At 73.4% G+C, this 55,193-nt stretch carries 52 protein-coding genes (2 of these 52 running past the window's edge); 25 read left to right on the top strand and 27 right to left on the bottom strand.

Going from position 1 to position 55,193, the window contains the following annotated elements:
• Positions 1 to 1,230 carry the 5' portion of a dipeptidase gene (locus ACLZOT_RS17120; RefSeq protein ID WP_416969773.1) on the bottom strand. 126 nt of this gene lie to the left of the window's left edge, so only the first 1,230 of its 1,356 coding nucleotides appear in the window; the start codon lies at positions 1,228 to 1,230; the stop codon falls past the left edge of the window.
• A gap of 193 nt (positions 1,231 to 1,423) precedes the next feature.
• Between ACLZOT_RS17120 and ACLZOT_RS17115 the strand changes: the two genes are divergently transcribed.
• A complete protein-coding gene (locus tag ACLZOT_RS17115) occupies positions 1,424 to 2,698 on the top strand; it encodes a geranylgeranyl reductase family protein (RefSeq protein WP_416969772.1) in 1,275 nt (424 codons plus the stop codon).
• Here ACLZOT_RS17115 and ACLZOT_RS17110 read toward each other — a convergent pair.
• Positions 2,688 to 3,137 (bottom strand): nitroreductase family deazaflavin-dependent oxidoreductase, encoded by a 450-nt coding sequence (locus tag ACLZOT_RS17110; protein WP_416969771.1) that lies wholly within the window; start codon positions 3,135 to 3,137, stop codon positions 2,688 to 2,690. The genes ACLZOT_RS17115 and ACLZOT_RS17110 overlap by 11 nt on opposite strands.
• Before the next feature lie 149 nt (positions 3,138 to 3,286).
• Between ACLZOT_RS17110 and ACLZOT_RS17105 the strand changes: the two genes are divergently transcribed.
• On the top strand, positions 3,287 to 3,994 hold the full coding sequence (locus ACLZOT_RS17105) for a TetR/AcrR family transcriptional regulator (protein WP_416969770.1): 708 nt from the start codon (positions 3,287 to 3,289) through the stop codon (positions 3,992 to 3,994).
• Here the strand turns inward: ACLZOT_RS17105 and ACLZOT_RS17100 are convergent.
• Positions 3,991 to 4,545, bottom strand: a complete 555-nt coding sequence (locus ACLZOT_RS17100) for a MarR family winged helix-turn-helix transcriptional regulator (RefSeq protein WP_416969769.1) — start codon at positions 4,543 to 4,545, stop codon at positions 3,991 to 3,993. The genes ACLZOT_RS17105 and ACLZOT_RS17100 overlap by 4 nt on opposite strands.
• Positions 4,546 to 4,613: 68 nt before the next feature.
• Here ACLZOT_RS17100 and ACLZOT_RS17095 point away from each other — a divergent pair, with 68 nt between their 5' ends.
• The 3 genes from ACLZOT_RS17095 (at position 4,614) to ACLZOT_RS17085 (ending at position 7,061) form a co-directional block, all read left to right on the top strand.
• Positions 4,614 to 5,039: a MarR family transcriptional regulator gene (locus ACLZOT_RS17095; protein WP_416969768.1), complete on the top strand. Its 426-nt coding sequence runs from the start codon at positions 4,614 to 4,616 to the stop codon at positions 5,037 to 5,039.
• 88 nt (positions 5,040 to 5,127) lie between these two features.
• Positions 5,128 to 6,399, top strand: a complete 1,272-nt coding sequence (locus ACLZOT_RS17090; RefSeq protein WP_416969767.1) for a sensor histidine kinase — start codon at positions 5,128 to 5,130, stop codon at positions 6,397 to 6,399.
• The gene (locus ACLZOT_RS17085; protein WP_416969766.1) at positions 6,396 to 7,061 is read left to right on the top strand and encodes a response regulator; all 666 of its coding nucleotides are present in this window, start codon (positions 6,396 to 6,398) and stop codon (positions 7,059 to 7,061) included. Before ACLZOT_RS17090 ends, ACLZOT_RS17085 begins: the two co-directional genes overlap by 4 nt.
• Before the next feature lie 188 nt (positions 7,062 to 7,249).
• On the opposite strand, the gene ACLZOT_RS17080 is transcribed toward ACLZOT_RS17085, so the two are convergent.
• The 3 genes from ACLZOT_RS17080 to ACLZOT_RS17070 all read right to left on the bottom strand — a co-directional run bounded on the left by ACLZOT_RS17080 (position 7,250) and on the right by ACLZOT_RS17070 (position 9,919).
• Entirely contained in the window at positions 7,250 to 7,531 is a 282-nt protein-coding gene (locus tag ACLZOT_RS17080) for a DUF6332 family protein (RefSeq protein WP_416969765.1), read from the bottom strand.
• Positions 7,532 to 7,564: 33 nt separating this feature from the next.
• The gene (locus ACLZOT_RS17075; RefSeq protein ID WP_416969764.1) at positions 7,565 to 8,299 is read right to left on the bottom strand and encodes a maleylpyruvate isomerase family mycothiol-dependent enzyme; all 735 of its coding nucleotides are present in this window, start codon (positions 8,297 to 8,299) and stop codon (positions 7,565 to 7,567) included.
• 357 nt (positions 8,300 to 8,656) lie between these two features.
• A complete protein-coding gene (locus ACLZOT_RS17070; RefSeq protein WP_416969763.1) occupies positions 8,657 to 9,919 on the bottom strand; it encodes an MFS transporter in 1,263 nt (420 codons plus the stop codon).
• Between the two features lie 183 nt (positions 9,920 to 10,102).
• On the opposite strand from ACLZOT_RS17070, the gene htpG reads away from it, so the two are divergent.
• The 6 genes from htpG (at position 10,103) to ACLZOT_RS17040 (ending at position 17,946) form a co-directional block, all read left to right on the top strand.
• Positions 10,103 to 11,986, top strand: coding sequence for a molecular chaperone HtpG (gene htpG / locus ACLZOT_RS17065; protein WP_416969762.1), 1,884 nt, complete (start codon positions 10,103 to 10,105; stop codon positions 11,984 to 11,986).
• A gap of 162 nt (positions 11,987 to 12,148) precedes the next feature.
• The gene (locus tag ACLZOT_RS17060) at positions 12,149 to 14,557 is read left to right on the top strand and encodes an MFS transporter (protein ID WP_416969761.1); all 2,409 of its coding nucleotides are present in this window, start codon (positions 12,149 to 12,151) and stop codon (positions 14,555 to 14,557) included.
• Positions 14,558 to 14,676: 119 nt separating this feature from the next.
• A complete protein-coding gene (locus ACLZOT_RS17055; protein ID WP_416969760.1) occupies positions 14,677 to 15,237 on the top strand; it encodes a hypothetical protein in 561 nt (186 codons plus the stop codon).
• A gap of 100 nt (positions 15,238 to 15,337) precedes the next feature.
• Positions 15,338 to 16,150 (top strand): alpha/beta fold hydrolase, encoded by an 813-nt coding sequence (locus tag ACLZOT_RS17050; protein WP_416969759.1) that lies wholly within the window; start codon positions 15,338 to 15,340, stop codon positions 16,148 to 16,150.
• A gap of 69 nt (positions 16,151 to 16,219) precedes the next feature.
• The gene (locus tag ACLZOT_RS17045; RefSeq protein ID WP_416969758.1) at positions 16,220 to 17,089 is read left to right on the top strand and encodes an SIS domain-containing protein; all 870 of its coding nucleotides are present in this window, start codon (positions 16,220 to 16,222) and stop codon (positions 17,087 to 17,089) included.
• Positions 17,090 to 17,106: 17 nt separating this feature from the next.
• Positions 17,107 to 17,946 (top strand): class II fructose-bisphosphate aldolase, encoded by an 840-nt coding sequence (locus ACLZOT_RS17040; protein WP_416969757.1) that lies wholly within the window; start codon positions 17,107 to 17,109, stop codon positions 17,944 to 17,946.
• Positions 17,947 to 18,049: 103 nt separating this feature from the next.
• Here the strand turns inward: ACLZOT_RS17040 and ACLZOT_RS17035 are convergent, their stop codons facing one another.
• Positions 18,050 to 19,186 (bottom strand): methyltransferase, encoded by a 1,137-nt coding sequence (locus ACLZOT_RS17035; RefSeq protein ID WP_416969818.1) that lies wholly within the window; start codon positions 19,184 to 19,186, stop codon positions 18,050 to 18,052.
• 66 nt (positions 19,187 to 19,252) lie between these two features.
• On the opposite strand from ACLZOT_RS17035, the gene ACLZOT_RS17030 reads away from it, so the two are divergent.
• The gene (locus ACLZOT_RS17030; RefSeq protein WP_416969756.1) at positions 19,253 to 19,948 is read left to right on the top strand and encodes an alpha-ketoglutarate-dependent dioxygenase AlkB family protein; all 696 of its coding nucleotides are present in this window, start codon (positions 19,253 to 19,255) and stop codon (positions 19,946 to 19,948) included.
• Positions 19,945 to 21,186, top strand: coding sequence for an ROK family protein (locus ACLZOT_RS17025; RefSeq protein ID WP_416969755.1), 1,242 nt, complete (start codon positions 19,945 to 19,947; stop codon positions 21,184 to 21,186). The genes ACLZOT_RS17030 and ACLZOT_RS17025 overlap by 4 nt, the downstream gene beginning before the upstream one ends.
• A 47-nt stretch (positions 21,187 to 21,233) precedes the next feature.
• Here ACLZOT_RS17025 and ACLZOT_RS17020 read toward each other — a convergent pair whose 3' ends face one another.
• From ACLZOT_RS17020 to ACLZOT_RS17010, 3 genes are all read right to left on the bottom strand, one after another.
• Complete coding sequence (locus ACLZOT_RS17020; protein ID WP_416969754.1) at positions 21,234 to 22,001, bottom strand: SDR family NAD(P)-dependent oxidoreductase; 768 nt, start codon at positions 21,999 to 22,001, stop codon at positions 21,234 to 21,236.
• A 100-nt stretch (positions 22,002 to 22,101) separates the two neighbouring features.
• Positions 22,102 to 22,689 carry a TetR/AcrR family transcriptional regulator gene (locus ACLZOT_RS17015; RefSeq protein ID WP_416969753.1) on the bottom strand — a complete coding sequence of 196 codons (588 nt, stop codon included), beginning with the start codon at positions 22,687 to 22,689 and terminating at the stop codon, positions 22,102 to 22,104.
• 32 nt (positions 22,690 to 22,721) lie between these two features.
• Positions 22,722 to 23,729: a LysR substrate-binding domain-containing protein gene (locus ACLZOT_RS17010; RefSeq protein WP_416969752.1), complete on the bottom strand. Its 1,008-nt coding sequence runs from the start codon at positions 23,727 to 23,729 to the stop codon at positions 22,722 to 22,724.
• Between the two features lie 88 nt (positions 23,730 to 23,817).
• Here ACLZOT_RS17010 and ACLZOT_RS17005 point away from each other — a divergent pair, with 88 nt between their 5' ends.
• The gene (locus tag ACLZOT_RS17005) at positions 23,818 to 25,278 is read left to right on the top strand and encodes a ketol-acid reductoisomerase (RefSeq protein ID WP_416969751.1); all 1,461 of its coding nucleotides are present in this window, start codon (positions 23,818 to 23,820) and stop codon (positions 25,276 to 25,278) included.
• 65 nt (positions 25,279 to 25,343) lie between these two features.
• Positions 25,344 to 26,246 carry an NAD(P)-dependent oxidoreductase gene (locus ACLZOT_RS17000; protein ID WP_416969750.1) on the top strand — a complete coding sequence of 301 codons (903 nt, stop codon included), beginning with the start codon at positions 25,344 to 25,346 and terminating at the stop codon, positions 26,244 to 26,246.
• Positions 26,247 to 26,359: 113 nt separating this feature from the next.
• On the opposite strand, the gene ACLZOT_RS16995 is transcribed toward ACLZOT_RS17000, so the two are convergent.
• From ACLZOT_RS16995 to ACLZOT_RS16985, 3 genes are read right to left on the bottom strand one after another with little or no spacing between them, the layout of a single operon-like run.
• Complete coding sequence (locus ACLZOT_RS16995) at positions 26,360 to 27,271, bottom strand: phosphotriesterase family protein (RefSeq protein ID WP_416969817.1); 912 nt, start codon at positions 27,269 to 27,271, stop codon at positions 26,360 to 26,362.
• Positions 27,268 to 27,840: a DUF4865 family protein gene (locus ACLZOT_RS16990; protein WP_416969749.1), complete on the bottom strand. Its 573-nt coding sequence runs from the start codon at positions 27,838 to 27,840 to the stop codon at positions 27,268 to 27,270. Before ACLZOT_RS16990 ends, ACLZOT_RS16995 begins: the two co-directional genes overlap by 4 nt.
• A gap of 10 nt (positions 27,841 to 27,850) precedes the next feature.
• Positions 27,851 to 28,426 carry a TetR/AcrR family transcriptional regulator gene (locus ACLZOT_RS16985; protein ID WP_416969748.1) on the bottom strand — a complete coding sequence of 192 codons (576 nt, stop codon included), beginning with the start codon at positions 28,424 to 28,426 and terminating at the stop codon, positions 27,851 to 27,853.
• Positions 28,427 to 28,594: 168 nt separating this feature from the next.
• Here ACLZOT_RS16985 and ACLZOT_RS16980 point away from each other — a divergent pair, with 168 nt between their 5' ends.
• The 3 genes from ACLZOT_RS16980 to ACLZOT_RS16970 are packed head-to-tail and all read left to right on the top strand — an operon-like array spanning position 28,595 to position 32,210.
• Positions 28,595 to 28,861 (top strand): SHOCT domain-containing protein, encoded by a 267-nt coding sequence (locus ACLZOT_RS16980; RefSeq protein WP_416969747.1) that lies wholly within the window; start codon positions 28,595 to 28,597, stop codon positions 28,859 to 28,861.
• A complete protein-coding gene (locus ACLZOT_RS16975) occupies positions 28,858 to 29,610 on the top strand; it encodes an ABC transporter ATP-binding protein (protein ID WP_416969746.1) in 753 nt (250 codons plus the stop codon). Before ACLZOT_RS16980 ends, ACLZOT_RS16975 begins: the two co-directional genes overlap by 4 nt.
• Complete coding sequence (locus ACLZOT_RS16970; RefSeq protein ID WP_416969745.1) at positions 29,607 to 32,210, top strand: ABC transporter permease; 2,604 nt, start codon at positions 29,607 to 29,609, stop codon at positions 32,208 to 32,210. The genes ACLZOT_RS16975 and ACLZOT_RS16970 overlap by 4 nt, the downstream gene beginning before the upstream one ends.
• Positions 32,211 to 32,252: 42 nt before the next feature.
• Here the strand turns inward: ACLZOT_RS16970 and ACLZOT_RS16965 are convergent, their stop codons facing one another.
• Both ACLZOT_RS16965 and ACLZOT_RS16960 read right to left on the bottom strand, forming a co-directional pair.
• Positions 32,253 to 33,041 carry an aminotransferase class IV family protein gene (locus tag ACLZOT_RS16965; protein WP_416969744.1) on the bottom strand — a complete coding sequence of 263 codons (789 nt, stop codon included), beginning with the start codon at positions 33,039 to 33,041 and terminating at the stop codon, positions 32,253 to 32,255.
• A 59-nt stretch (positions 33,042 to 33,100) separates the two neighbouring features.
• Positions 33,101 to 33,577, bottom strand: a complete 477-nt coding sequence (locus ACLZOT_RS16960; protein ID WP_416969743.1) for an ATP-binding protein — start codon at positions 33,575 to 33,577, stop codon at positions 33,101 to 33,103.
• A 457-nt stretch (positions 33,578 to 34,034) separates the two neighbouring features.
• On the opposite strand from ACLZOT_RS16960, the gene ACLZOT_RS16955 reads away from it, so the two are divergent.
• A complete protein-coding gene (locus ACLZOT_RS16955) occupies positions 34,035 to 35,150 on the top strand; it encodes a PLP-dependent cysteine synthase family protein (protein WP_416969742.1) in 1,116 nt (371 codons plus the stop codon).
• A 22-nt stretch (positions 35,151 to 35,172) separates the two neighbouring features.
• On the opposite strand, the gene ACLZOT_RS16950 is transcribed toward ACLZOT_RS16955, so the two are convergent.
• The 3 genes from ACLZOT_RS16950 to ACLZOT_RS16940 all read right to left on the bottom strand — a co-directional run bounded on the left by ACLZOT_RS16950 (position 35,173) and on the right by ACLZOT_RS16940 (position 37,209).
• Positions 35,173 to 35,628 carry a GNAT family N-acetyltransferase gene (locus ACLZOT_RS16950; protein ID WP_416969741.1) on the bottom strand — a complete coding sequence of 152 codons (456 nt, stop codon included), beginning with the start codon at positions 35,626 to 35,628 and terminating at the stop codon, positions 35,173 to 35,175.
• Between the two features lie 207 nt (positions 35,629 to 35,835).
• The gene (locus ACLZOT_RS16945; protein WP_416969816.1) at positions 35,836 to 36,249 is read right to left on the bottom strand and encodes an SRPBCC family protein; all 414 of its coding nucleotides are present in this window, start codon (positions 36,247 to 36,249) and stop codon (positions 35,836 to 35,838) included.
• A gap of 132 nt (positions 36,250 to 36,381) precedes the next feature.
• Positions 36,382 to 37,209, bottom strand: coding sequence for a DeoR/GlpR family DNA-binding transcription regulator (locus tag ACLZOT_RS16940; RefSeq protein ID WP_416969740.1), 828 nt, complete (start codon positions 37,207 to 37,209; stop codon positions 36,382 to 36,384).
• 257 nt (positions 37,210 to 37,466) lie between these two features.
• Between ACLZOT_RS16940 and ACLZOT_RS16935 the strand changes: the two genes are divergently transcribed.
• Complete coding sequence (locus ACLZOT_RS16935) at positions 37,467 to 39,767, top strand: hypothetical protein (RefSeq protein WP_416969739.1); 2,301 nt, start codon at positions 37,467 to 37,469, stop codon at positions 39,765 to 39,767.
• Positions 39,768 to 39,796: 29 nt separating this feature from the next.
• Here ACLZOT_RS16935 and ACLZOT_RS16930 read toward each other — a convergent pair whose 3' ends face one another.
• The 5 genes from ACLZOT_RS16930 to ACLZOT_RS16910 form a co-directional block, all read right to left on the bottom strand.
• Positions 39,797 to 41,266 (bottom strand): alpha/beta hydrolase, encoded by a 1,470-nt coding sequence (locus ACLZOT_RS16930; protein ID WP_416969815.1) that lies wholly within the window; start codon positions 41,264 to 41,266, stop codon positions 39,797 to 39,799.
• 83 nt (positions 41,267 to 41,349) lie between these two features.
• Positions 41,350 to 43,809: a right-handed parallel beta-helix repeat-containing protein gene (locus tag ACLZOT_RS16925; RefSeq protein WP_416969814.1), complete on the bottom strand. Its 2,460-nt coding sequence runs from the start codon at positions 43,807 to 43,809 to the stop codon at positions 41,350 to 41,352.
• Between the two features lie 120 nt (positions 43,810 to 43,929).
• The gene (locus ACLZOT_RS16920; RefSeq protein ID WP_416969738.1) at positions 43,930 to 44,535 is read right to left on the bottom strand and encodes a hypothetical protein; all 606 of its coding nucleotides are present in this window, start codon (positions 44,533 to 44,535) and stop codon (positions 43,930 to 43,932) included.
• A 201-nt stretch (positions 44,536 to 44,736) separates the two neighbouring features.
• Entirely contained in the window at positions 44,737 to 45,561 is an 825-nt protein-coding gene (locus ACLZOT_RS16915) for an MOSC domain-containing protein (protein ID WP_416969737.1), read from the bottom strand.
• Between the two features lie 39 nt (positions 45,562 to 45,600).
• On the bottom strand, positions 45,601 to 46,134 hold the full coding sequence (locus ACLZOT_RS16910) for a DUF6643 family protein (RefSeq protein ID WP_416969736.1): 534 nt from the start codon (positions 46,132 to 46,134) through the stop codon (positions 45,601 to 45,603).
• A gap of 221 nt (positions 46,135 to 46,355) precedes the next feature.
• On the opposite strand from ACLZOT_RS16910, the gene ACLZOT_RS16905 reads away from it, so the two are divergent.
• Positions 46,356 to 47,504, top strand: coding sequence for a TerD family protein (locus ACLZOT_RS16905; RefSeq protein ID WP_416969735.1), 1,149 nt, complete (start codon positions 46,356 to 46,358; stop codon positions 47,502 to 47,504).
• Between the two features lie 78 nt (positions 47,505 to 47,582).
• Here ACLZOT_RS16905 and ACLZOT_RS16900 read toward each other — a convergent pair whose 3' ends face one another.
• Complete coding sequence (locus tag ACLZOT_RS16900) at positions 47,583 to 48,785, bottom strand: glycosyltransferase (protein WP_416969734.1); 1,203 nt, start codon at positions 48,783 to 48,785, stop codon at positions 47,583 to 47,585.
• A 57-nt stretch (positions 48,786 to 48,842) separates the two neighbouring features.
• Here ACLZOT_RS16900 and ACLZOT_RS16895 point away from each other — a divergent pair, with 57 nt between their 5' ends.
• Together ACLZOT_RS16895 and ACLZOT_RS16890 are read left to right on the top strand one after the other, a co-directional pair.
• Positions 48,843 to 49,628 carry a glutamate racemase gene (locus ACLZOT_RS16895; protein WP_416969733.1) on the top strand — a complete coding sequence of 262 codons (786 nt, stop codon included), beginning with the start codon at positions 48,843 to 48,845 and terminating at the stop codon, positions 49,626 to 49,628.
• 74 nt (positions 49,629 to 49,702) lie between these two features.
• Positions 49,703 to 50,257: a hypothetical protein gene (locus ACLZOT_RS16890; protein WP_416969732.1), complete on the top strand. Its 555-nt coding sequence runs from the start codon at positions 49,703 to 49,705 to the stop codon at positions 50,255 to 50,257.
• 27 nt (positions 50,258 to 50,284) lie between these two features.
• Here the strand turns inward: ACLZOT_RS16890 and ACLZOT_RS16885 are convergent, their stop codons facing one another.
• Positions 50,285 to 51,286: an O-antigen ligase family protein gene (locus ACLZOT_RS16885; protein WP_416969731.1), complete on the bottom strand. Its 1,002-nt coding sequence runs from the start codon at positions 51,284 to 51,286 to the stop codon at positions 50,285 to 50,287.
• Between the two features lie 251 nt (positions 51,287 to 51,537).
• Between ACLZOT_RS16885 and lnt the strand changes: the two genes are divergently transcribed.
• Together lnt and ACLZOT_RS16875 are read left to right on the top strand one after the other, a co-directional pair.
• Positions 51,538 to 53,145 carry an apolipoprotein N-acyltransferase gene (lnt, locus tag ACLZOT_RS16880; protein ID WP_416969730.1) on the top strand — a complete coding sequence of 536 codons (1,608 nt, stop codon included), beginning with the start codon at positions 51,538 to 51,540 and terminating at the stop codon, positions 53,143 to 53,145.
• Positions 53,146 to 53,312: 167 nt separating this feature from the next.
• Positions 53,313 to 53,801, top strand: a complete 489-nt coding sequence (locus ACLZOT_RS16875; RefSeq protein ID WP_416969729.1) for an NUDIX hydrolase — start codon at positions 53,313 to 53,315, stop codon at positions 53,799 to 53,801.
• Between the two features lie 21 nt (positions 53,802 to 53,822).
• Here the strand turns inward: ACLZOT_RS16875 and ACLZOT_RS16870 are convergent, their stop codons facing one another.
• Both ACLZOT_RS16870 and ACLZOT_RS16865 read right to left on the bottom strand, forming a co-directional pair.
• Positions 53,823 to 54,569, bottom strand: coding sequence for an SDR family NAD(P)-dependent oxidoreductase (locus ACLZOT_RS16870; RefSeq protein WP_416969813.1), 747 nt, complete (start codon positions 54,567 to 54,569; stop codon positions 53,823 to 53,825).
• Between the two features lie 8 nt (positions 54,570 to 54,577).
• On the bottom strand, positions 54,578 to 55,193 hold the 3' portion of the coding sequence (locus ACLZOT_RS16865; protein WP_416969728.1) for an acyl-CoA dehydrogenase family protein. 533 nt of this gene lie beyond the right edge of the window; the window shows 616 of its 1,149 coding nt (coding positions 534-1,149); the start codon falls outside the window, past its right edge; the stop codon is at positions 54,578 to 54,580.

Below are 55,193 nucleotides of genomic sequence, written 5' to 3'. Positions count from 1 at the left end.
GATCTCCGCGCGCGGGTAGAGCGCGGCGAGGGTGTTGCACAGGGGGATGGAGCCGCCCTGGCCGGCGTACTGCATCTCCTCGCCGGGGTAGGCGACCGCCATGGCCTCGGCCATCGCCGCGTACGCGGGACTGGTCGTGTCCGCGCTGAACGGCTGGCCCTGGCCGACCTGTTCGATCTGCACGCGCGCGTGCCACGGCGTGTGCGCCTCCAGGTGCGCGCGCAGCAGCTTCGTCGCCTCGGCGGCGTCCGTGCCCGGCGGGACGCGCAGGCTCACCAGCGCGCGGGCGTGCGCCTGCACGGACGGGGTGGCGCCGACGACGGGCGGGCTGTCGATGCCGAGGACGGTGACCGCGGGACGCGCCCAGATACGGTCGGCGACCGTCCCGGAGCCGATCAGACCGACGCCGTCGAGGACCTTGGCGTCCTGCCGGAACTGCTCCTCGTCGTACTGGAGGCCCTCCCAGCGCGCGTCGGATGTCAGCCCGTCGACGGTCGTCGAACCGTCGTCCGCGCGCAGGGAGTCGAGGATCCGGATCAGCGCGGCGAGGGCGTCCGGGGCGGCGCCGCCGAACTGGCCGGAGTGCAGGTTGCCGCCGAGGGTGTCGACGCTCACCCGGAGCATCGTCATCCCGCGCAGGGTGGCCGTGACGGTGGGCAGGCCGACCCGGAAGTTGCCGGCGTCGCCGATGACGATCGTGTCGGCGCCGAGCAGTTCGGGGTGGGCCTCGGCGTACCGCTCCAGGCCGCCCGTGCCCTGCTCCTCGGAGCCCTCGACGATGATCTTGACGTGCACCGGGACACCGCCGTTCGCCTTCAGGGCGCGCAGCGCGAGCAGGTGCATGATCAGGCCGCCCTTGCAGTCGGCCGCCCCGCGCGCGTACCAGCGCCCGTCGCGTTCGGTCAGCTCGAAGGGCGGGCTCGCCCAGGCGGCCTCGTCCAGCGGCGGCTGCACGTCGTAGTGCGCGTACAGCAGGACCGTGCGCGCGCCCTCGGGGCCCGGCAGGCAGCCGTACACGGACTGGGTGCCGTCCGGGGTGTCGAGGATCGCGATGTCCTGGAAGCCCTCCGCGCCGAGCGCGTCGGTGATCCAGCGCGCGGCGGCCTCGCTCTCGCTGCGCGGGAACTGGTCGAAGTCGGCCACCGACCGGAAGGCCACCAGTTCGGCCAGTTCCGCCTGAGCCCTGGGCATCAGGGATGCGACGGTCTCGGCGACCGATTTCGACGACATGGGCACGCTCCTCGTGGGTGCGACGTTGTACGGGGTGAGCACGCGTCCGTACGGGTCCGTACGGCGGGGGATCTCGCAGCCGAGCGTACGCGCTCGGGCCTGCGGGCCCTCACCGGAGGACCTCGGCGATCTCCGCCGTAGGATGCGGGTGGACAGGTGCGACAGGCGGCTGGATCGGGAGCAGTAGACCATCGTGAGCAGCGAGAACTCTTCGGCGGACGACGTGCGCGAGACCGAGGACGCGCGTCAGGTGTGGGACGTCGTCGTGGTGGGCGCGGGCCCCGCCGGGGCCTCGGCCGCCTATGCGGCGGCGGTCACGGGGCGGCGGGTGCTGCTGTTGGAGAAGGCCGAGCTGCCCCGCTACAAGACGTGCGGCGGCGGCATCATCGGTCCTTCCCGTGACTGTCTGCCGCCCGGTTTCGACCTGCCCTTCAAGGACCGGGTGCACGCGGTCACGTTCTCCAACAACGGCCGCTTCACGCGCACCCGCAAGTCCCGGCAGATGCTGTTCGGGCTGATCAACCGCCCTGAGTTCGACCAGCAGTTGGTGGAGCACGCGCAGAAGGCGGGCGCCGAGCTGCGGACCGGTGTGACGGTGACCCGCGTCGAGCAGCACGGCTCGGCCGTCCCGGACCGGCGCAGCGTCGCCGTCGTCCTCCAGGGCGGCGAGACGCTCCTCGCGCGCGCGGTGGTCGGCGCCGACGGCAGCGCCAGCCGCATAGGGGCGCACGTGGGCGTGAAGCTCGACCAGGTCGACCTGGGACTGGAGGCTGAGATCCCGGTGCCGGAGACGGTCGCCGAGGACTGGAAGGGTCGCGTCCTCATCGACTGGGGCCCGATGCCGGGCAGTTACGGCTGGGTGTTCCCCAAGGGGGACACACTGACGGTCGGCGTGATCTCCGCGCGCGGGGAGGGCGCGGCGACCAAGCGGTACCTGGAGGACTTCATCGGGCGGCTCGGGCTCGCCGGGTTCGAACCGAGCATCTCCTCCGGCCATCTGACGCGCTGCCGCGCGGACGACTCGCCCCTCTCGCGCGGGCGCGTGCTGGTCTGCGGCGACGCGGCCGGCCTGCTGGAGCCGTGGACCCGGGAGGGCATCTCCTTCGCGCTGCGCTCCGGGCGGCTCGCGGGGGAGTGGGCGGTGCGCATCTCGGAGGCGCACGACGCGGTGGACACGCGCCGTCAGGCCCTGAACTACGCGTTCGCGATCAAGGCGGGCCTCGGGGTCGAGATGAGCGTCGGCAAGCGCATGCTGGCCGCCTTCGAGCGCCGTCCGGGCCTGTTCCACGCCGCGCTCACGGGCTTCCGTCCCGCCTGGCGGGCGTTCACCGAGATCACCCGCGGCAAGACGACCCTGGGCGAGCTGGTCCGTACGCACCCGATCGCGCAGCGCGTGCTGACCGGGGTCGAGCCGCGGCCGAAGGCGCCGGTCGAGACCGAGGAGGCCGGCACCGAGGTCAGCTCCTGACGGTGATCCGGAAGACGGGGTGGTCGCCCGCCGCGGCGGCGATCTCCTCGTCCGAGGACTTCGCCGAGACCCCGTGGAAGAACTGGTCGACCTCCCAGCCCCACTTCTTCAGGTAGGTCCGCAGGATGTCGACCTTCTCGGCGTCGGGCACCTCGACGGCCGTGAACTCCCGCACCCTGCGGCCGACGCGCAGTTCGCCGCCGCCCGCCGCGCGCATGTTGCGCACCCACTGGGAGTGGCCCCGCGCGGAGACCAGGTACTGCGCGCCCGCGTGGGTGAGCGGGTTGACCGGGAGGCGCTGCATCCGCCCGCTGCTGCGGCCCTTCACGGACAGTTCGGCGGAGCCCGCGAGGCTGACGCCGTGCCGGGCGAGCCAGCCGACGGCGTTGTTGAAGCGGACGTTGAGCGGGCCGGCCTTGAGGTAGTACGGCTGTGACATGGTGACTCCCGAGTTTCGGAGAGCAGTGCTCTCGTTTCCTGTCCCCGAGTCTGCACGAGCCTTGCGTGCATTGCAAGAGCGGTGCTCTCTCTTTTGTTCGGCGTTCTCCAATGTGTGCACCGCTCCGTTTTGGTGGAAGACTTGTCCGCATGAGCCGTAACGTCTCTCCAGGGGCCCGCGCCCGTGCCCGGATCGAAGTGACCGCCGCCATCAAGGAGGAGGCCCGCAGACAGCTCGCCGCGGCGGGCGCCGCCCAGCTCTCGCTGCGGGCCGTCGCCCGTGAGCTGGGCATGGTCTCCTCGGCCCTCTACCGCTACTTCCCGAGCCGCGACGACCTCCTCACGGCCCTCATCATCGACGCGTACGACAGCCTCGGAGAAGCCGCCGAGAAGGCCCACGCCCAGGTCGCCCAGGACGACGCCGTACGGCGCTGGGTCGCCGTCTGCGAGGCCGTACGCGGGTGGGCGCTCGCGCGACCCCACGAGTACGCGCTGATCTACGGCTCGCCCGTCCCCGGCTACCAGGCCCCCGACACGACCGTCCCCGCCGCCGCCCGCGTCGGCCTCCTCTTCATCGCGATCGCCCGTGACGCCCAGCACGCGGGCGCCCTCGTGGAACCGCCCCTCCCGCCCGCCCTGCGTCCCGAGGCCGAGCGCATCGCCGCCGACCTCGCTCCCGACCTCCCGCCGGGTGTCGCCGCCGCCCTCGTCGCCGCCTGGGCCCAGCTCTACGGTCTCGTCGGCTTCGAGCTCTTCGGCCAGTTCCACCGTGTCGTCGAGGACCGCGGGCCGTTCTTCCACGAGGCGGCGTCACGGCTTGCGCGTGGGGTGGGGTTCAGGGAGGAGGGGGCGGCCTAGAAGGTGCTTGCGGGGCCCGGGTCGGAGTGCGCCTGAGGTGAAGGCGGGCTCCCGGCCTGGCTCCTGTCCCGCTCGGTCAGTGCGGCGAAGTCCTGGACGAAGCGCGGCAGGAGGCGGGCGAAGGCGTCCTGGTCCTCCGTGGGCCAGTGGGCGATGGCCTCGGCGATTGCGCGGTGCCGGGTGTCGTGGACGCGGGCCAGGGCCGCGCGGCCGTCGTCGGTGAGGGCCAGCAGGGAACGGCGGCCGTCGCTCTGGTCGGCCTCGCGGCGCAGCAGGCCGGCGTCCAGGGCCTGGGCGGCGAGACGGCTGGAGCGCGGCTGGTCGACGCCGAGCGCGCCGGCCGCGTCCGTGACCGTCAGGGACTCGCCCCGGTCGGCGGCCGACTCGACCGCGTCGAGCAGTTCGAGCACCGCGTCCGGCAGCCGCTCGCCCCCCTCGTGCTCGCCGCGCCGCTCGGCGTGCCGGGCGAGGTTGCGCCGCTGCTGGGACCGGCGGAGCGCGACGAGGGCGCGCTCGATGGCCGTCATGTCCGAAATGGGGTTGTCAGGCACGGGGTCTCCGGTGCATAGTGGTACGCAACTGCATGTCACTGTACATGGAACGGACCACGGGGGTTCCCATGACCACGGACCGGCCGGTCGGCTACTGGCTCAAGCACCTCGACCACCTCCTGGAGCGCCAGTTCGAGGAGGCCCTCGCGGACGTCTCGCTCACCCGCAGAGAGTGGCAGGTTCTCCACGCGATCGCAGCGGGCGCCGCCACACGCGCCAGGCTCCGCGAGGCGCCGGCCCCTTTCTGGGCCGCGGGGAACGGCCCCGGGCCCGACGAGGTGCTGATGGTGCTCGCCGCCCGCGGACTGACCGGCCAGGGCGCGGACATCGGGCTGACGGACGAGGGCCGCGCGATCCACACACGGGCGCTGGAGCGGGTCGAGTGCACCCGCCGAACGGCCCTGACCGGCCTGACGCCCGAGGAGTACGCGCGCACGGTCCGGGTCCTGTCGGTCATGGCGGCCAACGTGGAGGCGGACCTTGCCGCCCGCTGACGCCCCGCCGCGTACTCCCGGGGAAGTACGGGCGAGCGCTCCGCCCGGCGGACGTCCCCCGGCCCCCTGCCCGTCTAGCGTGGCCGGTATGGAGGAACGGACAGCGGGACGGTGGCCGGACGGACCGCCGTGGTGGCGCGCGGCGCAGGACACCCGGCGGTGGCCCTGGCGGTCGACCGCGCTCGTCACCGCGTTCGTACTGATCGGCTCGGCCTACGCCGCCCGCGCCCAGGCCGACGACCGCCTGCCGCTCGACGTCCTCGCCCGCCTGCTGCTGATCACCGCCGCCGGACTCCTCCTGTGGCGCCACCGCCGGCCGGTGACCGTCCTGTGGGGTACGACGCTGGCGGCGGCCCTGTACCTCGGCGCCGGATACCCGTACGGGCCGGTGTTCGTGACCGTCGCCCTCGCCTGCTTCGCCGCCGTCGTCGCCGGGCACCGCAGGGCCGCGTGGAGTGCCGTCGGCCTGCTGTGGGCCACCGACCTGCTGGTCACCCAGTGGCTCTACCGCTGGCTGCCCCCGGCCGGTGACGGATCCGCGCCCCTCGGGCAGGAGTTCGCCGTCGCCGCCTGGGCCGTGGTGATCGTGGTCGTCTCGGAACTGGCCTCCACACGCCGCGAACAGTGGGCCCGGGAGCGCGCCGAACGCGCCCACGCCGCCCGGCGCCGCGCAGACGAGGAGCGCCTGCGCATCGCCCGGGAACTGCACGACGTCCTCGCGCACAGCCTCTCCGTCATCAACGTCCAGGCGGGCGTCGGCCTCGCCCTCCTCGACACCGACCCGGGCCAGGCCCGCACCGCCCTCACCACCATCAAGGCGGCCAGCAAGGAGGCCCTCGGCGAGGTCCGCCAGGTCCTCGACACCCTCCGTGCCCCCGGAGACGCCCCGCGCACCCCGGCCCCCGGTCTCGACCGGCTCCCGGAACTCGTCGAACAGGCCGCCCACGCGGGCCTGACCGTCCGGATCGACGGCACCCCGCCCCGGCTCTCCCCGGGCACCGGCCTCGCCGCCTTCCGCATCGTGCAGGAAGCCCTCACCAACGTCGTCCGCCACTCCGGCTCCCGCCACGCGCGCGTGCGCCTCGACACGGAGGGCGGGGCGCTGCGGCTCGTCGTGGACGACGACGGCCCGGCGACCGGAGCGGACGCCGGCGGCAGCGGCAACGGCCTCGCCGGGATGCGGGAGCGGGCGGCGGCACTCGGCGGGACCATCGAGGCGGGCGCGCGGGAGGACGGCGGGTTCCGGGTGGTGGCGGTGCTGCCGACGCGGGGGACTCCGTCCGGGAAGCTCCGTACGCCGGCCTCCGGGACCCCTGCCAGGCCCCCGACCCCGGGTTCCACCAAGGAGGACGACCAGTGATCCGTGTACTCCTCGCCGACGACCAGTCCCTCGTCCGCGCCGGCTTCCGCGCTCTGCTCGACGCGCAGGCCGACATCGAGGTGGTCGGTGAGGCGGCGGACGGGGAGGAAGCCGTACGGGCCGTTCGGGAGGCCGCGCCGGACGTCGTGCTGATGGACATCCGGATGCCCGTGCTGGACGGCCTCGCCGCGACCCGCGTGATCACCGGGGAACCGGCGCTCCAGGATGTGCGGGTGGTCGTCCTGACCACCTTCGAACTGGACGAGTACGTCTTCGAGGCGATCCGCTCCGGCGCCTCGGGCTTCCTCGTCAAGGACACCGAGCCGGACGAACTCCTGCGCGCCGTACGGGCGGTGGTCGCCGGGGACGCGCTGCTCTCGCCCAGCGTGACCCGGCGCCTCATCGCCGAGTTCGCGGCCCGCTCCAAGGAACCGTCGAGCGCCGACGCCCTCGCGCCGCTCACGGAACGCGAGCGGGAGGTCATGGCGCTGGTCGGGATCGGGCTGTCGAACGAGGAGATCGCGCGCAGGTTGGTCGTCAGCCCGCTCACCGCGAAGACTCACGTCAGCCGGACGATGGTGAAGCTGGGGGCGCGGGATCGGGCGCAACTGGTTGTGCTGGCTTATGAGTCGGGGTTGGTGCGGCCTGGGTGGCTGGGGTGAGGGGCGTTGTGGGGGTGGGCCGTGTGGTGGGGTTGGTGTGCGGGGTTGTTGACCGGGCCGGGCTCAGGCGAGGGGGTGCCTCGATCCGGGGCTTCGGTCCGGGCCGGGCGGTCGCCCTGCTCCTGGGGGCTGAGCCAGGCCGAGCGGCCGGACCGGTTCGCGTGGTCGCCCCGATGCCGGCGCCCGAGCTAAGCCGAGCGTCCGGGCTGGTCCGAGCCTTTGCCCTGGGACGCGGTGAACTTCACCAGGACGCTGATCACCCGTGCGAGGAACACCACCGGTACGAGTCCGGCGCCCGCCTTGAACAGCAGCCCCTCCGCCGGTTCCGGCAGGTCGAAGAGGAGCGACGGACCGGCCACCGCTCCGAACACGACCGCCGCTGCGAAGGCTGCGCTGAACAGCGCGTATCCGATCTCCACCGTGATCGCGTCCCGATCGGCCTGCGTACGGCGTCCCCCATGCCCCGTCATACCGCCGAGTCTCGCACAGGAGCCGGCGTCCCGTCAGATGATCGCCGAGCGCTCCGTCCACAGGGCGGCCAGCGCCTGGTCCCCGTGCACCTCGGGGAACGGCTCCCGGTTCCACAGCGCGAGGTACAACGTGCGAGCGGGGCCGGAGAGTTCGCAGTCGGCCTCGCCGGTGTCGGCGCGCACCGTCACCGGCGGTCCGGCGGAGAGCCGTACGGTCCACACCGCGTCGTCCGCGTCCGTCGCGCGCACGCGCACCAGGCGGGGTTCCTCGGTGCGGACGCGGCTGCGCTCGCGCGCGTGGAAGCCGCGCAGGATCTCGTCGACGCCGTCCACGGCGAAGTCGGTGCCGACCGGGGCGGGTTCGACGCCGGCCGCGGACTCGGCGTCGTAGCGGTGCACGGCCGTCTCGTGGGCCTGGCGGCGGGTCCAGAAGGCGAGCGGCGAGGGTGCGGGCAGGAAGGCGAAGCAGTCGGTGCCGGGCGGGGCCGAGGCGAGCGTCTCGACGAGCAGGCGGTGCCCCTCGCGGAACCAGTCCAGCAGGCCGGGGTCGTCGAGTTGGGGCACCGGGGCGAGCGGCCGTCGTTCGGTGATCCCTTCGGCCACGAACGCGCGCGCCCACCGGTGCACGGCCCCCGTGTGCTCCACCAACTCCCGCACCCGCCATCCCGGGCAGGTCGGGACACCGCTGTCGACCCCGGCAGCCTCGGCGGCATCGGCCAGGGCCCGGCCCTCATGGTCGAGGACACGGATGAACTCAATCGTCTCCATGGCCACGAGTGTGACGCGCCGGAGGGCGGTACGGAGGGGTGCATGGAGATCCGGGGGCTCCGCGCGGGGCGACGACCTGGGCCGTTCGGCCCGGGTGGGTGGGTGGTGTTTCGCGCGGGCGGTTCGGAGGGGTGGTTGCTGTCCCCTGCGGAGGCTCCTGGCTCGGGCGGGCGAGGGGAGTCATGCGTGGGTGGTCATCGTGTGTGCGGCTCGGAGGTCACCGAGGAACCGCCCAGGCCACAGCACTACGTGCGCGCGGGCTCGGAAGCGCGGCCGCTGCCCCACGCGGACGCGCCTCGACTGCCCCGCCCAGGCGGGCGCGTGGTGTCCCGCCCGAGCGGTGGGGAGCCGCCCGGCTCAGGCTGGCGTACGGCTCTCCGCGCGTCCGGCCACCGCTCCGATCAGTGCGGCCAGCCCCGCGAGGGCGGCGACGCTGGTGAGCGCGGTGGGCAGGGAGAACCAGTCGGCCATGAAGCCGATCGCCGGTGGGCCCAGCAGCATGCCGCCGTAGCCGAGGGTGGAGGCGACGGCGACGCCGTGCGGGCCGGCCAGCGCGCCCGCGCGTTCGACGGCGACCGGGAAGAGGTTCGCGAGGCCGAGACCCGCCACGGCGAAGCCGATCAACGCCACCCAGAACGCCGGGGCGAGCGCGCCCAGCAGCATCCCGGCCGCCGCGAGGGCGCCGCCCGCGACGACCGTACGGCTGCGTCCGAGCCGCTCCAGCAGCGTCGTCCCGGAGAGCCGGCCGACCGTCATGGCCAGCGCGAAACAGGAGTAGCCGACGGCCGCGGCTCCCGCGGAGGCGTTGAGGTCCTCGCGCAGGTGCAGCGCGCCCCAGTCGGCGAGGGCGCCCTCGCCGTATGCCGTGCAGCAGGCGATCAGCCCGAAGACGATCACGAGACGCCGGGCGCGGGGGCCTGCGGGGCGTGTTGGGGCGGGGTGGGACTGCTGCACGACGGCGTGATTCAGGGCGTCGACTCCGGCGGCCCCATCGACCCTGATGCCCCCGTCGACCGCCCGCGCAGGCGGCAGCCGCAGAAGCGCGCGTCCCGCGACGGCCGTGACCAGAAGCCCGACCACACCCAGCAGAAGCAAGTGCCACGAGGGCGACAAGCTGCCCGCGAGCAGCGCGCCGAGCCCCGCCCCCAGCATGCCGCCGAGGCTGAACGCCGCGTGGAAGCTGGGCATGATCGGCCGGCGCAGGACGGTGACGAGATCGACGGCGGCGCTGTTGAAGGCGACGTTGATCCCGCCGTACGCCGCGCCGAAGAGCAGCAGGACGGCGCCCAGGGCCGGGACGGAGTGGGCGTGCGGGGGCAGGGTGATCGACAGGGAGAGGAGGACCGCGCAGATCACGGTGACGAGGTGGCTGCCGTGGCGCTGGCAGAGGCGGCCCGTGAACAGCATCGTCACGACCGCCCCGGCGGAGACGCAGAGGAGGGCGAGGCCGAGGGAGGAGGCCGAGGCGCCGGTCTGCTCCTTGATGTCGGGGATGCGGACGACCCAGCCCGCGAACATGAAGCCGTCCACGGCGAAGAACGCGGTCAGGACGGTCCGCAGGAGGGCGAGGTCACTGCTCGGCGCGACGTTGCGCGAGCGGAGTTTGTTTATCAGCGGCACAAAGTGAGGTTAAGGAGGGGAAAGGGCGAGGGCAAGGGGGTTTGCGGTCACTCTGCCCGGCGGCCCGGCCCAGGGATGTGAAACAGGTCCTAAAGCCTGTGCTGCGGGCCCCACTTGGTGTTTTAGAGTGGCTCTCGCTCTGTGTGAACAAGTGGATTCGGCACGTGGGAGGACGCGCGCACCATGGCGACGGAAACGTTTGAGTTCCAGGTAGAGGCACGTCAGCTTCTCCAGTTGATGATCCACTCGGTCTACTCGAACAAGGACGTGTTCCTGAGGGAGCTCGTCTCGAACGCCTCCGACGCGCTCGACAAGCTGCGCCTCGACAAGCTGAGGGACGACAGCCTCGACGCGGACACCTCCGACCTGCACATCAGGATCGAGCTGGACAAGGACGCGCGGACGCTCACCGTCCGCGACAACGGCATCGGCATGTCGTACGACGAGGTCGGCAAGCTGATCGGGACCATCGCGAACTCCGGGACCGCCGCGTTCCTCAAGGAGTTGAAGGAGCAGGACGGCGAGGGGGACGAAGTCGAGGGCCTGATCGGCCAGTTCGGCATCGGCTTCTACTCCGGCTTCATGGTCGCCGACGAGATGACGCTGCTGACCCGCCGGGCCGGCGAGAGCGCCGGGACCCGCTGGTCGTCGCGCGGCGAGGGGACGTACACCCTGGAGAGCGTGGAGGACGCCCCGCAGGGCACGGCCGTCACGCTGCACCTCAAAGAGGCCGACCCCGACAACCAGTTGCACGACTACACGGCCGACTGGACGGTCAAGCAGATCGTCAAGAAGTACTCGGACTTCATCACCTGGCCGATCCGCCTCGACGCCGAGGAGGAGCCGCTCAACTCGATGAAGGCCCTGTGGGCGCGCTCGCGCGACGAGGTCACCGACGCCGAGTACCACGAGCTGTACAAGCACGTCAGCCACGACTGGCGCGACCCGCTGGAGACCATCCGCCTCCAGGCCGAGGGCACCTTCGAGTACCAGGCACTGCTCTTCCTGCCCGAGCACGCCCCGCACGACCTGTTCACCCGCGACTACCGGCGCGGCCTCCAGCTCTACGTCAAGCGCGTCCTGATCATGGACGACTGCGAGGCGCTGCTCCCGCCGTACCTGCGCTTCGTCAAGGGTGTCGTGGACGCGGCCGACCTCTCGCTGAACGTGTCCCGCGAGATCCTCCAGCAGGACCGCCACATCCTGATGATCCAGCGCCGGCTGGCGAAGAAGCTCCTCTCCTCGGTCAAGGAGATGCGGGCGAACGCGGCCGACAAGTACGCGACGTTCTGGCGGGAGTTCGGGGCGGTCCTCAAGGAGGGGCTGCTCAGCGACACCGACAACAAGGACGCGCTCCTCGGGGTCTGCTCCTTCGAGAGCACCAACTCCTCGGCGGAATCCGGCGAGTTGACGACGCTCCAGGAGTACGTGGAGCGGATGAAGGACGGCCAGGAGGCCATCTACTACCTGACCGGCGAGTCCCGCGAGAGCATCGAGAACTCCCCGCAGATGGAGGCGTTCTCGGCGCGCGGCATCGAAGTCCTGCTGCTCACCGACGCGGTTGACGAGGTCTGGGTCGACGCCGTCCCCGAGTTCGAGGGCAAGAGCCTGCGCTCCGTCGCCAAGGGCGAGATCGACCTCGACGCGAAGGACGGCGAACAGGCCGCCGAGGAACGGGAGAAGCAGGCCGAGGAGTACGCCGGGCTGCTCGACTGGATGAAGGAGCGGCTCGCCGAGGAGGTCAAGGACGTACGGCTCTCCTCGCGCCTCACCGTCTCCCCGGCCTGCGTCGTCTCCGACACGGGCGACATCACCCCGGCCCTGCAGAACATGTTCCGGGCCATGGGCCAGGAGGTCCCCACCGCCAAGCGCATCCTCGAACTCAACGCCGGGCACGCGCTGGTGCAGGGCCTGAACCGGGCCTACCAGGAGGAGGCGCGGCGCGAAGGGCTCGTGGAGACCGCCGAGTTGCTGTACGGCCTCGCGGTGCTCGCCGAGGGCGGGCGGCCGAAGGAGCCGGGCAAGTTCGTGCGGGTGGTGGCGGAGCGGCTGGAGAAGTCGCTCTGACCCGCTGAGGTACCCGGCAGGGCGTGCGCTCCGGACGTGGAGCGCACGCCCTGCTCATTTCCCCACATAATCCCCCCATCCTGTGGTTGCTTAAGTCAATCAATCGGGCGTACATTCAGTCGACGGCGTACCGGCCCGACATCCCCCCACGGAGGCCCGACCATGTCCCACGCGCAACCCCGGTCCGTGGAGACGGGGGTGGAGTCCGCGCCCCGGGCGAACCTCGTCGTCGCGGTGCTCGCCTTCGGCGGGATCGTCGTCTCGCTGATGCAGACGCTGGTCATCCCGATCGTGCCCGAACTGCCGAAACTCCTGAACGCCTCGGCCTCGGACGCCACTTGGGCGGTCACCGCGACCCTCCTCGCGGCGGCGGTCGCCACCCCCGTGATGGGCCGCCTCGGCGACATGTACGGCAAGCGGCGGATGCTGCTCGTCAGCCTGCTGACGCTGGTCGCCGGGTCGGTCGTCGCCGCGCTCAGCGACGCGCTCACCCCCATGATCGTCGGCCGCGCCCTCCAGGGCCTCGCCTCCGGGGTGATCCCGCTCGGCATCAGCATCATGCGCGACGAACTCCCCGCCGAACGCCTTGGCTCCGCGACCGCCCTCATGAGCGCCTCCCTCGGCATCGGCGGCGCCCTCGGCCTGCCCGCCGCCGCGCTCATCGCCGACCACTTCGACTGGCACATGCTGTTCTGGACGTCCGCCGCGCTCGGCGCCGTCGTGCTGGTCCTGGTCCCGGCGTTCGTCCCCGAGTCCCGCGTGCGCACCGGCGGACGCTTCGACTTCCCCGGCGCCGCCGGGATGGCCGCCGGGCTGATCTGCCTGCTGCTCGGCATCTCCAAGGGCGCCGACTGGGGCTGGACCAGCGGTACGACGCTCGGGCTGTTCGCCGCCGCCGCCGTCATCCTCGTCGGCTGGGGCTTCTTCGAACTCCGCGTCCCCGCACCGCTGGTGGACCTGCGCACCAGCGCCCGCCGCCAGGTCCTCGTCACCAACCTCGCGTCCATGGCCTTCGGGTTCTCCATGTTCGCGATGTCCCTCGTCCTGCCGCAGCTCCTCCAGCTCCCCGAGGCCACCGGGTACGGCCTCGGTAGGTCGCTCCTCGACGCGGGCCTCGTCATGGCGCCGACCGGGCTCGTGATGATGGCCGTCGCCCCCGTGTCCGCGCTCATGTCCAAGAAGTGGGGCGCCAAGGTCACACTGATGGCCGGAGCGGTGATCGTCGCCGTCGGGTACGGGCTCGGCGTCGTCCTGATGTCCGAGGTCTGGCAGCTCGTCCTGGTGTCCTGCGTCGTCGGCGCCGGTATCGGCTTCGCCTACGGCGCGATGCCCGCGCTGATCATGGGCGCGGTGGACCCGGCCGAGACCGCCGCCGCGAACAGCCTCAACACCCTGATGCGCTCCATCGGCACCTCGACGGCCAGCGCCGTGGCCGGGGTGATCCTGGCGCAGATGACGACCGGTTTCCACGGGGTGGCGCTGCCCTCGGAGAACGGGTTCAAGGTCGTCATGGGCGTCGGCTCGGGGGCGGCGGTGCTCGCGTTCGCCGTCGCGGCGTTCATCCCGCGCAGGCGGACGGCCGGCACGGGGATCGAGGCGCGCTCCGAGGCAGAGGCAGAGGCAGAGGCAGCCGCAGCTGCACGTGCAGCCGCACCTGAGTCGTACGACGCCACCGCACCGGCACCAGCCGTCGCCGCCGCCCAGGCCCCCGATACCCAGGCCATCGGCGCCGCCGTGGCCGTCCCCCTCTCCCGCGCCGTCGCCGAACTCGTCGCGACCGTCCCGAACCTCGGCGACGGTGTCCCCGGCGGCATCGGCCACCCCGTGCGCGGCCAGGTGCGCGGCGCCGAGAACGTCCCCGTCCCCGGCGCCGCCGTGACGCTGATCTCCCTGGACGGACGCCAGTTGGCCCGCGCGGTCGCCGACACCGACGGCACGTACGCCGTCCAGGCGCCCGGCGAGGGCACGTACGTCCTGCTCGCCGCCGCCGACGGACTCCAGCCGCAGGCGACCACCGTCGTCGTGGGCACCGCGCCCGTGTCGTACGACATCCTCCTGAGCGGCAGCAGCGGCCTCGCCGGCGTCGTGCGCGGCGCGGACGGCGGGGCGCCGGTCGCGGGAGCGGTGGTGATCGTGACCGACGTCCGGGGCGACGTCCTCGCGACCACGCGCACCGACGGGCTCGGCGAGTTCGCGCTCACCGACCTCGTCCCCGGCCCGGTCACGGTCGCCGTCAGCTCGCCCAAGCACCGCCCGCTCGCGCTCCCCGTCGAGATCGCCGGCACCGGCGTCACCCGCGTCGAGGCCGAGCTCCAGCCCGGCGCGCACGTGCGGGGGACCGTGCGCGGCGCCGGGTTCCCGCTCGGCGACGCCCGGGTGACGCTCGTGGACGCCGCCGGGAACGTCGTCGCCACGACCACGACCGGCGCCGACGGCGCGTACGCCTTCTCCGACCTCGACAGCGGCCAGTACACCGTCATCGCGACCGGCTACCCGCCCCGCGCGACCGGCGTCAGCCTGGCCGGGGACCTAGACGGCCACGACATCGAACTCGCCCACGCCGACCAGTAGTTCACCGGGGCTGTACGCCAAGTCGCCTGCATGCGGCCCCGATTCGGAAGGCAACCTTCCGTCGGGCTGCGTCGTCTTAAGCCGCGTCACTGTCACACCCATCCGCACAAGGGGAACCAATGCGACGCACAGCAGCGGCAGTTGCGGCACTAGCCCTCGCCGTGACAGCGCTCGGCACCGCGGCCACCACCGCGACGGCGGCCACGGGGCAGAGCGTCACCGCCTGTCCCACCGGCTGGGGGAGTCTTGAGAAGTCCGCCGCCTCGGTGAACTACGCGCCGCTCACGAACGCCCGGACCGGTCAGCACGACTGCTACGACCGGATCGTCTTCGACATACCGGGCGGCGGCACCGGCGTCGGCTACCGCGTCGGCTACGTCGACGCCCTGTACCAGGACGGCTCCGGCGACCTCGTCCCGGTCTCCGGCGGCGCGATCCTCTCGATCCGCCTCGTGGCGCCGTCCTACGACTACGAGACGGGCAAGCCCACCTACCCCGGCCGCGCCCGCCAGCCGCTCCCCGGGGTCGACGTCAGCGGCTACACCACCTTCCGCGACACCCGCTTCGCCAGCAGCTTCGAGGGCGACACCCTGATGGGCGTCGGCACGAGGGCCCGACTGCCGTTCAAGGTCCAGCAGTTGGCGGACAAGATCGTCATCGACGTCGCGCACACCTGGTGAGACCACGCCGGGGACCGGCCGTCGTACGCCGGTCCCCGGCCCGGTCGCCGCGGGCGAGCTGGTTGACTGTGCACGACCACGTGCACGGCGAAGGAGGACCATGCCCGACCTGCGGATCGGCGGAACCCGGCTCCAGTACGACGACGAGGGCGCCGGCGACCCCGTCGTCCTCGTGATGGGGCGCGGCGCCGGAGGACGCGTCTGGCACCTCCACCAGGTCCCCGCCCTCAAGGCGGCCGGGCACCGTGTCGTCACCTTCACCAACCGGGGCATCCCGCCGAGCGACCCGTGTCCCGAGGGGTTCACGATCGACGACATGGTTGCCGACACGGCCGGCCTCATCGAGCACCTCGGCCTCGGCCCGTGCCGGGTCGTCGGCACCTCCCTGGGCGCCTACGTCGTCCAGGAACTCATGGTCGCCCGGCCCGAGTTGGTCAGCCAGGGCGTCCTGATGGCCACCCACGGCCGCACCGACGCCTACCGCCGCGCCGCCATTGCCGCCGAACGCGCCCTGCACGCCGAGGGGTTGACGCTCCCCGCCGCCTACACGGCCTGGAACCGCGCCCTGCGCAACCTCTCCCCGGCCACCCTCGACGACGAACAGCGCCTCCAGGACTGGCTGGACCTCTTCGAGTTCGCCCGCGAGGACGCCGGGCCCGGCAGCCGCGTACAGCTCGAACTCACCGCCCCCGACGGCAGGTTGGCCGCGTACCGGGAGATCAGGACGCCCACGCTGGTGATCGGTTTCGCCGACGACGCAGCCCTCCCGGCCCGGCTCAGCCGCGAGGTCGCCGACGCGATCCCGGGTGCGGTGTACCGGGAGGTCAAGGACTGCGGCCACTACGGCTATCTCGAACGCCCGGACGCCGTCAACCGGTTGCTGCTCGACTTCTTCCGGGGCGCCGGCCGCTGAGGCGTTCTTGAAGCCCTGAGGCGGGCCGCCGTACCGTGCGGGGACGACCGTCGCAGGGAAAGGCGGGACATGACCCACGTCGAGGACGAACTGCTGACCCAGCCCGCGTGCTGGACCCGTGCCGTCTCCCGAGCCGCCGACCACAAGGCAGAGTTGCCCGCCCCCGGCGAACGCGTCGCGATCGTCGGCTGCGGCACCTCCTACTACATGGCCCAGGCGGCGGCAGCCCTGCGGGGCGGCGAGACGGACGCCTGGGCCGCCTCGGAGTTCCCGTACGACCGCCCCTACGACCGCGTCGTCGCCCTCACCCGCTCCGGCACGACGACGGAAGTCCTGGACCTCCTGCGCCGGTTGCGCGGCCGGACCCGCACGACCGCGATCACCGCCGACCCGGACGCGCCCGTCGGGACGGCCGCCGACGCCATCGTCTCCCTCACCTACGCCGACGAACGCTCCGTCGTCCAGACCCGGTTCGCCACCACGGCCCTCACCCTCCTGCGCGCCCACCTCGGCCTGCACCCGGACACGGCAATACCCGACGCCCGTACGGCACTTGCCGAACCGCTGCCCCAAGGGCTCGTGGAATGCCGCCAGTTCACGTTCCTCGGACGCGGCTGGAGCGTCGGGCTCGCCCACGAGGCCGCGCTGAAGATGCGCGAGGCGTCCCTCGCGTGGACCGAGGCGTACCCGGCGATGGAGTACCGGCACGGACCCATCAGCGTCAGCACGGCCGGGACGGCGACCTGGATGTTCGGCGAGGCGCCCGACGGACTCGACCGACAGGTACGCGACACCGGGGCGTTGTGGATCCAGGGCGAACTGGACCCGCTGGCCGAACTGGTCCGGGCCCAGCGGCTCGCGGTGGCCGTCGCGGCGGCCCGGGGACTCGACCCCGACCGGCCCCGCCACCTCACACGCTCGGTGATCCTCACGCCCTGAACGTCCGGAGGCGCACGATGCCCCTCACCACCACAGCCGACCTCGTCACCAGCGCCGCTCGACTCCGGTCCGCCGTCGCCGCGTTCAACGTCATCACCCTGGAGCACATCGAGGCGGTCGTCGAAGGCGCCGAGTCCCTCGGGGTGCCGGTCGTGCTCCAAGTCAGCGAGAACGCGGTCCGGTTCCGGCGCGGTCAGGTCCACGCCCTCGCCCGCGCCGCTCTCACGGTCGCCCGACAGGCCGCCGTACCCGTCGCGTTGCACCTCGACCACGTCCGGGACGACCGGCTCCTGAGGCAGGCCGCCGACGCCGGGTTCAGCTCGGTGATGTACGACGCCTCGCATCTGCCGTACGACGAGAACCTCGCCGCGACGCGGGGTGCGGTCGGGTGGGCGCACTCTCAAGGGGTGTGGATCGAGGCCGAGTTGGGGGAGATCGGCGGGAAGCGGGGGGCGCACGCGCCCGGGGTGCGGACCGATCCCGGCCAGGCGCGGGCGTTCGTCGCGGACTCCGGTGTGGACGCGCTGGCCGTCGCGATCGGCAGCACGCACGCCATGACCAGCCGTACCGCCGCCCTCGATCACGACCTGCTGAAACGGCTCGCGGACGCCGTCGACGTACCGCTCGTCCTGCACGGCTCCTCCGGGGTGCCGGACAGCGAACTCACCGCCGCCGTCGCGGGCGGCATCGCCAAGGTCAACGTCGGGACGGCCCTCAACGTCGCGATGACCGGGGCGATTCGCGTGCATCTGCGGGAGCATCCGCAGGAGGTGGACTCCCGTGCGTATCTCGGCGCCGGGCGGGAGGCGATGGCGCAGGAGGCCGCGCGGATCCTGCGGGTGGTCGGCCAGGTGTGAGCGGGGGCCGCACGCGGCGACCGGCAGGGGCGGGCCCGCGGGATTTCGACCTCGACCTCTGCCGCACCCCCTCGGCCGCCCACGTTCCCGTTCCCGCGTCGGCTCAGCCCTGCTTGACCGCCCTCAGCACCACGAACTTCGGGTTCCCGGCCACGACTTCGCTGTTCCCGAACAGCTTGCGCAGCGTGATGTGGTAGCCGAGGTGCCGGTTGCCCACGACCCACAGCTCGCCGCCCGGCCGCAGCACCCGCCGCGCCCCGCCGAACATCCGCCGCGCCGTCGCGTCGGTCGTGGCCTGGTGGGAGTGGAACGGCGGGTTGTTGAGGACGACGTCCACGCTGGCGTCCGGCACCCCCGCGAGCCCGTCCCCGACCCGGAACTCGGCGTGCCCCGGCACCCCGTTGGCCTTGTACGTCGCCTCCGCCGAGGCCACCGCCTGGAACGACTCGTCGGTGAACAGCACCTCGGCGCGCGGGTTGGCCAGCGCCACCGCCGTCCCCACGACGCCGTTGCCGCAGCCGAGGTCCACCACCCGGCGCACGCCCGTCGTACCGGGCAGATGCGCGAGGAAGAAGCGCGTGCCGATGTCGAGGCGGTCGGCGCAGAAGACGCCCGCGTGCCCGACGACCGGACGGCCGGAGAGGACCCCGACGTCGTCCGGGAGGGCGTAGCCGTACGGCCACGGGTTCGCCGGGCGCTCCAGCGCCGGGTCCGGGACGGTGAGGATCAGGCGGGCCTTCTGGCGGGCCAGGGAGGTGCGGGTGGGGCCCAGGATCCGTTCGAACAGGCGCAGCGTCGAGGTGTGGATCTCCTTGACCATGCCGGTGCCGACGACGACCGTGTCCGCGTGCAGCGCCGGCGCGAGCCGCAGGAGCTGGTCCTCCAGGAGCGCGAGGCTCTTCGGGACGCGCACCAGCAGGACGTCGATCCGCGCGGGCGGCGGATCCTGCGTGGTCAGCAGCCGTACGGCGCCGGTCGCGACGCCGGCCCGCGCCAGGTTCGCCCGGGTCGCCTCCTGGCCCAGCCACGAGTCGGTGATCTGCGTCGGCTCCGCCCCGGCGAGCGCCGTGACCAGCGCGCCCCACCGGTCGCCGAGCACGACGACCGTGCCGGTCAGCGGCACCGCCTGCTCGTGCAGATGCGTGAGCAGATACGCGTCGGCGGCGTCCCAGGCACGCAGCCTGTCACGCGGGTCCTCGGGGAAGCGGCTCAGCTCCAGCTCGCCCCACGGCGTCGTCATACGGTCGTTCATCGTCAGCCAGGCTAGCCGAACCCCAGCTCAGACCGGGTGCGGCAAGATGGTCCGATGGACGCCGAGCTGTTTCCCCGGGAGCGTACGCGGGTCGCCCCGGGCGCCGTGCACGTACCCGACTGGCTGGACGAGGCCGCCCAGCGCGACCTCCTCACGGCCTGCCGGGAGTGGGCCCGCCCCCCGGCAGGCCTGCGCACGGTCCGCACCCCGGGCGGCGGCACCATGACCGCCCGCCAGGTCTGCCTGGGCTGGCACTGGTACCCGTACGCCTACTCATGCACGGCCGCCGACGGGGACGGCAGCCCGGTGAAACCCTTCCCCGCGTGGCTCGGGGAGCTGGCGCGGCGGGCGGTCGCGGCGGCGTACGGCACCCCGCCGGACCCGGGGCCGGCGTACGACATCGCGTTGGTGAACTTCTACGACGGGGACGCCCGGATGGGCATGCACCGGGACGCCGAGGAGCGGTCGGATGCGCCGGTCGTGTCGCTGAGCCTGGGGGACCGCTGCGTGTTCCGGTTCGGGAACGCCGGGACGCGGGGGCGGCCGTACACGGACGTCGAGCTGCGCAGCGGGGACCTGTTCGTGTTCGGCGGGGACTCGCGGCTGGCGTACCACGGGGTGCCGAAGGTGCTTGCGGGGACGGCGCCGGAGGGGCTCGGGCTCACCGGGCGGCTGAACGTGACGCTGCGCGTCAGCGGATTCGCGCACGGCCACGACACCGAGCGGATCATGGGAGACTCGCCCTCATGAGCGGCAAGGCGGACCCCCGGCCGGCGGGGGAAGGGACCACCTCAAGGGCGCGGTTGGACCGGGGACGCGGTGCGCTCGGGCCCGCGCTGGAGCTCGTGCACACCGGGCGGGCGCCGACGCGCGCGGTCCTCACCGCCGAACTCGGTGTGACACGCGCCACCGCGGGCGCGGTCGCCGCCGAACTGGAGGCGCTCGGCGTGATCCGGGTGGACGCGCATCCGACGGCCGCCGCCGGTTCCCAGGGCCGCCCCTCCCACCGGCTCGAACTCGCCGAGGACGGGCCGGTGGTGCTGGCCGCGCAGGTCCACGCCGACGGTTTCCGGGCCGCGTTGGTCGCGCTGGGCGGCAGGATCGTGGCGACGACGCCGAGTTGTGAGGCGGTCGACGCGGATCCGGCGAAGATCCTCAGCGCGGTCGTCGAGGCGGGCGCCGAGCTGCTGCTCAGCAGCGGACGCCGCTGCGTCGGCGCCGGGCTCGCCGTCCCCTCGGCCGTCGCCGAGCCCGAGGGCCTGGCCCTCAACCCCCTGCACCTGGCCTGGCCGGTGGGGGCGCCGGTGCGGGAGATCTTCGCCGAGCGGATCGCCGCGGCCGGTGTCGAGGGGCCCGCGTTCGCCGCGAACGACGTGAACCTCGCGGCGCTCGCCGAGCACCGGCACGGCGCCGGGCGGGGCGCCCGCGACCTGCTGTGCGTGGCCACCGGGCACCGGGGCGTCGGCGGCGCCCTCGTCCTCGACGGCCGTCTGCACACGGGGAGTTCGGGGCTCGCGCTGGAGGTCGGCCACCTCACGGTGAACCCCGAGGGCCGCCCCTGCCACTGCGGCAGCCGCGGCTGCCTCGACGTCGAGGCCGACCCGCTGGCCCTGTTGACCACCGCCGGGCGCGAACCCGGGCCCGAGGGCTCGCTGTTGCACCAGGCGAACCGGCTGATCCGCGAGGAGTACGGCGACCCCGTGGTCCGCGCCGCGGCCGAATGCCTCATCGACCGGCTGGGGTTGGGGCTCGCCGGGCTGGTGAACATCCTCAACCCCGACCGCATCATCCTCGGCGGACTGCACGGCACGCTCTTCGACGCCGACCCGGAGCGGCTACGGGCCGTCGTCGCCGAGCGGAGCCTGTGGGGGAGGAGCGGGAGTGTGCCGATCATCGCCTGTTCGCTGGGCCACAACAGCCTGGTGGGGGCTGCCGAGTTGGCGTGGCAGCCGGTGCTGGACGATCCGTTGGGGACGCTGGGCGGATAGGCGGGGGCGGCTTTCTCCGGGGGCGTTCTTCTTTGGGGCGCGTCGCGTCAGAGCGTCGTTCCGCCGTCGATCAGCAGGTCCGTGCCGACCAGCGGGGCCGAAGTGTCCGACGCCAAGTACAGGACGGCTTCGGCGACTTCGGCGGTCGTGACGGACCGGCCGAGCGGTGACTGCTCCTTCATCCGCGCCGCCCGGCCCTCCTCCGTCTCGCCCGGCAGCAGGGACATGGACGTCCGAGTGACGCCGGGGCTCACGGAGTTGATGCGGACGCCGTCACGGATGTGTTCCAGGGCGGCGCCCCGGGTGAGGGAGACGGCGGCGGCCTTGCTCGCGGAGTAGGCGGTCACGCCCGGCTTCTGCGCGTACGCACCGAGGTTCGAGGCGACGTTGACGATCGCGCCGCCGCGCGGCTGGGCGCGCATCTGCCGTATCTCGGCCCGCAGCGCGAGGAAGAGGCCGGTCAGGTTGGTGTCCAGGACCGCGTGCCAGTCCGCCGGGTCGGTGTCGGCGAGCGGCTGCCCGGCCCGGATGATCCCGGCGTTGTTCACCGCGACGTCGAGGGAGCCGAACCGCTCTACGGTGGCCCCGACCAGCGCGTCGACGCTGTCGGGGTCCGTGACGTCGGCGGGCAGGGCGAGCGCCGTGCCGCCCGCCTGCTCGACGAGCGCGACCGTCTCCTCCAGCGCGGCACGGGTGCGTCCGGCGGCGACGACGTTCGCACCCTCGGCCGCGAAGGCGAGCGCGAGGGCGCGGCCGATGCCGGAACCGGCGCCGGTGACGAGGGCTGTGCGGCCGGAGAAACGCTGCTGGGACATGGGTAGCCTTTCCAGAACGAACGGTCTTGAATAAGGGCAGGGGTTGGGTGAGGGTGGGGGTGTCTGTGGTTGAGGGCGGTCTCGCGAAAGGGTGAGGGTGTCAGTCCAGCAAGGTCAGCGCCTGCTCCGCCGCGTCCCGCACCCGCGCCGCCGGATCCGCCGACGCCTTGCCGACGACCCGCAGACCCTGGAGGAGGACCAGCAGCATCCGGGCGAGCGCGTGCGGATCGCGGTCCGGCGTCAACTCGCCCTGGGCCTGGGCCCGTACGAGCGCCGAGTGCAGCAGCGTCTCCAGGTGCTCCCAGCCCGCCTCGACGCGGAGCGCGGCCGCGGGGTCGTGCGGGGCGAGTTCGACGGCCGTGTTCGCGACGAAACAGCCGCGTGCGCGGGCGGGTTCGGCCGTGGACTCGGCGGCGAAGCGCCGGACGACCTCCCGGACGCCGGGCAGCGCGGGGCCCGGCGCGGACAACTCCTGTACCAGCGCCGGGTTCATGAGCTCGCCGTAGCGGTCGAGCGCCTTGAGGTACAGGTCGTGCTTGCTGCCGAAGGTGGCGTAGATGCTGGCGCGGGCGATGCCGAGATGCTCGACGAGGTCGGCCATCGAGGTGGCCTCGTAGCCGCGCCGCCAGAACAGCTCCAGGGCTGCCTGGAGGGCGGCGTCCGGGTCGAATTCCTTGGTCCTCGCCATGCGGGGAGCCTAGGTCATTCGAGAACGAGTGGTCAATTAAGCGCGGTGAGGCTCCACAGGGCCGCCACCGCCGGTCGCCGCAGATCCGCCCGGCGTACGCAGAGGCCGACCGTGAGGGGCTCCGGCTCCGGTGCCACGGGGACGACGGTCAGGCGGTCGCGCACGGCGCTGTGCTCCAGGACCAGCCGGGGGACGATGCCGGTTCCGCAGCCGAGGGCGACGAGCGCCAACAGGGCTTCGTGGCCGTCGGGTTCGCAGGCGACCTCGGGGGTCAGACCCCGGGCGCGGAACCAGCGGTCGGCGGCCTCGCGGACCAGGCCGCGCTGGGGGAGGACGAAGGGGCCGGTGGGGGAGTGAGGCGGGGTGGTGCGCGCCGGCGCGGGGTTCGCGGCGGGCGCCTCGCTGATGTGCGCCGGCTCGCTACCCGCAAGGCCGGCACGCGCAGGGTCGCTACCCGGAAGGCCGGCACGCCCAGGCCCGGAGTCCTGGCTGCGTTCCAGCCCGGAGTCCCCCGCACCGCCGCGCGTCGTCACGAACACCAGCTCCGTCGTCGCGACCGTCCTGCTCGCCAGCCCCTCCGGGAGCCGCTCCGGAATACCCGCCACGGCGACGTCCGCGTCGCCCTCGTCGAGCCGGGCCAGCGCCGCCGCCGCGTCCCCGGTGCGCAGGTCCAGCCGTACGTGGGGGTGGGCCGCGCGGAACGGCGCCAACAGGGCGGGCAGCAGCGCCTGGCAGGCCGTGACCGTCGCGAACACCGAGAGGTTGCCGGTGAGTTGAGCCGGGTCGGGATGCTCCTCGCGGTACGCGCGCCACAACTCCAGCGCCTGGGCGGCGTATTCGCGGAAGCGGTGGCCCTCGGCAGTGAGCGCGACCCCGCGCGGTCCCCGGTCGAAGAGCCGGTGACCGAGGTCCGTCTCCAGCCGCTGCACCGTCCGCGTGAGCGTCGCCGGACTGACGTGGCAGTCCAGACTGGTCCGCCCGAAGTTCAGCGACTGCGCCAGATGGAGGAAGAGCCTCAGCTCCCGATGGTCGTCCCGCATACTCTGACCTGCCCGTTTCGTTTGATGCAACGCGGCGATGCGAGAGTTGCGCTTGTCGCAACACCTGGCCGGAGCCTACAACTCGGACATGACCTTCACCTCCCGCGTCTTCCCCCTCGACACCCTCGACGTCCCCGGCGGCACGGAGACCGTCCTCCCCGGCGGACGCCACCTCTTCCCCCTGCTGCCCGAGGCGTTCGCGGGCGTCGAGCGCATCGGCGTCCTCGGCTGGGGTCCGCAGGGCCGCGCCCAGGCCCTCAACCTCCGTGACTCCCTCGCCGGTTCACCGATCCGGGTCACCGTCGGACTGCGCCCCGGCTCCCGCTCCGCCGCCGACGCCCGAGCCCTCGGCTTCACCGAGGAGGACGGCACCCTCGGCGACTGGCTCACCGTCGCCGCCGCGAGCGACCTCGTGATCCTGCTCATCGCGGACGCGGCCCTCGCCGCCCACCACGAGGAGATCTTCGGCGTGCTGAAACCGGGCGCCGTCATCGGCCTCTCGCACGGCTTCCTCCTCGGCCATCTCCGGGAGACCGGCGGGGAGTTCCCGCCCGGACACGGTGTCATCGCCGTCTGCCCCAAGGGCATGGGCGACTCCGTCCGCCGCCTCTACGAACAGGGCGCGGAGGTCAACGGCGCCGGGATCAACGCCAGTTTCGCCGTCCACGCCGACCCCGACGGCCGCGCCACCGACCTCGCCCTCGGCTGGTCCGTCGCCCTCGGGGCGCCGTACACCTTCCGGACCACCCTGGAGAGCGAGTACCTCTCGGACATCGTCGGCGAGCGCGCCATCCTGCTCGGCGCCGTGCACGGCATGGTCGAGAGCCTGTACGGACGGTTCCGGCTGGCCGGGGACGACGAGGTCACGGCGTACGAGAGGTCCTGCGAGGCCGTGACCGGGCCCATCGCCCGCACTGTCTCGCGCGCCGGACTGCGCGCCGTGCGCGAGGAGTTGGGGGACGCGGAGCGGGACGTCTTCGACCGCGCCTACACCGCGGCGTACGGGCCCGCGCGGGAGATCGTCGCCGAGATCTACGACGAGGTCGCCGACGGCACCGAGCTGCGCAGCGTGATCCTGGCCGAACGGCGGCTCGTGGCACGGGAGATGAGCCGGATCGGCGGGTCGCCGATGTGGGCGGCTGCGCCTCGCGTCCAGGCCCGGCGCGGTCAAGTCGCGGTCGCCGTCGAGCCGTTCACCGCCGGGGTGTTCGTCGCGACGATGGTCGCGCAGATCGACGAGTTCGCCGAACGCGGGCACCCGTGGTCCGAGATCGTCAACGAGTCGGTGATCGAGGCCGTGGACTCGCTGCTGCCGTACATGCACGCCCGCGACGTCGCCCACATGGTCGACAACTGCTCGCGCACCGCCCGGCTCGGGGCCCGGCGCTGGGGGCCGCGCTTCCAGGCGGCGTACGAGCAGGTCGCGTTCCCGGCCGCCGAACTCCCCGCCGACGCCAAGTTGTTGAAGGCGTTCGACGAGCATCCCGCGCATCAGGCGCTGGCCGCGGCGGCCCGGCTGAGGCCGTCCGTGGACATCGCGGTGGCGTGAAACAGGGGCGAGGCGTGAGCCGCGTCGGTTCGCGTACCGCGCGCGTACGCAGGGAGGATGAGCCCATGAACGAGAAACTCACCGTCGCCGTCCTCGGCACCGGCATCATGGGCGCCGCGATGGCCCGCAACCTCGCCCGCGCCGGACACACCGTCCACGCCTGGAACCGCACCCGCGCCAAGGCCGAACCGCTGACCGCCGACGGCGCGCGCGTCGTGGACACCCCCGCCGAGGCGGTGCGCGGCGCGGACGCCGTGGTGACCATGCTGTACGACGGCGGCGCGGTCCTGGACGTCATGCGCGACGCGCTGCCGGGCCTGGGCGAGGGCACCCTGTGGGTCCAGTCGACGACCGCCGCGCTCGACTCGGTCGGCCGGCTCGCGGACTTCGCCGAGGCTCACGGTCTGGTCTTCTTCGACGCCCCCGTCCTCGGCACCCGGCAGCCGGCCGAGGCGGGACAGCTCACGGTGCTGGCGGCGGGCGCCGTCTCCCAACGCGCCGCTGTCGCCCCGGTGTTCGACGCGGTCGGCGCCCGGACCGTGTGGACCGGCGAGGAGCCCGGCGGCGCGACGCGGCTCAAACTCGTCGCCAACAGCTGGGTGTTGGCCGCGACCGCCGCCACCGGCGAGGTCCTCGCCCTCTCCCAGGCCCTCGACGTCGACCCGCAGGACTTCTTCGCCCTGATCGCCGGCGGCCCCCTCGACATGGGCTACCTCCACGCCAAGGCGGCCCTCATCCTCGAAGACCGCCTGTCCCCGGCCCAGTTCGGCGTGACGACGGCCGAGAAGGACGCCCGCCTGATCGCCGAGGCGGGGCGTTCCCACGGAGTCCGCCTCGACGTCGCCGAGGCCGCCGCCGAACGCCTGGCACGGGCGGCAGCGGCGGGACACGGCGAGGAGGACATGGCGGCGGCGTACTTCGCGAGCTTCGAGACGGGGCCGGAGACGGACACGAAGCGCAACGGCTGACGCTCACCGCCATGCGCCGGCACGGCTGAACGCTCCCACGCGCCACCACGCCCCGGAGCGGTTCCCCCTGTTCGCCGCCCCGGCGCGGCTGACAACTCCCGCGCACCACCCCCTCACCGCCACTCCACGGAGAACGCCCGCCCCGCGTTCTCCGTGAACATCCGCCCCACCACCCCCTCCCCGACCCCCGCCACCAGCCGCTCCCGCACCCTCCGCAACAGATACGGCATCCCCGGCCCACCATTCACCGACCGTGCGGCAGCGGTCGTCGTGTCGCCCCCGAGAAGCAGCCGCTGACCGAACCCGCCCTCGACGAGGGCGAGTACGGCGTCCGGCATCCGCCAGTCGGTGGCGTGATGAGCGGACGACGGCCCGTCGAAGGCCAAGTAGCAGCCGCTCTCGGCGATATGACGATGCATCACGAGATCGGGTGAACGATTGAGGTGCCCCAGAACCACCCGCTCCGGCGGCACCCCCAACTCCCCGCACAGCAGGTCGAGTACGTCGAGCGCCCCCGTCCCCAGCTCCAGATGGACGGCGATCGGCGCCCCGGTCGCACGGTGGGCCTCGGCGGCGGCGGCCATGGTCCACCGGGCGTGCGCATCGAGCCCGTGGAAGCCGCCCGCCACCTTCACGAGCCCCGCCCGCACCCCCGACACCCCGATCCCCACGGTGAGTTCGGCGACGAACACCTCCGCGAGCCGGGGCCCACGCACCTCCGCCAGGACCTCGTCGCCGTAGTGCCGCGCCTGGTGCAACCCGGTCGCGGCGACGATGTTCACCCCCGACTCCCGTGCCAGGGACGGCAGATCGGCCGCGCGCCGCCCCATCCGGTAAGGCGTCCACTGCACCACCGACCCGCCGCCCAGCTCCCGGAACGCGGCCAACTCGGCCCGCGCGGCCGAGGCGCTGCGCAACTCCTGTCCGGGGAGGAGCGGACTGCTGAGGAACAGGTGATCGTGCGCGTCGCAGACGCCGAGCCGCTCGGGCGGCACATCCCCCAGCACCGTCCGGACGGCCCTCACCACTGCCGCCCCCTAGGCAACTCCGCGAGCCCGGGCGCCGACAGATGCAGTACACGGAACACATCGCCCTCCGCCTTCGGGGCGTCGTGCGCCCACAGCGAGAACCGCACGATCTCCCACCGCGAGGTGTCCACGCCCGCCGCGGCCACCAACACCCCGTCCCCGCGGGCGAGTTCACCGACCGCTTCCGCCTCGTCCGCCATCACCTCGTCCGCCGCGACGGGCACCCGCTGCCGTACGGCGACGACGGCGGGCGAACCGGCGGCGCCGCCGGCCTCGTAGGCCACCCCGCTCCACTGCCGTACGGCAGGCCGCCCGAAGTCGTCGCTCAGCTTCTGGAACGGGCCGCCCCACAGGAAGCGGTTCATGCCCTGCACGGTGCGCCACAGGTAGAACGGCGCGTACTGGTTGACCGGCGAGCCGTCGACGCCGCGTTCGCGTACGAGGTACGCCTTGAGGCCGAGGCCCTGCCAGTCGTCGAGGAGGTGCCCGACGCGGGCCACACGCGCGCGGATGACGCTCATGTCGTAGTCGGCGGGGAGGGCGATTTCGTACTGCATCGCGTGCACGGGGGTTCCTTCAGTTCCGGGGTGCGAGAAGGGTGAGCAGGCCGCGGACGCCCGCGTCGAACGCGTCGGGTGAGCCCGAGGCGCGGGCCAGGACGTACCCGCCCTGGACGGTCGCCACGACCGCCGAGGCGATCTCCGCCGGGTCCAGTGAGGCCGCGAACTCGCCCTGCTCCTGGCCGAGTTCGACGATCCCGGCGATCCGCGCGCGGATCCGGGCGAGCGTCTCGTCGACGGGCGCCCGGAGTTCGGGGCTGGCCATGACGTCGGGGTCCATCGTGAGACGGCCGACCGGGCAGCCGCGCAGGACGTCGCGCTCGCGGCGCAGGTAGGCCGCGATGCGGTCGTACGGAGTGCCCGGCGTGTCGAGGGCCGCCTCCGCGGTGGCGAGCAACTCCTCGGCCGTACGCCGGATCGCGGCCAGCGCCAGGTCGGGCTTGCCCTTGAAATGGTGGTACATGCTGCCCTGCCCGGCGCCCGCGCGCTCCAGGATCGCCTTGGGGCTGGTGCCGACGTAACCGCGCTCCCACAGCAGCTCGCGGGTGGACTCGATGAGGCGTTCCGAGGTGCTCATGACCGTACTGTACATACTAGTAGTTACAGAACTTCAGGGGGCCGTCAGGGGAGGACCGCGCGATCTCCCGCGTACTCCCCCGGAGGTACGCGAGGTGCCGCCACCCGTGCGACGACCCCGGCCCCCTCCCGGCGAGAACCTCGACAGCGACGGACCGACCGCTGCCGAAGGAGATGACCGGCGATGAACACCCTGGCGAACGGATACGGGGGCCCCGGCCCCTGGATCCTGCTGTTCCCCCTGGTCTGGGCGGCGGCCGTGGCCGCCGTCGTGACCGTCGTACGCCGCACGGGACGGCGAACGCGCCCCGGCGCACGCCCCCTCGGGGACGCGCCCCTCGCCGTCCTCGGCCGCCGCTTCGCCGCCGGGGAGATCGACGAGGACGAGTACTGGCGCCGCCAGTCGGTCCTGGAGGAGCACTTCGGCCGCAAGGCGGGTGAGACGCCGTGACCGCCACGACCGCCGCGCGGGTCGTCGACGCCGTGAAGGTGTACGGCGCCGGCGACACCGCCGTACGCGCGCTTGACGGCGTGAGCGTGGAGTTCCCCGCCGGGCGGTTCACCGCGATCATGGGGCCGTCGGGGTCGGGGAAGTCGACGCTGATGCACTGCGCGGCCGGGCTCGACACGCTGACCTCGGGGGCCGCGTGGATCGGGGACACCGAACTGGGCTCGCTCGACGACCGGCGCCTGACGGTGCTGCGCCGGGACCGGGTCGGGTTCGTGTTCCAGGCGTTCAACCTGCTGCCGACGCTCACCGTCGCCGAGAACATCCGGCTGCCCCTCGACCTCGCCGGGCGGCGCGGGGACGACGAGTGGATCGACGCGTTGATCGACGTCGTCGGCCTGCGCGACCGCCTCCACCACCGCCCCTCGCAGCTCTCCGGCGGCCAGCAGCAGCGCGTCGCCGTCGCCCGCGCCTTCGCCGGACGCCCCGACGTCGTCTTCGCCGACGAACCCACCGGCAACCTCGACTCCCGCGCGGGCGAAGAGGTCCTCGGCCTCCTCGCCCGCACCGCTCGCGAGACCGGCCGCGCGGTCGTCATGGTCACCCACGACCCCCGCGCCGCCGCCCACGCCGACGAGGCCGTCTTCCTCGCGGACGGCCGCCTGGTCGACCGCATGCAGGCACCGACGGCGGACCGGGTGCTGGACCGGTTCAAGGCGTTCGAGGTACGGGCGGGGGCGACACGGCCATGAACGGCACCGCACCCGACACCCCACCGCCCACCGGCACACCCGCCCCCAACTCCGTCCGCACCGCCCTCCGCCTCAGCCTCGCCGCCCTCCGCGCCCACCGCCGCCGCTTCGCCGGAACGTTTCTCGCCGTGTTCCTCGGCGTCTCCTTCCTCGCGGGCACCCTCGTGATGGGCGACACCCTGCGCGCGGGCTTCGACACGATGTTCGGCAGCGCGACCGCCGGCACGGACGCCGTGGTCAGGGGCGCCGACGCGATCACCACCCCCGACGACAGCCAGGGCGTACGGCGGCCCGTGCCGGCCGCGCTGGCCGGCGACCTGTCCCGCGTCCCCGGCGTCGCCGCCGCCGAGCCCGACATCCAGGGCGCCGGACAGCTCCTGGGCCGCGACGGGAAGCCCATCGGCGGCAAGGGCCCGCCCACCCTCGCCGGCAACTGGATCACCGACCCGCGCCTGAACCCGTACCGCCTCGCCGAGGGCCGCGCCCCCACCCGCCCCGGAGAGGCCGTCGTCAACCGGGCCACCGCGAAGAAGGGCGGCCTGCGCCTCGGCGACACGACGATCCTGCGCACCCCCGACCCCGTACGCGTGAGGATCGTGGGCCTGGCGACCTTCGGCGGCGCCGACGGCATGGCCCAGGTCACCTACACGGGCCTGACCCGCGCGGACGCGGAACGGTACCTCACCGCGCGCCCCGGCCTCGCGACGGGCATCCTCGTGCGGGCGGCGGACGGGGTGAGCCAGCAGGAGCTGGTCCAGCGGCTGACTCCCGTCCTCCCCAAGGGAGTCGAGGCCATCACCGGCCAGGAGTCCGCCCGCGAGGACACCGACATGATCTCCCGTCAGTTCCTGGACGTCTTCACGGCGTTGCTGCTGGTCTTCTCCGGAATCGCCCTGCTGGTCGCGACGTTCTCCATCCACAACACGTTCGCGATCGTCGTCGCCCAACGCACCCGGGAGAACGCCCTGTTGCGGGCCGTGGGCGCGTCCCGGCGGCAGGTCACGGCAACCACCCTCACCGAGGCGGCGGTTGTCGCGGTGACCGCGTCGGCGGCCGGACTCGCGGGCGGCATCGGCATCGCCGCCGGCCTCAAGGCCCTGTTCCCGGCGATCGGATTCCCCTTCCCCGACGGCGAGTTGATGATCGGCGCCCTCTCGCTCGCCCTGCCCCTGCTGGTCGGCATCGTGGTGTGCCTGATCTCCGCGCTGCTGCCCGCCGTCCGGGCCGGACGCACGGCACCGCTGGCGGCCCTGCGGGACGTGGCGGTCGACGCGTCGGGAGCCTCGCGCCGGCGAGCTGCCGTCGGGGCCGTACTGCTGGCGATCTCGGCCGGCGTCCTGGTCTCACCGTCCCTGTGGACGGCGGGACTTGGCGCCGTACTCGTCCTGGCGGCCTTCGTGGTCCTGGGCCCGGTCGCGTCGTCGGCCGTGATCCGGTTGCTGGGCGGCCCGCTGGCGAGGCTGCGCGGCGTCACCGGCGCCCTGGCCCTGCGCAACGCGCTGCGCAGCCCCCGGCGGACGGCCGCCACGGCGAGCGCGCTGATGATCGGCGTGGCCGTGGTGTCCCTGTTCACCGTGTTCGGGGCCTCGCTCAAGGCGACGATGGACCGGACCGTCGCGCGCTCCTTCGCGGGCGATCTCGCCGTGAGCGCACCGGCGTTCGGCGCGGGCGGCAGCGGACTGAGCCCGGCCCTGGCCCCGGCGCTCGACAAGCTGCCGGAGGTCGCCACGGCCGTAGGTCTCGGCAAGGGCGTGGCCGAAGTGAACGGCTCCGGCCGGGAGTTGACGGTCACCGACCCCACCGCCCTGGCCCGCACCTTCGAACTCGGCACGATCCAGGGCGACCTGGGCACCCTCGGCACCGACGGCATCGCGGTCACCCGCACGGAGGCCCGCGAGCAGCACCTCGCCGTCGGCTCCACGACCCGCCTCACCTTCACGGACGGACAGCGCCTCACCTTCACCGTCCGCGCCCTGTACGGCCGTTCGGAACTCGCCGGCGACTACGTCATCACCCGCCAGGCATGGGCCCCGCACCGCACCCAGGACCACGACACCCTGGTCGCGGTCTCCCTCAGGGCGGGCGTCGGCGAACAGGCCGGCAAGGCCGCCGTCGAGCAGGTCGCCGCCCGGTACGGCGATCCGGAGGTGCAGACCCGCGACGAGTACGCCCGGTCCTCGGCGAGCGGCATCGACATGATGCTCACCCTCGTCTACGCACTATTGGCGCTCGCCGTCCTCATCGCCCTGCTCGGCATCGCCAACACCCTGACCCTCGCCCTCCACGAACGCACCCGGGAACTGGGCCTGTTGAGGGCCGTCGGTCAGACGCGGGCGCAACTGCGGGCGATGGTCCGCTGGGAATCGGTGCTGGTCGCGGCGTTCGGCACGACGGGTGGGCTGGGACTGGGCGGCTTCCTCGGGTGGGTGCTCGTGAGGGCGTCCGACGGGGCGAGCGACAGTGACTTCGCCTTCGCCGTCCCCGTGTCGCGGCTCGCGATCGTGGCCCTGGTGGGGCTGGCGGCGGGCGTCCTGGCGGCGCTGCGGCCGGCGCGCAGGGCGGCACGGCTCGGCGTGCTGGGAGCCGTGGCCATGGAGTGAGACCGGGAAAACCCGGCCGGGCCGCGATGCACGCGGCCCGGCCTACACGGGCTGCCAGGGGTTCGTCCCGTAGCACTCCAGGAGCAGCTTCGCGGCGTCCGGGTCCACGGCGAGGCGCACCCCGTCGACGCTCGCGACCGGCAGCGCCGGGTCGATCGAGTTCGTGAGGAAGGCCGACAGCGCCGGGGTGAGGTCGGCGAGCCGCAACGCGCGCCGCTCCGACGGGACGCCCTTGGCCTCCAGGCCCCGCTGGAGCAACCGCATGGTGATGCCCGGCAGTACGGCGGCCTCGGGCCACACGACGCGCTCACCGTCGTAGAAGCAGACGTTCCAGACCGACGCCTCGGAGATCCGGCCCCGCCGGTCGGTGAACAGCGCGTCGTCGTACCCGGCGAGAGCCGCAAGACGCCGCTGGCGGGTGAGGCCGAACGTCGCGGCGTGCTTGACGTGCGGCAGGTCGCGTTCGTACGTCACCGAGCGCAGCCGCACCGGCTCGGACCCCGCCTCGGCGGGAGCGCCGACCGTCACCGCGATCCGGGGCTCCACGGCCTCCCCGCGCGCCACCGCGTCCAGCGCGCGGGCGAAGACGGTCACCCGGGCCGACACGTCCTGCGGGCCCCCGGCGAGGGCGTGGCGCAGGCAGGCCCGTACGCGCTCGGCGTCCAGGCCGGTGCCGAACAGTTCACGGGTGCTCGTGTCGAGCCGTACGAGGTGCAGGTCCAGGCCCCGGACCGCGCCGCCGCGCACCTGCATCGAGGTGAAGTGCGCGTAACTGGCGCGCGCGAGCAGCTTCAGGTCCTCGTCGTCCGCCTCGGCGCCGTCGACTTCCACGCGTTCGATGACAACCTCCTCCGTCGCCCGGCCACCTTAAGGGCACGGAGAAGCGGGGGTCAGACGCGGGCCGCCCACCGGTGCTCGGCCGTGGGCGCGAGTTCGACCACCGGGCCGTCCCGGTCCGTCGCCGACAGCGTGAACCAGACGACCTTGCCGTCCGCCCCCTCCGACCGCGCGCCCCAGCTCTCGCTGACCGCCGCCACCATCGCGAGCCCCCGGCCGCAGGTGGCCAGTGCGTCGATGTCGTGGAGGTCGTCCGCGGCCGGCACGACGGGCAGCCGGGGGTCGCGGTCCCGCACCGAGACGGTCAACCGCCCGAGCAGCAGCTCCATCTCCACCACGCAGGTCTTGTCCGGCCGCGCGTGCCGGTGGACGTTGGCCAGCAGCTCCGTCACACCGAGCGCGGCCCGGTCTATGAGGGGGTCCAACTGCCAGTAGCGCAGGTGCGCGGTGACGATTCTGCGGACCTGGCCGATCCGCGGCGGCAGGGCTTGCAGCTCTACCGTGCAGTGCCTGTTCGGGTTGCTGATCACGGCTGCGACTCCCCGACATGAGGTCCGGAGGAACACGGAGTTCGGATCGTTCCGGCAGCGCGTCCCGCACAGCGGCCGGCTGCTTTCGAGGCCGGCGGGCTGGTTCGCAGCGTCATCGCCGGTAAACCCAGAGTGAGGTGAGTTCAGGGTGGCCCAGGGGGCGCGTGGGCGCAACTTCGGGGATCCGTCACCGCCTCGCGGTACCGCAGCACAGGTCAGCCCCCCTGTGGGTGGTCCTCTTCGTCCGCCCCCGGTGCCGTGCAGTCTGCCGCCGGGGGCGGTGCGGCACCAGAGGCCGGCGGGGGTCGGCGGCCCTCGTCCGGAGCACTCGCGCGAATGCGCCCCCTGAGGGTTCCTTTGGGGCGCTCAAAGGTGTGTTTATGCAGGTGGGAAGCGTGTGACGGGTGTCTATGATCGAAGGTCCGGCCGCCTGAGCGAGCGTATGAGGAGCCCCCCCGTGACCACCCCCCAGCAGACCGCGACCCTGGACGCCGACCGCAGCGACGACGCGTACCGCGCCTGGCTGAAGGACGCCGTGCGCAAGGTGCAGGCGGACGCCAACAGATCGGCCGACACCCACCTGCTGAAGTTCCCGCTCCCCGAGTCCTGGGGCATCGACCTCTACCTGAAGGACGAGTCGACGCACCCCACGGGCAGCCTCAAGCACCGCCTGGCCCGCTCGCTCTTCCTGTACGGCCTGTGCAACGGCTGGGTCCGCCCCGGGCGCCCGGTCATCGAGGCGTCCAGTGGCTCGACGGCCGTGTCGGAGGCGTACTTCGCGAAGCTGATCGGCGTGCCCTTCGTCGCCGTCATGCCGCGCACCACCAGCGCGGAGAAGTGCCGGCTGATCGAGTTCCACGGCGGCCGATGTCACTTCGTCGACGACCCCCGCACGATGTACGAGGAGTCCGCCCGGCTCGCCGCCGAGACCGGCGGGCACTACATGGACCAGTTCACGTACGCCGAGCGCGCCACCGACTGGCGCGGCAACAACAACATCGCCGAATCCGTCTTCCGCCAACTGGAGCTGGAGCGCTTCCCGGAGCCCGCGTGGATCGTCGCGACGGCCGGCACGGGCGGCACCTCGGCGACCATCGCCCGGTACGTGCACTACATGCAGTACGACACCCGGATCTGTGTCGCCGACCCCGACAACTCCTGTTTCTACGAGGGCTGGACGACCGGCGACCCCGATGTCACCTGCGACTGCGGCTCCCGGATCGAGGGCATCGGGCGTCCGCGCATGGAACCGAGCTTCGTGCCCGGCGCGATCGACCGGATGATGAAGGTCCCGGACGCCGCGAGCGTCGCCGCCGTACGCGCCCTGGAGACGGCCATCGGCCGCAAGGCCGGCGGCTCCACGGGGACCGGGCTGTGGAGCGCCCTGAAGATCGTCGCCGAGATGGTCGCCGAGGGGCGGCAGGGGAGTGTCGTGACCCTGCTGTGCGACCCCGGTGACCGGTACCTCGACAAGTACTACTCCGACGCCTGGCTCGACCAGCAGGGGCTGGACATCACGCCGTACAGCGAGGCGATCGAGACGCTGCTCGCGACCGGGAAGTGGCAGGGCTGAACTGCCTTTTGCCGGACGCCCTTCAGCCGAGCGGCAGCGTGTACCGCACCTTGTCCTTGCCACGGGCGCCCAGCCGGTCGTAGAACCTCATCGCGTCGGTGTTCCACGCGGGCGTCTGCCACTGCACCTCCGTGAGCCCCAGCGCCCGCGCCTCGGCGACCACCGCGTCCATCAGCAGCGGGCCGAGCCCGAGCCCCCGGTGGCTCTCGCGCAGGAAGAGGCAGTCCATGTGGAGGTACTCGGTCCCGTCCCAGGTGGACAACTCCGGTGCGCAGGAGGCGTATCCGGCGAGCTCGCCGCCGTCCGTCTCGGCGACGAGGCAGCGCAGCCGCGCGGGGGAGTCCCCGAACAGCAGGCCCTCCAGCCGCCGGGCCAGGTCGGCTGGAGGGGCGGCGGCCTTCTCGTAGACGGCGTGCTCGGCGACGAGCCGGACGACCTCGGGCAGATCGGCGGGGCGGGCGTGGCGGACGAGGGTCATCGGACGCCGCCTCCGGTCGTACGGGCGCTCAGGGGGTGTGCGGCGTTGTCGGCCGGGGCCGGGGCCGGGGCCAGGGCCGGAGGCAGGGGCGCGGGCATGTCGAGGGCGGTCATATGATCATGATGCCCGGATGCCCGGATGCCCGGATGCCCGGATGCCCGGATGCCCGGATGCCCGGTCGGCCTGCTCGCCGCCGCCGATGCCCCCTCAGCCCGCCAACCGCCGGTCCAGCGCCCGCACCGCGTCCCGGAACGCCCACCCCATCCCCGGCCGGGCCGCCTTGAGGGCCAGCCGCAGCACAAGCGGACCGTCGGCGGCGAACGTCCACCGCACCCGCGTCCCGCCGCCCGCCGGGATCAGCCGCCACTCCTCCACCAGCGCCCGCAGCCCGGGCGCGTTGACGGTGTCCACCCGGTACGCGTACACCTCGGGCCCCTTCGCCGCGAGGATCGTCTCGCGGAACCGGGTGCCGCCCACGAGCCGGATCTCGCGCTCCCCGCCGTCCCCGAGCGGGCGGGCGAGCCGTACCTGACGGAACCAGTCGGCCCAGCCGGGGACGTCGTCGGCGAGGGCGTGGAACACCGCGTCCGGGGCCGCGCGCACCTCCTGCGCGAACACCATCCGGACGGGCGCGGTCTCGACGAACTCAAGCCCCACCAGGGCCAGATGACGTTGCACCGGGCGCCTCCCTCCTGAACCAGCGGGGCGCTCACCCTAGTTGACGGTCCGTCGGAAACCCAGTCTGACGACCCGTCACATGTCCACGGCCTGCACGGCCTCGCCCGCCACCACGACCCGCAGATGCTCGGCCATCTCCGCCCGGGCCGCCGACGGCAGCCCCGCGTCCGTCACCAGCGAGTCGACCTGGTCGAGCGTCGCGAACGAACTCAGGCCCACCACACCCCACTTGGTGTGGTCGGCGACCACGACGACCCGCCGCGCCGAGTGCACGAGACGCCGATTGGTCTCCGCCTCCGCGAGGTTGGGCGTCGACAGGCCCGCCTCGACGGATATGCCGTGCACGCCGAGGAACAGCACGTCGAAGTGGAGCGCGCCGATCGCCTGGTCGGCGACGGGGCCCACGAGGGAGTCGGAGGGGGTGCGCACCCCGCCGGTCAGTACGACGGTCGCGGCGCCCTGACGCGGCCCGGAGACGCGCTGCGCGGCGTGGAAGACGTCCGCGACCCGCACCGAGTTCGTGACGACGGTCAGGTCAGGCACGTCCACCAGACGGTGCGCGAGCGCGTACGTCGTCGTACCGCCGGAGAGGGCGATCGCGCTGCCGGGGGCGACGAGGGTCGCCGCGGCCACCGCGATGTCCTCCTTCGCGGTGAGTTCGAGGCCCGACTTGGCCTCGAAGCCCGGCTCGTGGGTGCTGGCCTCGACGATGGGGACGGCGCCGCCGTGCACCTTCTCCACGACGCCCTGCTTGGCGAGTGCGTCGAGGTCGCGGCGGATCGTCATGTCCGACACACCGAGCCTGCGCGTGAGTTCGTTGACCCGGACGCCGCCGCGGCGGCGCACCTCGTCGAGGATGAGAGCGCGGCGCTGCTCCGCGAGGAGGTTCTGATTCTCGCTCACGTACGCTCCGGTCCTTCCCGCGTCGAACCCCGCCCGGTCGGGTCGGGACGATCCATCCTCGCACGTCGCAGGCGCTGTCGCGGCCCGCTTCGGGAGGCCCGGTGGACGACAAGCGCTTGCCCCCGCGTACCGTCTCGTCACGGTTGCCTCACGGAACGGGGAGATTCCGTGACAACGGGTGTGTTCATGGGCCGAGACGGCCATCCTGGCTGGGCACGGAAAGATGCCGACGGCGCGTCACGGGGGAAGTGCGAACAGTGGAACGTCTCATCGTGGGCGGGGTTCCGAGCCCTGCCGCACCACCTGAGGAGAGCGGGACCGCCCAGCCGGTGGCCGCCCTCGAACTCCTCGTCCACGGCGTGGGCGGGGCCACACCGGAGAAGATGCTCGACGACCCGCGCACGGTCCGGGTCACGGGCGACGACACGGCGGCCGTCTACCGCCGCGCCGACGACGCCGAGGCGGAGACCCGTACGGATCCGCCGCAGGACCGGCCGATCCCGGAGGCGTACGTCTGGTCCAACCTGACCTCCGGCAACGGCACCCGCGCGCTGTGGCTGCTGCTCCTGCCGTTCATGGTCGTCAACCTCGCCCACTGGATGCGCCCGGCCGCCCGCGCGGGCACGCGCACGGTACGCGCCTACGGCCTGCTGGTACGGCTCGCCGCGCTCTCCCTGACCGTCCTGCTGGTCGCCGCCGCCTGCGAGGTCGCCCTCGACCTCACCGCGTGGCAGTGCGCGGGCACGCGCGCGTGCGCGGAGCACCACTCCTGGCTCGGCTTCCTGGAACCCGGCGGCTGGTGGGGCCAGCCCGGCCGCCGCCTCGCGCTCGCCGCCCTCGTCCCCACGGCCCTGGTCGCCCTGCTGTGGTACCTCTCGCACCGCACCTGGCGTGCCTACGAGTCGCAGGAGCCGCTGCCCCGCACGGACGGCCCCGACGAGGTGACCACCCTCAGCCGCCCCGGCTTCTGGTACGGCCGCCGCCTGGTCTCCCGGCTGCGCGCCGCACACACCGCCGCGGGCCTCCTGACGGTCGCGGCGACCGTCGGTACCGCTGCTGCCCGCCGGGACCACGAACGCGGCGCACCGGCCCTCCTGGACGCCCTGGGACACCTCCTGGAGGCCACCCTGATCGTCGGCGCGGTCAGCGTCGTCTGGGTGGTCTGCGGCCGCGGCCGCACCGAGAACCGCCTCGACCACAAGATCGACCGCCACCTCGTACGCCGCCTGCCGCTCGGCTCGCTCGCCGTGCTGGCGTACGCCCTCGTGTACGCGGCCTGGTCGCGGCCCGGCTGGGTCTCGACGGGCCGTCTGCCGGGCGACCTCACCTTCGGCGGCATCGCCGTCGCCCAGGGCGTGGTCGCCGTCGCCCTCGCGGTCGTCGCCCGCAGGCTGTACCGCGCCGACCCCGAGCACCGCTCAGCCCTGCGCGGCCTCGGCGGCCCCGCCGTCGTCATGCTGGCCTGCGCGCTCGGCGGCGTCATGTCCGGCGGCGTCGCCCAGCGCGTCGCCGACTGGCTGGACGGCACCGGCGGCGTCCTGCCCGGCCCGCCCGTCCTGCTGACCTGGCAGGCGTCCGTCATCCCGGCCGTCCTCCTCGTCGTCCTCGCCCACTGCGCGCTCCTCGGGCAGCGCGCCATGAGCAGGGCGAAGGCCCAGGAACCCGCCGTCGAGAAGGAGTACGGCGTCGAGGACGGCGACCCCGCGCGCACGCGCACGATCTCCCGCGCGCGGGCGATGGCCGCCCTCACCGACCGGGCGCCCCTGCTCATCGGCGTCACCTCCGGGGCGACGCTCCTGCTCGGCGCGGCGGCCGTCGTCGGCGCGCTGGCCAGCGGGAAGACCCCGGTGGGGGCCGCCGTCGGGACGTACCCGTTCGTCGAAGGGGCCGCGCGCACCGGGCAGGCGCTCGGGTCGTGGCTCATCGGGTTCGCGTTCCTGACGTTCGTCACCTGGGGGCGGCGCGCGTACAAGGACCCGCACGCCCGGCGCACGATAGGGATCCTCTGGGACGTCGGCACGTTCTGGCCGCGCGCCGCGCACCCCTTCGCGCCCCCCTGCTACGCCGAGCGCGCCGTCCCCGACCTGACCTGGCGCATGACCACCTGGACCCGCGCCACCGGCGGCCGGCTCGTCATCTCCGGCCACTCCCAGGGCAGCGTCCTGGCCGCCGCCGCGGCCTGGCAGCTGGAGCCCGCCGACCGGGCGCGCGTCGCCCTGCTCACCTACGGCTCGCCGATCGAGCGCCTCTACGGCCGCTGGTTCCCCGCCCACTTCGGCCCGGACTCCCTCAAGGCCCTGCACGGGGACGTCGACTGCTGGCGCAACCTGTACCGCCTCACCGACCCGATAGGCGGCCCGGTGCGCCTCCCGGACGTCGACTGCGGCCCCTTCGCGGACCCCTTGGAGTACGGGCGCACGACCCTGCACCCGCTGCCCGCACCCCTCCTGGGCCACTCCGACTACCAGGCGGACCCGGGGTTCGCGCGGGAGCGCAAGCACCTGCTGGCCCGGCTCGGACTGGGCGGACGGGCGCCGCGCCCTACGGTGGAAGCCTGACCGGCGGGCTCTTCGACCGGCCTTTCGGGTCACTCGCAGACGACGTCCCGCGCGGGCCGCTCGCCGGTCACCAGGAACCGGGTCACGAGCCGGTCCGCGCAGGCGTTCTTGCCCAGGTACACGCCGTGCCCGCCGCCCTCGACGGTGACCATCCGGGCCCGGTCGCCGAGCGCCGAGCGCAGGTTCAGCGCGCCCGCGTACGGGGTGGCCGGGTCGCGGCGGAACTGCACCATCAGGACGTTGGACGGGCCGTCGCCGGTGATCCGGACCGGCTTCTCGGCCGGCGCGTCCTTCCAGAACGAGCACGCGGTGATGTTCGCGGGCATCCCGGCGGTCAGCGGATACCGGGCACGGTTCTCGGCGACCGAACGCTCGTACGCGGCAACGGAGTTCGGCCAGCTCACGTCGTTGCAGATCACCGCCATGGTGACCGCCGCGTCCTCGTCGGACAGCGGGCCCGCGATGTCCGGGGTGAGGACGGGGGTGGCCGCCGGGTCCATCACCTGCTTCATCAGCACGGCGAACTGCGGGAACGCCGCGTCGTTGTAGAGGACGGTCTGCATCGCCTGCCGCAGCCGGTTCCCGGTCAGCGGCATCCCGGGCGTGGTCGTGGCGCGCGGCGCACGGTCCAGCTCGGCGGCGTACGACAGGAACAACTCCCGCACCTGGTCCGGCCGTTCGGCCAGCCGCAGGTTCCCCCGCGCCGGGTCGGCGGCCCACGCCGCGAGGTCCGGGAAGCGGGCCTCGGCACCGACCGCCATGTTCGCCAGCCAACCCCGGGCGACCGCACGGGGGTTGGGGTCGTCGTTGCTGTCCAGCACCCAACGGTCCGTGCGCGCCGGGAACTTCTGCGCGTAGACGGCTCCCACGTACGTCCCGTACGACGACCCGTACGCCGACAGCTTCTCCTCGCCCAGCGCCTCCCGGAGCCGGTCGATGTCGCGGGCCTCGTTGAGGGTGCTGAGGCTGCGCAGCAGGGGCCCGCCGTTGTCGGCGCAGGATCGGGCGAAACGCCGGGCCCGCTCGACGTTCTCCCCGATGGTGCCGTCCGCCGCCGGCCAGGGCCTCAGGGTCACCAACTGCCGGTTCTCGGCTTCCAGTTCACAGCTCGCCCGCGAACTGGCGCCCACTCCGCGGGGATCGAGACTCACGAGGTCGTAGGTGTTGCCCAGCTCCCGCCGCAGCGCCTCGCCCTGCTGGGAGAGCTTGGCGATGCCGGAGCCGCCCGGACCGCCGGGGATCACCAGCAGGGTGCCGCGCCGGGCCCTGGGGTCGGCGCTCGCCAACCGGGAGACGGCGACGGTGACTTGAGGGCCGCCGGGGTCGTCGTACGAGAGCGGGACGGGCAGGTCGGCGCACTCCTGGCCGGGGATCCCGCAGGGCCGCCAGTCGAGGGCGGGGGAGGGGCGGGCCGAGACCGGGGTGGCGGACAGGGTCAGGGCCGTGGCGGTGGCCGTGAGGGTCAGGGCGAGTGCGCGGGAGATCGTCATGCCGATCATGCTGTCCGGGCGCCGGACGCGCCGCCATCCGGCGGACAGCATGATCGGGGTGGGGCTAACCCCCGTACGAACTCGCCTGCGGTTTACGGCAGTTCGGGCAGGTCCACCGCGTACAGCAGGGTCAGTTCGTCCGTGCTGGGCTCCAGGACCTGCGCGATCCGGCTCGCGTGGCGCTCCACCATCGCCTCGAACGTCTGGCGCGCGGTACGGCCGTTGCCGAACGCGGGGCCCTTGGGGATCGCGGCGAAGTACTTGAGGAGCGCCTCGGGGGCGCCGCCCGCGAGCCGGTACTCGTGCTCGTCGGTCTGCTGCTCCACGATCCTCAGCAGCTCCTCCGGGCCGTAGTCGCCGAAGGTGATGGTCCGTGAGAAACGGGACGCCACACCGGGGTTGACGGCGAGGAAGCGCTCCATCTCGGCGGTGTACCCGGCGACGATCACCACGACCGCGTCGCGGTGGTCCTCCATCAGCTTCACCAGCGTGTCGATGGCCTCCTTGCCGAAGTCACGCCCCGCGTCCTCCGGCGAGAGCGCGTACGCCTCGTCGATGAACAGGACGCCGCCCCGCGCCCGTTCGAACGCCTCCTGCGTGCGGATCGCCGTCGACCCGATGTGCTCGCCGACCAGGTCGACCCGGGACACCTCGACCAGGTGCCCCTTCTCCAGGACGTCCAGCGCGGCGAGGATCTCCCCGTACAGGCGCGCGACCGTCGTCTTGCCGGTACCGGGGGAGCCCGTGAACACCAAGTGCCGTTTCACGGACGCCGCCTTGAGGCCCGCGCGCTGCCGGCGCCGCCCGACCTCGATCATGTCGATCAGGGCGCGCACCTCGCGCTTGACGCTGTCCAGGCCCACCAGCGAGTCGAGTTCGGACAGGACGTCCTTCGGCGCCTTGATCTCCATCGTCCGCTCGGACACCGACGGCTCCACCGCGGCGACCGGCCGCTGATCCGGCACCGCGCTCAACAGCCCCGGGGTGTGGGTGGCGGTCTGCACGGCCGTCTCGCGCGGCGCGAACGCCGAAGCGGGCGCGGCGGTCGCGGGGTTGCGCACCCCGCCGCTCTCGTCGCTCGTGCAGTCCTCGACCAGCGGCCCCGAACCGGGCGCCGAGTCGGGTGCCTCCGCGAACTCGTAACCCCCGCGCGCGCACCGCTCCGTACGGCACTTGCGCAGGGTCGTGCGGCTGCCGTCTATCACGTGGAAGCCGTAGCCGCCGCTGCCGGTGACCTTGCAGCCGACGAAGGAGCCCCGGCCGCCCGCCGACACGTAGAACCCGGCCTCGGCGGGGGAGTCGACCGTGCACCGCTCGACCGTCGGGTCGGCGCCCTTCGTGACGATCACGCCGGTCTGGACCGAGTCCACCGTGCAGTTGTTGAGCGTGCCGCCGCTGCCGTGGTCGCGGAACCAGGCGCCCGTCGCGGCCTCGCGGATGCGGCAGTCGTCGAGCTGCGCGGTCGCTCCGTCGCTCACCGAGACGGCCGTGTTGCGGACCTGCGTGAGGTCGCTGTCGACGACGTCCGCGCGCGAACCCCGGTCGAGGACGAACAGGGCGTCCGGCACGTCGTGGACGCGGCAGGAGTCCAGGACGGCCGTCGCGCCGTCGCTCACCCACACCGCCGGGTAGTCGCCGGTGCTGTCGAAGATCTCGCACTGGTTGGCGTCCACCCGGGTGCCCGGGTCCCACACCGACAGGCCGTTGCGCCCGAACTGCCGCACCGAGGTGCGGGTCAGCGTCAGGACACTGCGCGAACGCAGGTCCACCGCGTTCTCCGGGATGTCGTGGATCCGGCAGTCCGCGAGGGTGAGCACCGCGTCCGTGTCGAGGGTGACACCGTCGGCGGTGGTGCGGTGGACGTCGCAGTCCGTGAAGTGCGCGGTGGCGCGCGCGGTGACCTGGACGCCGCTGCCGCGCACCTCGTAGATCTCGCAGCCCACCGCCTCCAGCGCCGAGTTGTCGCCCGTCACGCTGACGCCCGTACCGGAGGCGTGGTGCACGCGGGAGCGCTCCAGACGCGGGTGCGCGCCCCCGCGTACGGCGACCCCCGCCTGTCCGGCGGCGAGCACCTCGCACTCCTCGAAGACCCCGCCGCCCCCGTCGAGGACGGCGATCCCGATCCCCGCCGGGTTGTCGACCGTGCACCGGCGGACCGTCGGCCGGGCGCCGCCGCGCACCTCGATGCCGGCCGCCGAGCGCGTCGCGACCCGCACGTCCAGCAGCTCCGGCGTGCCCTCCTCGACCAGCAGCGCGGGCGACGTCGCGTCCTGGCCCTCGACGTGCAGGTCCTGGACGACGGCGGAGGCGCGCACCGTCAGCGGCACACCGTCCACGGGGGCGATCCGCACCGAGCCGGGGGCACCTTCGGGGCCGCGCAGGGTCACCGCGCGCTCCAGGACGAGGTTCTCCCGGTAGGTGCCGGGGGCGACGGTGAGGACGTCCCCGTCGGCCGCGGCCTCCAGGGCGGCGGCGAGCGACGCGTACTCACCCGTGCGGCGCCGCCACCTCGATGTGCCGGTGTGCGTCACCTGGACCGTGCCCTGTGCCATGACGATGCTGTGCCCCCACCTCGTGATACGCGGGTCGATGCCGAAGAAGGTCGGCTGGTCCACCGTAGCGTGCGCGCGGGTGGTGAGTTGACCACCGGCGAGGCGTGCGGCGCACCCGCCTCAACTGCCGGTGCCGGTACGGCCCCAGTCCGGGCCCGCGCGGTCCCATGCCTGGTCCCAGCGGGCGTAACGGCGCCGGACCATGCTCCACACGACGGCCCGGCGCGCGCCCTCGACCAGGCCCGCCGCGCACAGGGCGGCGCCCAGCCCGGCCAGCACCGCGTGGGTCTTCGCCGTCGCCACATCCAGCGGGCGGCTCATCGGGCGGCCCTCGCCGTCGGTCCACAGCGAGAACCGGTCGCCCGGGTGCGGGGTGTCCAGGGCGGCCGTCACCGGGCCGTGGTGCGAACTGCCGTCCGGGGCGGTCCAGTCGGCCTCCACGCGGCTGCGCGCCTCCCGGCTGGAGACGGCCTCCGGGTCCGTCACGAACGCGGAGCCCTTCAGCTCCTTCACGACCGTCGCCGTCGTCTCGAACCGGGTGCTCGCCTGATCGCGCACCGACCTCAGGAGGGCGTCCTCCACGAAAGAGCCGACGATCATGCCCGCCACCGGCGCGACGACCAGCACCAGCAGCAGGGCGCCCGCCGCCACCCACGCCTCGACCAGGTCCGTCGTACGGCGCACCGGGTTGTGCCGCCAGCGCCACAGTCCACGGATCGCTCGCACCGCCTCGCACCCCCTTCCCGCTCCGTCTTAACCCCCGAGCCCGCCGTTCATCCTCGATCCCGGTCGAAGAGAGAGCGAAATCACCTGCGCACGGGCTCTCCCGGGGACGGCCGGAGGTCTCTCATGAACTTCTCACGAAGCGTCAACGCCCGAGGTCGGGCCGGTGGTTCCCGGGACGAAGGAGGAAATTCCGGCGCGGGCTCAGTCCAGGATCCGCACCGGGTCGCCGACCCGGATCACGCCGCGGGTCAGGGGCACCAGGTTCTGGCCGAAGACCAGCCTGCCGTCGATGCGGCGGTGCCTGCCGAGGGTGTGCAGCGGCTCCCGGCCGCGTTCGGCGGTGGCCTGGTCGGTGGTGGTGACCACGCACCGGCCGCACTTCTTCGCGGCCCGGAAGGCGACCTCGCCGATCGTCAGGCGCGACCAGTCGTCCTCGGCCCACGGTTCGGTGCCGCCGATCACCACGTTCGGGCGGAAACGGTTCATCGGCAGCGGGCCCTCCGCCGCGTGCTCGCCCTGGGCGATCAGGGAGTTGAGGGCGTCCAGCGAGGCAGTCGTCGTGGCGAGCAGCGGATAGCCGTCCGCGAAGCCGACCGTCTCGCCCGGGAGCGCGTACACGGGGTCGACCGGGCGGCGGTTCGCCGGGTCGACCATGTGCACCAGGCGCACGTCCGCGCCGAGGAACGCGCTGCACCACGCGTGCGCGCGGGCGTCGGCGAGGACCCCCTCCACCTTGTCGCGGAAGATCTCCACGACGACCGTCTGCGCGGGCTCGGGCACCGCGACCTCCAGCGGCGCGAGTCCGGGCGCGGACAGCAGAACGCCGCCACCGGGCAACGGCTCGGCGGCGGCGAGCGCCAGACGCGGTCTCTGGCGCTGCGTGACGACCTTCCCCCCGTCGTCGACCAGCGCCCACCGCCGGTCCCCGGCCGGCCCCCAGGGCTCCACGACGACATCCCGGGGGCTCACCCCCCGGAACGCCTTCACCGGATGGACGTGGACCGACAGCAGTTCCGCATTCCCCATGGATCAATCCTGCCAGGCGGCAGGGGACGGACCCGGGGTCTAGTAGCCGCGGTACTGCTGCTGGTTGGCGTACGGGTCCTGCTGGTAGGGGGCCGGGTTCGGGCGCGGGGCCGCCGGGCGCATCGCCTCGTAGCCCGTACCGCCCGCCATCGGGTTCGCGCCCAAGGGAGCACCCATCGGGCCGCCCATCGTGCCCCCGCCCATCTGGCCCGGCTGGGGCTGCATCGGCGCCTGCGGGTACCCGCGCTGCATGCCGCCCTGCGGCGGGACGTACGCCGCCGGGGCCTGCTGGAGCGGAGCGGGCTGCTGGGCCTGCGGATAGCCGTAGGGCGCCTGCGAGGGGCCCGCCGGGAGGGCGGGGAGCGCCGACGGCAGCGCGGGCAGGTTGCCGCCCTGCATACCCTGCATGTTCGGCATACTCGGCACGCTCGGCACGTCGTAGGCGGCCGGGACCCGGATCGGGGCGATCTGCGGAGTCCCGCGCTCGGCCACGAGGGAGTCGTAGATCGGGGTGTCCGGGAAGGAGGCGGACGAGTAGTAGCCGCCACCATAGGTGGAGCGGGGGGAGGTCATGGCACCTAAGGTAAGCCCACGAAGAGCCGGTTGGGGAGACGGGTATGCGGGTTGTTTTCCGCGTCGGGAGTGGCTTTGGATCCCCAATACGAGCGAACGTGGGAAAAAGGGGCGACAATGCGGGTTGGAATTGTGTAAAGAGCAAGTTCCGGCAGGGTTTCCGGGGGCCGAACGACCGTGTTCCCGTCCCTGCGGCGGGAGTTGAAAGGGGGCGCGTGCCGATGTCGTCGCTGTCCAAGGGAGCGAACGTCCCGGTGCCCACGACGGCGCTCAGGATCGAGTGCGGACGCCGCTCGGGTCCCGGCGTCCCCGACGTCGACGCCTCCGCCCTGCTCCTCGTCGGCGGAAAGGTGCGCTCCGACGACGACTTCGTGTTCTACAACCAGCCCGCGCACGCGTCCGGGACCGTTCGCCACGAGGGCAAGCACACCTCCGGGGACCTCGTCACCGACACCCTGCTCGTCGACCTCGCGCGCGTGGAGCCCGACGTCGAGACCGTCCTGCTCGCCGCCTCCGCCGACGGCGGCCCCTTCGGACGCGTCCCCGGGCTGTACGTCGAGGTCCGCGACGCCGCGCGCGGGACGGTCGTCGCCCGCTTCGACCCCGCCGGCGCGAGCGTGGAGACCGCGTTCGTCCTCGGCGAGCTGTACCGCCGCCAGGGCGCCTGGAAGTTCCGCGCGGTCGGCCAGGGCTACGACAGCGGCCTGGAGGGCCTCGCGACCGACTACGGCATCACCGTCGACGAACCCCAGCACACCGCCCCTCCCGTACGGCTCACCAAAGTCACCCTCACCAAGTCCGCCCCGTCCGTCTCGCTCACCAAACAGGGCGGCACCTCGGGCGCCCTGCGCGTCAACCTCAACTGGCAGTCCCGCACCGGCTCCGCGCACACCGGCCTCGACCTCGACCTGTGCGCCCTGTACGAACTCGCCGACGGCCGCAAGGGCGTCGTCCAGGCCCTCGGCAACGCCTTCGGCGCGCTGGAGCGGCCCCCGTACATCCACCTCGACGGCGACGACCGCACCGGCGCCGTCGCGGCCGGCGAGAACCTCACCGTCAACCTCGACCACATCGCCGACCTGCGGCGCGTCCTGGTCTTCGTGACCATCTACGCGGGCGCGCGGTCCTTCGCCGACCTGCACGCGACGGTCACCCTGCGCCCGCAGCACGGTGCGCCGGTCGACTTCTCGCTCGACGAGTGCACGGTCGCGTCACCGGTGTGCGCGCTCGCGCTGATCACCAACACCGGGGGCGATCTCGTCGTCCGCAGGGAGGCCCGGTATCTGGTCCCGGAACGCGGGGTGAGTCCGCAGCGGACCGTCGACCGCGCTTATGGCTGGGGCATGAACTGGACGCCGGGCAGGAAGTGAACCCGGTCGGGAAGTGAAGCCGGACGGGAAGTGAAGGTGCGGCGGCGAATTAGCGTAGAAAGCCCTTTCCTTGAGTAATCAAGTTTCGTCGGGGACGGCTTCCTGAGCGGCTTCCGGGACCGCTTCCGGCCGCGCATAAGTCCGCCCCTTCCACGCCGCTCCCCGCCCCCGGTAGTGCTGCACCGCCGAGTCCACCGTCATCAACAGGTACAGCGACGCCGTGAACGGCAGCAGGAACGCCGCCCACAGGGGCTCACGGTAGTAGCGGACCATCGGAGCGTACGTCGCCGTCATCACCGCCCACGCCAGGCCGCCCGGCAGGGCCACCGGCACGCTCCCCGCCGCGAGGCCCGCGACCAGGGCCAGCGGCGGCACCAGATACACCAGCGCCAGCCCCAGGACGGTCCCGGCGAGCAGCAGAGGGCTGTGCCGCAACTGGGCGTAGGCACTGCGCGAGACCATGCGCCACAGGTCGTGCAGACGCGGGTACGGGCGCACGCTGTCGACGTGCTCGGCGAGCCCCAGCCAGATGTGCCCGCCGCTCCTCTTCACCGCCCGCGCGACGGCGACGTCGTCGATCACGGCCTGCCGCACGGCGTCCGGGATCCGCGCCCGCTCCGCCGCCTCCGTGCGCAGCAGGACACAGCCGCCCGCCGCCGCGGCCGTACGCGCACCCCTGCGGGCGATCCGGCGGAACGGGTAGAGCTGCGCGAAGAAGTACACGAAAGCGGGTACCACCAGCCGCTCCCACAGGCTCTCCACCCGCAGCCGCGCCATCTGGGACACCAGGTCGTAGTCCCCCGCGCGCGCGGACGCCACCAGGCGGCGCAGGCTGCCGCGCGCGTGCGCGATGTCGGCGTCCGTCAGAAGCAGGAACTCGGGCTCCCGCGCGCGGGCCAGCGCGACACCGTGCCGCACGGCCCACAGCTTGCCCGTCCAGCCGGCCGGCGGCTCGCCCGGCGAGGACACCGTCAGCGGGAGGCCGCCGCAGCGCTCGGCCAGTGCGCGCGCGAGGTCGCCGGTGCCGTCCGTGCTGCCGTCGTCGACCAGGAAGACCTCCGCCCGCCCCGGATAGTCCTGCGCCAGCAGCGAGGGCAGGCTCAGCGGCAGCACGGCGGCCTCGTCACGCGCGGGGACGACCACACACACGTCCGGCCAGTCGGCCAGGTCCTCGGGGGCGGGCGGCAGACGCACGTCCGTGCGCCAGAAGAAGCCCTGGAACAGCAGCAGCCACAGCCAGGAGACGAGGGACAGGGCGGCGATCCACACGAAGGCGCTCACCAGCGCAGTGTGCCCCACGGCCCGGGCTGTCAACGGGCCATCGTCTATCGTGGCCGGGTGAAGATCGCGCTCATGGACTCCGGAATCGGCCTGCTGGCGGCCACCGCGGCGGTACGGCGACTGCGGCCCGACGCCGATCTCGTCCTCTCCTTCGACCCCGAGGGGATGCCCTGGGGCCCGCGCACCCCCGAGGACGTCACCACGCGCGCGCTCGCCGTCGCCGAGGCCGCAGCCGCGCACGCGCCGGACGCGCTGATCGTCGGCTGCAACACCGCCACCGTGCACGCCCTGCCCGCCCTGCGCGCGCGCCTGGAGCCCGGCATCCCCGTCGTCGGCACCGTCCCCGCGATCAAGCCCGCCGCCGCCCTCGGCGGCCCCGTCGCCATCTGGGCCACCCCCGCCACCACCGGCAGCCCCTACCAGCGCGGCCTCATCCGCGACTTCGCGGGCGGCGTCGGCGTCGCCGAAGTGCCCTGCTGGGGACTGGCCGAAGCCGTCGAACACGCCGACGAACCCGCCATCGAGGCCGCGCTCACCGCCGCCGCCGCGCTCACCCCGGACGAGGTGACGACCGTCGTCCTGGGGTGCACCCATTACGAACTCCTCGCCGAACGCATCCGTACGGCCCTCCAGCGGCCCGGCCGCCCCCCGCTCGTCCTGCACGCCTCCGCCGACGCCGTCGCCGCCCAGGCGCTGCGCCGCATCGGCGCCCCGCCGGCCCCCGGCACCCCCGCCACCGGCGGCCTCACCGTGCTCCTCAACGGACGCGAGGGCGTCCTGCCGGACGCCGCCTTCGCCTACGCGGAAGGGCGCTCGCTGCCGGTCGCGACCGTCGCCTCCTGAGGTGTGACCCACCCGGACCAGTCACTCTTCGCGACGAGCTACCCGCGCGGCGAAACCTGGGTAACCTCGTAGGCATGAGGGACCACCCCCGAGACGAGCACGACGAGCAGACCCCGCACCCGGACGTGTGGACCGGACGGGCCACGAACCGGTTCCAGTGGCTGCCCGCGCTCGCGGGCGCCGCCTGCCTGGCGCTCGGCATCGAACTGGCCGTGGACTCCGCGTGGACGTCCGGGGTCGCGCCGCTCGCCATGTCCGTGGTCGGCTGCATCGCCGCCGGACTCCTCGTCCTCTTCGGCACCCTCGCCTTCCTCCACGTCGCCCTCAAGGTCGACCGCGACAGCCTCGAAGTGCGCTGCGGGCACATGGGCCTGCCGCGCCGCCGCATCCCCCTCGCGCAGGTCGCCGACGCCGACTTCGACCCCCACGTCACGCCGCGCCACTGGGGCGGCTGGGGCTACCGGTGGCGGCCCGAGAAGGGCACCGCCGTCGTCGTCCGCCGGGGCGAGGGCGTCGTGCTGCGGCTGTGGGACGGGCACACGTTCACCATCACCGTGGACGACGCGGAGGCCGCCGTACGCGTCATCAGGGACCGGCTGCGGCCGGCCGCGCCGGGGGCGGCGCACTGACGGAGCCGTGAGCGCGCGCGGGGAGGCTCAGCCCGCCACGTCGTCCTCGTAGGTCCGCACCACCCCGCCCGGCCCCGGCGCCTCCTGCGGCAGGGGTCTCGCCGTCGCGATGCCCGCCAGGAGGCCCGCGCCCGCCGAGACCGTCGTGAAGCTCAGGACGTTGCCCACCAGGGCGAGCGCCGCGAGGGCGGTGAGGCTCGCGCCCGCAGTGAGGACGATCGGAGTGGGGCGGGGGGAGCGCCACAGGGCGTGCAGGAGCCAGGCGAAGGCGACGGCCAGCAGCAGGACGCCGCCGACGCCCTGTTCGGCGGCGAGCTGGAGGGGCGCCGAGTGGGGGCGGCCGTCGGAGAGCGGCGACTCGGCGGCCGTCGCGCTCAGCTCGGCGAAACTCCCCGGGCCCGTGCCGAGCGCCGGATGGGTCTCCGCGAGGTGCAGGGCCTCGCGCCACAGGGCGAGCCGGCGGGGCGTGAGCTGACCGGAGAGCGCCTCGGCGAGGCCCCCGCGCGCAGCGCCCGCCGCGATTGCCCAGGCCAGCGCCGACAGCAGCGCCGTCGCCACCCCCAGCCCCGCGACGCCCGCGCCCCGGCTCGCACGCCCCGCCGCCAGGGAGGCCAGCAGGACCCCGCAGCACGTCACCACCGCCGCGACCGAGCCGAGCACGGCCCCGGTGACCGCCGCGACGGCCGCCAGGAGCCGCAGGACGGGCCGCAGCGCCCCGACGGGCGTCGCCCACGCCGCGCAGCACGCGAGACCCGCCACGAGCGTCAGGACGGCCGCCTCGGCCCCCGCACGCCCCAGCGGCGCCGCGCTCTCCGGCCCCGGCGACAGCTCGGGCGCCGCCACCGTCAGCACCAGCCCCCCGAGCGCGGCGGCACAGGGCGCGGCGACCGGCAGCAGCGCGCCCGACATCCGGCCCGCCGCGTACCCGGCGGCGACGGCCAGCACCGCGAGCAGCATGCCCTCGGCCCGCCCGTCGTTCGCGCCCGCCGACACCAGCGCCCACCCGGCGCACGCCGCGAGCACCGCCATGCCGAGCGCGTCCGAAACGTTTCGTCTGTCACCGTCCGCGCCGTCGCCGGCCCTGGACGTCCCCGCTGATCCCACCCAGCCCCCCGGACCGTGTCCACCCCGCACGCGCGTCCCCCACCGGCCGCCCGTCGGAGCTGGCCACACCGTAACGGCTGGACGGGAATTTGTGGATGACCCGTGTAGGCCCGTGAAGCTGTGAGGTGCGCCGGCCGAACTGTCGGCCAAAAGGTCACCCGCCGTACACTCCCCGAGTGACCGTCACCGCACCCCCCGCAGGGCCCTCAGGACAGCTGGAACCCGAGGCCGCGCCCCCCGCGCGCGGGCGCCGCTTCCTGCGGTTCCTCCCGGCCGTCGTCGCCGTGCTCTCCGGAGTGCTGCTCTACGTCAGCTTCCCGCCCCGCACCCTGTGGTGGCTCGCGCTGCCCGCGTTCGCCGCGTTCGGCTGGGTCCTGCGCGGGCGCACGTGGAAGGCCGCCTTCGGCCTCGGCTACCTCTTCGGCCTCGGCTTCCTCGTCCCGCTGCTCAAGTGGACCGGCGTCGAGGTCGGCCCGCTGCCCTGGCTCGCCCTCGCGGCGATCGAGGCCCTCTTCGTCGGCCTGGTCGGCGTCGGCGTCGCCGCCGTGTCCCGGCTGCCCGGCTCACCGGTGTGGGCGGCGGCCCTGTGGACCGCCGGGGAGGCGGCCCGCGCGCGCGAGCCGTTCAGCGGCTTCCCCTGGGGGAAGATCGCGTTCGGGCAGGCCGACGGGGTGTTCCTGCCGCTCGCGGCGGTCGGCGGGACGCCGGTCCTGGGCTTCGGGGTCGCCCTGTGCGGGTTCGGCCTCTACGAGGTCGTCCGCCTCGTCCAGGAACGCCGTCTCGCGCGCGCGGTGACGCGTCCGGCCGCGGCCGCCGCACTGCTGAGCGTCGCCGTCCCCGTCGTCGGCGCGCTCGCCGCCCGCCCCCTGGTCAGCGACAAGGCCGAGGACGGCACGGTCACGGTCGCCGCGATCCAGGGCAACGTGCCCCGCCTCGGCCTGGAGTTCAACGCCCAGCGGCGGGCCGTACTGGACTACCACGCGCGCGAGACCGAGCGGCTGGCCGCCGAGGTCAAGGCCGGGAAGGTCGCCCGGCCCGACTTCGTGCTGTGGCCGGAGAACTCCTCCGACGTCAACCCCTTCACGGACGCCGACGCCACCGCCGTCATCGACCGGGCGGTCCGCGCCATCGGCGCACCCGTCTCCGTCGGCAGCGTCGTGCAGCGCGACGGGAAGTGGTTCAACGAGCAGATCCTCTGGGACCCCGAGAAGGGGCCCACACAGACCTACGACAAGCGGCAGATCCAGCCGTTCGGCGAGTACATGCCGCTCCAGGGCCTCGTCTCGGCGATCAACTCGAACTGGACCGCGATGGCATCGAGCTTCAGCCGCGGCACCAAGCCCGGCGTGTTCACCATCAAGGGCACGAAGGTCGGCATCGCCACCTGCTACGAGGCCGCGTTCGACTGGGCCGTCCGCGACACCGTCACCCACGGCGCGCAGCTCATCTCCGTGCCCAGCAACAACGCCACCTTCGACCGCAGCGAGATGACCTACCAGCAGCTCGCGATGTCCCGCGTGCGCGCGGTGGAGCACAGCCGCACGGTCGTCGTCCCGGTCACCAGCGGCGTCAGCGCGATCATCATGCCGGACGGGCGGATCACCCAGAAGACCGGCATGTTCGTCGCCGACTCGCTCGTCCAGAAGGTGCCGCTGCGGTCCTCCGAGACGCCCGCGACGAAGCTGGGGATCCTGCCCGAGATGCTGCTCGTGCTCGTCGCCGCCGGGGGGCTCGGGTGGGCGATCGGCTCGGGGCTGCGCGCCCGGCGCGCGGGGGAGGCGTAGTCGTACGCGGCGGGCGCGCTGGGGGGCGCCCGGAAGGGGGGGGTGCGCTCGGCGTACTGGGCGTGGGGTAGTGCGCGCCCGGCGTGCCGCTGAACTGCGGCTGTCCGTCCGGCGTACGTCGTCCGGCAGCGGCCGGTCCACCAAGATCGGCCGGTTAGGGTCGGAGCATGGCAACTCCTGACTTCATCCGCGCGATCCGGGCCACGGCCGGACACCAACTCCTCTGGCTCCCCGGCGTCACCGCCGTCGTCTTCGACGACGAGGGCCGGGTGCTGCTCGGGCGCCGCTCGGACACCGGAGAGTGGTCGGTCGTCGGCGGCATCCCCGACCCCGGTGAGCAGCCCGCGGTGTGTGCCGTGCGGGAGGTGTACGAGGAGACGGCGGTGCGCTGCGTCGCCGAACGCGTCGTGCTCGTCCAGGCGTTGGAGGAGCACACCTACCCCAACGGCGACGTCGTCCAGTTCATGGACATCACGATCCGCTGCCGGGCGACCGGCGGCGAGGCGCGTGTCAACGACGACGAGTCGCTGGAGGTCGGTTGGTTCGGCGTCGACGAACTGCCGCCCGGACTCCCGGAGTTCGCGGTCGCCCGGATCAAGCAGGCGCAGGCGGCGGACGGGCCCGCCTGGTTCGAGAACGCCGGTCAGACACTGTGACCGTCCAGGCGCCGTGACCTTTCAGACGCTGTAGCCGCCGTCCACGCCGAGCGCCTGACCGGTGACGAACCCGGCGCGGTCCGAGGCGAGGAACGCGACCGCCTCCGCGACGTCCCGCGCCGCGCCGAACCGGCGCAGTGGGATGTTGCGCCGGGTCACCGCGAGCGCCGCCTCGTCCAGCTCGCCGGTGCTGATGAGACGGCCCGCGATGCCGTCGCTGAGCATGCCGGGCGCGACGCAGTTCACGCGGACGCCGTACCGGCCCTCCTCGGCGGCCAGCGCGCGGGCGAGGGCCTCGACGGCACCCTTCGCACCGGACGACAGGCCGTCGCGCACCGGGTAGCGGCGGGTCGCGACCGTCGTCACGGCCACGATGTTGCCTTCGGTCTCCCGGAGTTGTGGGAGCGCGGGCTGTACGAGGTTGAAGAACGCGACGGCGTCGCCTTCGAGTTGGGCGCGGTACTGGGACGGGGTGACCTTGCTGAGGTGGGTCATGGGGACGTGGGGGCCGGACGCGTAGACGAGGGTGTGTACGGGCTGGGCGGTGACCGTGCGTGCCGTGGCCTCCTCGTCGGTCAGGTCGAGCTGTACCGCGCTGACTTGAGTGCCGAGTTCCTTGACGAGTGCCTCGGCCTTCGACTGGTCGCTGCGGTAGGTGAGGATCACGCGGCTGCCGCGTTCGGCCAGCATCTCTACGACCGCCGCGCCGATCGCGCCCGTGCCACCCGCGACGAACGCGACGCCGGGCCTGTGCGAGAAGTCGTCCATGAACGTGCTCACAATCCGAGGGACTTGGCGACGATGACCTTCATGACCTCGCTGGTGCCCGCGTAGATGCGGGTGATCCGGGCGTCCGCGTACAGCCGGGCGATCGGGTACTCCAGCATGTAGCCGTATCCGCCGAAGAGCTGAAGGCATCGGTCGACGGCGCGAGCCTGGACCTCCGTGCAGAACAGCTTGACCTTCGCCGCGTCCGCACCGGAGAGGCGGCCGTCGACGAGGTCGAGGACGGCCCGGTCGAGGAGCGCCTCCGCCGCAGCCAACTCGGTGGCGACGGAGGCGAGTTCGAACTTGGTGTTCTGGAAGGAGGCGACCGGGTTCCCGAACACCCGGCGCTCCTTGACGTAGTCGACGGTGGTGTCGAGGGCGGCGCGTGTCTGCGCGACCGAGCCGACGGCGACCGTCATCCGCTCCTGGGGCAGGTTGTGGCCCAAGTAGCCGAAGGCGGCGCCCTCTTCACCGAGCCGGTTCGCGACCGGCACCCGGACCTCGTCGAAGGACAGCTCGACCGTGTCCTGCGTCTTGATGCCGAGCTTCTCCAGGACCCGGCCGCGCGTGAAGCCCGGCATGCCGTCCTCGACGACGAGCAGCGTGAGCCCCGCACGCCGGTCG

Source organism: Streptomyces sp. 4F14 (assembly GCF_048159485.1).
GTDB lineage: Bacteria > Actinomycetota > Actinomycetes > Streptomycetales > Streptomycetaceae > Streptomyces.
Note: the sequence above shows the minus strand (reverse complement) of the source record. Positions and strands in the feature narration are given on the sequence as shown.

What these genes read in the sequence shown, in the direction of transcription:
- ACLZOT_RS17110 (WP_416969771.1), bottom strand. Translation starts at nt 3,137, where the DNA reads ATGTCACAGCCGTACTACCTCAAGGCCGGCCCGCTCAACGTCCGCTTC.
- ACLZOT_RS17105 (WP_416969770.1), top strand. Translation starts at nt 3,287, where the DNA reads ATGAGCCGTAACGTCTCTCCAGGGGCCCGCGCCCGTGCCCGGATCGAA.
- ACLZOT_RS17095 (WP_416969768.1), top strand. Translation starts at nt 4,614, where the DNA reads ATGACCACGGACCGGCCGGTCGGCTACTGGCTCAAGCACCTCGACCAC.
- ACLZOT_RS17090 (WP_416969767.1), top strand. Translation starts at nt 5,128, where the DNA reads ATGGAGGAACGGACAGCGGGACGGTGGCCGGACGGACCGCCGTGGTGG.
- ACLZOT_RS17080 (WP_416969765.1), bottom strand. Translation starts at nt 7,531, where the DNA reads ATGACGGGGCATGGGGGACGCCGTACGCAGGCCGATCGGGACGCGATC.
- ACLZOT_RS17075 (WP_416969764.1), bottom strand. Translation starts at nt 8,299, where the DNA reads ATGGAGACGATTGAGTTCATCCGTGTCCTCGACCATGAGGGCCGGGCC.
- htpG (WP_416969762.1), top strand. Translation starts at nt 10,103, where the DNA reads ATGGCGACGGAAACGTTTGAGTTCCAGGTAGAGGCACGTCAGCTTCTC.
- ACLZOT_RS17060 (WP_416969761.1), top strand. Translation starts at nt 12,149, where the DNA reads ATGTCCCACGCGCAACCCCGGTCCGTGGAGACGGGGGTGGAGTCCGCG.
- ACLZOT_RS17055 (WP_416969760.1), top strand. Translation starts at nt 14,677, where the DNA reads ATGCGACGCACAGCAGCGGCAGTTGCGGCACTAGCCCTCGCCGTGACA.
- ACLZOT_RS17050 (WP_416969759.1), top strand. Translation starts at nt 15,338, where the DNA reads ATGCCCGACCTGCGGATCGGCGGAACCCGGCTCCAGTACGACGACGAG.
- ACLZOT_RS17045 (WP_416969758.1), top strand. Translation starts at nt 16,220, where the DNA reads ATGACCCACGTCGAGGACGAACTGCTGACCCAGCCCGCGTGCTGGACC.
- ACLZOT_RS17040 (WP_416969757.1), top strand. Translation starts at nt 17,107, where the DNA reads ATGCCCCTCACCACCACAGCCGACCTCGTCACCAGCGCCGCTCGACTC.
- ACLZOT_RS17035 (WP_416969818.1), bottom strand. Translation starts at nt 19,186, where the DNA reads ATGACGACGCCGTGGGGCGAGCTGGAGCTGAGCCGCTTCCCCGAGGAC.
- ACLZOT_RS17030 (WP_416969756.1), top strand. Translation starts at nt 19,253, where the DNA reads ATGGACGCCGAGCTGTTTCCCCGGGAGCGTACGCGGGTCGCCCCGGGC.
- ACLZOT_RS17025 (WP_416969755.1), top strand. Translation starts at nt 19,945, where the DNA reads ATGAGCGGCAAGGCGGACCCCCGGCCGGCGGGGGAAGGGACCACCTCA.
- ACLZOT_RS17020 (WP_416969754.1), bottom strand. Translation starts at nt 22,001, where the DNA reads ATGTCCCAGCAGCGTTTCTCCGGCCGCACAGCCCTCGTCACCGGCGCC.
- ACLZOT_RS17015 (WP_416969753.1), bottom strand. Translation starts at nt 22,689, where the DNA reads ATGGCGAGGACCAAGGAATTCGACCCGGACGCCGCCCTCCAGGCAGCC.
- ACLZOT_RS17010 (WP_416969752.1), bottom strand. Translation starts at nt 23,729, where the DNA reads ATGCGGGACGACCATCGGGAGCTGAGGCTCTTCCTCCATCTGGCGCAG.
- ACLZOT_RS17005 (WP_416969751.1), top strand. Translation starts at nt 23,818, where the DNA reads ATGACCTTCACCTCCCGCGTCTTCCCCCTCGACACCCTCGACGTCCCC.
- ACLZOT_RS17000 (WP_416969750.1), top strand. Translation starts at nt 25,344, where the DNA reads ATGAACGAGAAACTCACCGTCGCCGTCCTCGGCACCGGCATCATGGGC.
- ACLZOT_RS16985 (WP_416969748.1), bottom strand. Translation starts at nt 28,426, where the DNA reads ATGTACAGTACGGTCATGAGCACCTCGGAACGCCTCATCGAGTCCACC.
- ACLZOT_RS16980 (WP_416969747.1), top strand. Translation starts at nt 28,595, where the DNA reads ATGAACACCCTGGCGAACGGATACGGGGGCCCCGGCCCCTGGATCCTG.
- ACLZOT_RS16970 (WP_416969745.1), top strand. Translation starts at nt 29,607, where the DNA reads ATGAACGGCACCGCACCCGACACCCCACCGCCCACCGGCACACCCGCC.
- ACLZOT_RS16950 (WP_416969741.1), bottom strand. Translation starts at nt 35,628, where the DNA reads ATGACCCTCGTCCGCCACGCCCGCCCCGCCGATCTGCCCGAGGTCGTC.
- ACLZOT_RS16945 (WP_416969816.1), bottom strand. Translation starts at nt 36,249, where the DNA reads ATGGTGTTCGCGCAGGAGGTGCGCGCGGCCCCGGACGCGGTGTTCCAC.
- ACLZOT_RS16930 (WP_416969815.1), bottom strand. Translation starts at nt 41,266, where the DNA reads ATGATCGGCATGACGATCTCCCGCGCACTCGCCCTGACCCTCACGGCC.
- ACLZOT_RS16925 (WP_416969814.1), bottom strand. Translation starts at nt 43,809, where the DNA reads ATGGCACAGGGCACGGTCCAGGTGACGCACACCGGCACATCGAGGTGG.
- ACLZOT_RS16915 (WP_416969737.1), bottom strand. Translation starts at nt 45,561, where the DNA reads ATGGGGAATGCGGAACTGCTGTCGGTCCACGTCCATCCGGTGAAGGCG.
- ACLZOT_RS16910 (WP_416969736.1), bottom strand. Translation starts at nt 46,134, where the DNA reads ATGACCTCCCCCCGCTCCACCTATGGTGGCGGCTACTACTCGTCCGCC.
- ACLZOT_RS16905 (WP_416969735.1), top strand. Translation starts at nt 46,356, where the DNA reads ATGTCGTCGCTGTCCAAGGGAGCGAACGTCCCGGTGCCCACGACGGCG.
- ACLZOT_RS16890 (WP_416969732.1), top strand. Translation starts at nt 49,703, where the DNA reads ATGAGGGACCACCCCCGAGACGAGCACGACGAGCAGACCCCGCACCCG.
- ACLZOT_RS16885 (WP_416969731.1), bottom strand. Translation starts at nt 51,286, where the DNA reads ATGGCGGTGCTCGCGGCGTGCGCCGGGTGGGCGCTGGTGTCGGCGGGC.
- ACLZOT_RS16875 (WP_416969729.1), top strand. Translation starts at nt 53,313, where the DNA reads ATGGCAACTCCTGACTTCATCCGCGCGATCCGGGCCACGGCCGGACAC.
- ACLZOT_RS16870 (WP_416969813.1), bottom strand. Translation starts at nt 54,569, where the DNA reads ATGGACGACTTCTCGCACAGGCCCGGCGTCGCGTTCGTCGCGGGTGGC.